Source organism: Polaromonas sp., from assembly GCF_039932935.1.
Classification (GTDB): Bacteria; Pseudomonadota; Gammaproteobacteria; order Burkholderiales; family Burkholderiaceae_C; genus Polaromonas.
On the sequence record NZ_JBDTPB010000018.1, the window covers coordinates 1 to 46854 of the forward strand.

Genomic DNA, 46854 nt, shown 5'->3' on the forward strand with positions numbered 1-46854 from the left:
TTTCGACCAGCTTCATCTTGTCGACCGGGCTGAAGAAGTGGATGCCGATGAACTTTTCGGGCCTGTCGCTGGCCGCCGCCAGGCTGGAGATGGGCAAGGTCGAGGTGTTGGAAGCAAAAAACCCGTCGGGCGCCAGCAGCGGCTCGGCCTCTTGCGTGACTTTGGCCTTGAGGTCGCGTCGCTCGAACACGGCTTCAATGATGAGATCGCAGCCGGCCAGTTCCGCTACCTGGTCGGTGGCGGTGATGCGTGAGAGGAGTGCGTTTTGCTCGGCGGCCGTCATGCGGCCTTTTTCCACGCGCGGCGCGGTGATCTTGAGGCTGTGGGCTTTGCCGGCGTCGGCTTTGGGTTGGCTAACGTCTTTCAGCACCGTCGCAATGCCCCGGCTGGCCTGCGCATACGCAATGCCTGCGCCCATCATGCCGGCCCCCAGAATGCCAACCTTGGCAGGCCAAAACCGCGGCACGCCGGCCGGTCGTGACCGTCCGCTCTTGATGGCATTCATGTTGAAGAAAAAGGTGTTGATCATGGCCTTGGCATTCGGGCCGGTCATGAGCTTGGCGAGGTAGCGGCTTTCGATGCGAAGAGCAGTTTCCAGGTCCACCAGCGCGCCTTCGACCATGCACGCCAGGATGGCTTCGGGCGCGGGGTAGAGGCCGCGGGTCTGCTTCTTGAGCATGGCGGGTGCTGCGCTGAGGGCTGCCGCAATCGCCGGATTCGCCGGTGTGCCACCGGGAATTTTGTAGCCATTGGCTTCCCAAGGGTGTTGCGCGACGGGATTGGTGGCGATCCAGGCAAGCGCCTTGTTGCGCAGTTCGGCTGCGTTGCCCACCAGCTCGTGCACCAGGCCCAACTCAAGTGCCTCCCGCGGATGAAATATTTTGCCCTCGACCAGGTAGGGCTGCGCGCCCATCAGGCCGAGGTGGCGCGTCATCTTCGTCACGCCACTGGCGCCCGGCAGCAGGCCCAGCGTGACCTCGGGCAGGCCGAACTGGATTTTCCGTTCATCCACCGCCACGCGGTAGTGGCCGACCAGCGCGACTTCCCAGCCACCGCCCAAGGCCGTCCCGTTAAGACAGCTCACCACGGGAATCCCCAGTGTTTCGAGGGCGCGAAAGTTTTTCTTCACCCGCTCGATCTCGGCGTAGGCCGCGGGCGCGTCGGTCGGCGTGAGGCGCATCACGGCCTTGAGGTCGGCGCCCGCAAAAAAGGTGTTTTTTGCGGAAGCGAGAATCAGCCCCTGGAGACTGTCCCGGTCCTGGAGCACCTGGGCGGTGACTTCACTGAGATCGTCGTGCCATTGCCGGCACATGGTATTGACGGGAGAGCCGGGCTCGTCGAAGGTGATGGTGGCAACGCCGTCGTCGACTTGGTATTTGATGGTGTTCATAGGAACGGTTGGGAAAGGAGGGTTTTCGTAAGAAACACCGCGGAGCCGGCTCTGCCGGGCCGCTGGTGTTGCCCCCTTAAGGGGGAGGCGGCTGCGCAGCAGACGCTTCGGGGGGGAGTCATACCCTTTCCACAATGGTTGCAATGCCCATACCGCCGCCCACGCAGAGCGTGGCCAGGCCGTAGCGCAGTTTGCGCCTGTGCAGCTCATCGACCAGCGTGCCCAAAATCATCGCGCCAGTGGCGCCCAGCGGATGGCCCATGGCGATGGCGCCACCGTTAACGTTGACCTTGTCGTGCGGCACTTTCATTTCCTTCATGAAGCGCATCACCACTGCAGCAAAAGCTTCGTTGACTTCAAACAGGTCGATCTGGTCCACGGTCATGCCGGCCTTGGCGAGCGCTTTGCGCGTGGCGGGCATGGGGCCGGTCAGCATGATGGTGGGGTCAGCGCCACTGAGTGCAGCGGCGACGATGCGGGCGCGGGGCTTGAGGCCATGGGTCTTGCCGGCGGCTTCCGATCCCACCAGCACAGCGGCCGCGCCGTCCACAATGCCCGACGAATTGCCGGCGTGGTGCACGTGGTGGATGCGCTCAACCTGCGGGTAGCGCTGCAACGCCACGGCGTCAAAGCCCATGGCGCCGAGCTGCTCGAAGGCGGGTTTGAGCGAAGCCAGACCTTCGAGTGTCGTGTGCGGCTTGATGAATTCGTCCTCGGCCAGAATGGTTTGGCCCAGAAAATCCTTGACCGGCATGACGCCATTGGCGAAGTAGCCGGCGGCGCGGGCTCTGGCGGCACGCTGCTGGCTTTCCAGGGCGAAGGCATCAACCTCGCCACGGCTGAAGCCCTCAATGGTCGCGATCAGGTCGGCGCCAATGCCTTGCGGCACAAACAGGGTGGCACTGTTGGTTTCCGGGTCCTGCGCCCAGGCGCCTCCGTCGGCGCCTATTGGTACGCGGCTCATGCTTTCCACGCCGCCCGCCACCACCAGGTCTTCCCAGCCCGAGCGCACCTTCTGTGCCGCCATGTTCACGGCTTCCAGGCCCGAGGCGCAAAAACGGTTGACCTGCACGCCTGACGCGCGGAAATCCCAGCCGGCCTTGAGCGCAGCTACCTTGGCAATCACCGCGCCCTGTTCGCCCACGGGCGAAACCACGCCCATCACCACGTCATCCACAGCGGCGGTGTCGAAGCCGTTGCGCTGCTGCAAGTCCGCCAGTACCCCGGCCAGCAGGTTGACGGGTTTGACCTCGTGCAGGCTGCCGTCCTTTTTGCCCTTGCCGCGCGGCGTGCGGATGGCATCGTAAATAAATGCTTCGATCATGGGCTGTTCCTCTGGAGGGGCGGGGAATGAGGCCAAAGTGGGGCGCAGATTGCGCTGTTGAAGTATATTCATTTCACAAAGCATTCGCTTTGCATAAATAGTTTCAATTTCTCAGGTAACCCGCATGATCGAACGCAGCCTCTTTGGCCCTGAGCACGAAGCTTTTCGCGACGCCTTCCGCTTCATGGAAAAAGAAATCGCGCCCTTCCACGAGTGCGCACGCCAGCGGCCAGCACCTTGAGCTGGCTGGTGGTGCAGGTGATGCAACTCAACGGTTTGTTGATGGCGGCCGGCGATGCATTGGCGGCCCGCCGGCTGGGCAGACTTCGGCGCGTTGGCAGGTGCTGGCTGCGGTGGAAGAAGCGCCACTGTCGGTGGCGCAGATCGCGCGTGTTATGAATTTGATACGGCAAAGCGTGCAGCGTGTTGCGCGTGGCGGATCTACTGGTGGAGGACGGGCTGACCCTCTATGAAGACAACCGCGCTCATGCGCGCGCCAAGTTGTTGCGGCTCGCGCCTGCAGGTCGCAAGGCGCTACGCGTCATTCAAATGGGGCAAAAAGTTTGGGCGAATGCACTGGCGGCGCAAATGGACGAAAACCAACTGCGCGCAGCGAGCGCCGTGTTGGCGCAGCAACCGCCCGGCGAATAGCGGGGAAAGCGGGAAACTACTGGCGCCTTCTAGGACGGATCTTTGCTGCGTGTGCGGCTGACTGCACTGAAGATGCCTATGCCCAAGAAAATCAACGCGCCGATACCGATATAGAGGTGCGGCACGCCAGCGACCACCGCTGCCCATATCACACCCCCCAAAAAAATCACAAAACCAATCATGTAAAGCGCGAAAGACATGGTTCTTCTCCAGATAGTTATAGCGTCGACTATGGGTGCCGAAGCGAAAGCAACCTATCGGGGAGAAGCGCTGATGTGTGTCAGAGCAGGCCTACCGCCCGTGCGCGGGCACGCCAGGGGCGTGCAGTGCCGGGGCAAAGGCTTGGTCGCGCGCGGGCAGGCCATTGCTCACGAGGCGGCCGCGCGGATGCATGGGCCGTAAATATTGGTGCAACACCAGGGCGGCAGCCCCCACCGCCGAAGCCAGCAGGCCGTAACGCGCGACGCGCACCATGGGAGCGGCTACGCCCGCGTCGGTGGCATATTTTTGCAGCGTCTCCTGGGCAACCTGCACCATGTCCGGAAACCGGTGGCAGGACGCGCCGCCCACCACGAGCACGCTGGGATCGAAGGTAGTCCACAGGTTTTGCAGCAGCACGCCCAGGTAATGCCCCGACCGCTCGGCATTCGCCAGCTGGCCCAAAGCGCCTGAACCGATGAAGGCCTCCGCGCATCCGCGCCGTCCGCAGGAACACGCGGGGCCGTCGAGTTCCAGAATGCTGTGACCGATCTCGCCGGCCATGCCTCGCATGCCGGTGAATAACCGATCATTCAGTACGATTCCCGCGCCCACGCCAACATCGCAGGTCACAAAAATCAGCGAGTCCTTGCCGTCGTTCTCCGAAAACTCGTATTCACTGAGCGCGGCGGTATCGGCTTCGTTTTGCACATGCACCGGTACCGGGGGCAAGCCGGCATGAATCAGTGCTTGCGTGATCTGCGGCAAAAAGTCCACGTTGCGCCAGCCGAGGTTGGGTGCAAAGCGGACTACACCGGTAGTCTCATCAAATGCGCCGGGCAGGCCGATGCCCACACCCGAGAGTTGCGCGCCGCTCAACACCAGCTGCGCCTGGGCCAGACCTGTCAGGTCGGCGATCTGGTTGCAGACGTCTTGTGGCCGGGTGCCGCGCAACGGCTCTTGCGTTGACCACAGCACCTTCCCCAGCAGCGACACGCTCACCACGCGCAAGGTGTCGACTGCCACTTCCACACCAATCAAGCCCCGCGACCGGCAGTCGATTTGCAGGGGAGTGGAAGGCCGCCCCACGCCGTTGGTGGCGGCCATGCTGATTTCACTGAGCCAGCCCTCGTCAATGAGTTCGCGCACCAGCAGGCTGACCGTTGACTTGGTCAAGCCGCTATGGTTGGCCAACTGCGCACGCGAGCGACCAGGCTGGTTGCGCAGCAGACGCATCAACACGCTGCGATTGATGCGCTTGACGAGTTGCTGGTCGCCTGTGGTTTTCATGGCCGATGGCATGCTTCAGGCGATACGGTGCGGCGCCTGTGCGCGTCCTTCCGGCTGCTTGCCGGCAATGATCATGCCGAGGATCTGGTCTTCGTCCACGTCGGCCGTGCGGTAAGTGCCTACCATGCGGCCGTTTTTCATGACTGAGAGGCGGTCGCTCAGCGAAAAAACATCGTGCATGTCGTGCGTGATCAGGAAAATGCCCACGCCTTCGGCCTTCAGCTGGAGCACCAGATTGGCCACCATGGCGGACTCCTCCGGGCCCAGGGCGGCGCACGGTTCGTCCATGATCAGGATGCGGGCATTGAAATAGATGGCGCGTGAGATGGCCACTACCTGGCGCTGTCCGCCGGACAGCCGCCGCACCGGCGTGTGGATGTTGGTGAAGTTCTTGTTCAGGCGGCCAAACACCTTGCGTGCCTGTGCCTCCATGAAGTAATCGTCCAGCGTGTTCCAGGCCGTCATTTTTTCACGGCCCAGGAACAGGTTGGCCACCGCGTCCAGGTTGTCGGCGAGAGCCAGCGTCTGGTAGATGGTCTCGATACCCTGCTGCTGCGCTTCGGCCGGGGTCCGGAGATTGACTTTCTGCCCCATCACATGGATCTCGCCCGAATCGATGGGGAAAGCGCCGGCCAGCATTTTCATCAGGGTTGATTTACCCGCACCGTTATGACCCAGCACGGCAACAACTTCGCCGGGGTAGAGATTGAGGTTCACGCCGTCCACGGCATGAACGCCGCCAAAAGCCTTGCGGATGTCCTTGAATTCGACCAGGGGTTCGGTGGTGGTTTGCATGGTTTGCATGTCAGCTTTCCTGCGCCAACTTGCGATAGAGCACGTCAAATACCACCGCAACAATCAGCACCTGTCCGATGATGATCATGCGTTTTCCGATGGAGACATCCAGCAGCAGCATGCCGCTGTCCAGTGACTGCATGATGAGTGCGCCCAGAACCGAGCCGATGATGGTGCCGCTGCCTCCGGCCAGCGCGGTGCCGCCGATCACGGCGGCGGCAATCACGAAGAGCTCCATGCCGGTGCCCAGCGAGTTGGTGCCCGCGTTCAGGCGGGCCACCGACACAATGGCCGCGATGGTGATGAGCACGGCGAGCAAGGCAAACAGCATGAGCGTGACCCGCTTGACCGGTATGCCGACCAGCACCGCAGCGTCAGGGTTGCCGCCCATGGCGTAGACATAGCGGCCAAAACGGGTCCGCTGGGAGATGAAGGACATCACCACCGCCACGGCTGCCCAGATCAGCACCGGAATCGGGATGCCCTGGGGTGCCTCCTTGTTGGTCACCTGATAGCTGTTCATGGCCGCGGCAAACGCGCTCAGCAGGACCACAGGGGCCGCCACCAGCAATACATCCACCCATACCGGCTGGTTGGGCATCTCATGGTGCGTGGAGGCGCGGCGGCGCAACAACATGCGAACCACCAGGACCAGGCTCACACAAGCGGTCAAGACCCAGGTGGCGGTCACCCCGATACCACCGTCGTAGCCACCACCGAGTTGCAGGAAGGTCTCGTTGCTGACGGGTTGGGTCTTGCCGTCAGCCACCAGAAATGCCGCACCGCGGAAAGACATCAAGCCCCCCAGCGTGACAACAAAAGACGGTACACCGAGCATGGCCGTTAGCCACCCCTGGTACACCGACACCACGACCGCCGCGGCCAGCCCGGCGAGTGACGCCGCTGGCCAGGACCATCCCAGGGTGTATTGAAGATAGGCGATAAGCACGCCGACAAAGCCGATCACCGAGCCGACCGACAGGTCAATGTGCCGGGCCACAATGATCAGCACCATGACGGTGGACACGATGCCCACCACGGCAGTTTGCTGGGCGATGTTGTAGAGGTTTTCAGGCGACAGGAAAATGCCGCCCGACAGAACCTGGAATACGCCTGCCAGGACGGCGAGCACGCCCCCCATGAACACCAGCCGCCAGTCGACGGCAGCGTTGCGCAGGAAACGAACGGGAAATTGCATGGTTTTGAGGATGCAGTGCTACCCCAGGCAACCTACAGGGTGGTACCGCAACCCGGAAGTAGCGAAACAAGATAAAAGTGATGGCAACGCCGCCGTGGGGACGACGACGCGCTTCATGTTCCGCTATTTTCGGGGTGCAGTATCCGTTGCCTTGCCTGCTTGCGCAGAGTGGGGAGCGGGTGGTGGAAGACCTGTATTACTTGCAGGCCGCAACGCTGCCGGTGACACCCTTGCAGAGCTCGTCCTTCTTGATCCAGCCGGCCTTTACGACCACGTCGAGGTTGTCGCGGGTGATGGGCACAGGCTTGAGAAACTGGGCTTGCAGGGCAATCTTTTTCTCGCCTCCGTTCCAGGAGGTCGCGCCGTCGACTTTTTTACCCGCACCCAGATTGACGGCTGCACTGGCCGCCTGTTTGCCGAGGTCGCGCGCATCCTTCCATACCGACACGGTCTGGGTGCCCATGGCCACGCGGTTCAGGGCGGCAAAGTCACCGTCCTGGCCCGACACCGGCACGCCCTTGAGGCCCTTGGAGCTCAATGCGGCTACCACGCCACCGGCGGTGCCGTCATTGGAGGCGACCACCGCATCGACTTTGCCGCCGTTCTTGGTCAGGATCTGTTCCATGTTTTTCTGCGCAACTTCGGGCTTCCAGCCCTCGGTGTATTCCTCGCCCACGATCTTGATGTCGCCTTTCTTGACGGCGGCATCAATGATTTCCTGCTGACCTTCGCGCAGGAAATTGGCATTCGGGTCGGTGGGGGAGCCCTTGATCATCACGTAGTTGCCCTTGGGCTTGGCCTTAAACACGGCACGAGCCTGCATGCGGCCGACTTCCTTGTTGTCGAAGGTGATGTAGAACACGCCAGGCGCCTCGATCAGCCGGTCATAGGCGATGACAGGTACTTTCAGTTTGGCGGCCTTGTTCACGGCGGGGAGGATGGCGTCCTTGTCCATGGCCAGCACGATCAGGACTTTGGCGCCCTTGGCCATCAGCCCGTCAATATCCGCCAGTTGTTTTTCGGGAGAGCCCGCGGCGTCTGCGCTGATGTACTTGGCGCCCAGTTTTTCCAGCTGCGTCTTGATGGCGGCCTCGTCGGTCTTCCAGCGTTCTTCCTGGAAGTTGGACCAACTGACGCCAACGGTCACCTGCGCAAATGCGCCGGCGGCGGCCAGGCTGAGTGCCATTGCAGTGAGGGAAGCTTTTAATTTCATGGAATGTCTCCGATGTTTCTGCCGGTCAGGCATGTGGTTTTATGACTCAGTTAAATCCGCTGATCGTCCCGCTGCTAACGCAGCACTTCTGAATTAGTTTGAACGACGTACTAATTATGAGGAGTCGAAAAATTCCCCGCGTAGGGAGAAACCCCCAGGGATTGGAGCCTCGACCGGGATTTCGGATAGTTTCTGTAACGTCAGACTCTCGTCGCCAGGCCGCAGGGCGAACGCAACTGCTACGCGTACTCATGAATGGCGATCTGCTATACATGTGATAGCAATAGATTCAAGCTGTGATTGGGTGTGGCGAGCCTTCTCTATTTATCTCGAAAGTCTTATCGTCATACGATACTATCGTTCGCCCTAGTGCCCAGGGCCATCCAATTGTTTTAGAGTGACCCCCGGAACTGCTTCCGGCCGCCTTGTTTGCAAGCAGTTCGACGCAAAAAATGCGCTTGACTGGCATTCCGCCACCCTATTAATAGCCCCAAGGACACATTCATGCACGCTTCTTCACGCCGTTCATTTGTTACGCGCGCCGCGACGACCCTGACGGGTCTGGCACTGGTGGCCGCTGCCCTTCCAGCGGCGGCACAGGGTTATCCGGCCCGGCCCGTCACGTTGATCGTGCCCTGGGGCGCCGGCGGCGGCACCGACGCTACCGCCCGCATCGTGGGCAGCCTGCTCGAAAAGGAAATCGGGCAACCCGTTACCGTGGTCAACCGCACCGGCGGCAATGGCGTCGTGGGTCACGCCGCCATCGCTTCGGCTCCTGCGGATGGCTACACCATTGGTATGGCCACCGTCGAGATCAGCATGATGCATTGGCAGGGGCTTACCGAGCTTTCCGGCGCGTCGTACACCCCGCTGGGGCTGGTCAATGCTGATCCTGCCGGGGTGCAGGTTCGCGCGGACGCTCCGTATAAAACCATCAACGACCTGCTGGCCGCCGTCAAGGCCAACCCTGGCAAGTTCAAGGCTTCGGGCACAGGGCAGGGCGGCATCTGGCACCTCGCCATTGCAGGCATGCTGCGCGACCAGAAGATCGATCCCGCTGCAGTGCCGTGGGTACCGAGCAATGGCGCCGCCCCAGGCCTGCAGGACATGATTGCCGGGGGTGTCGAGATCGCGCCGGTGTCGCTGCCTGAAGCACGTTCGCTGATCGATGCCGGCAAGGTCAAAAGCCTGGTAATCATGAACGACAAGCCTTCGGCGCTTTATCCGAACGTACCGACGCTCAAGTCCGCCACTGGTAGCGACTGGACCATGGCTGCGTGGCGCGGCATCGTCGCGCCCAAGGGCATTCCTGCCGAGGCGCGCGACAAGATCAGCGCAGCATTGAAAAAAATTGTCGCCAGCAAGGAATACAACGACTTCATGGCGAGCCGTGGCTTTGGAGTGATCTACGCCGGGCCCGATGACTTCGCCAAGTTCATGGCCAAGTCGGACGCCGAGCTCGGCGCGACGATGAAGGCCGTGGGCATTGCCAAATAACTGAAGCCTTCTGGCCGAAGTGACGCATCTCAAAAGTGGCAGGACCGCGGAGGCGAGCCTTTGCCGGTTCCTGCCTGACTCGAAAGCTCTCGCATGAAAATCAATGACGCCATTTTCGGATTGGTCCTGGCCATCCTCGGGGCGCTGATTCTGTTCACCGTTCAGTCCTATCCAAAAATCCCCGGACAACAAGTCGGTCCGGCCTTGTTTCCGGGGCTGATTGCCGCCGGCATTTTCATCTGCGGGCTTGTCCTGATCGTGCGGGGATGGCGTGATCGCAAGGCAGGGCCTTGGGTGGCGCCCGGAGAGTGGGTGCGGTCTGCGCGCCATGTGACGGGGTTCGTGCTGCTTGTCGGGTCGGTGGTGTTTTACATCGTCGCTGCTGAAAAGCTGGGCTTTCTGCCGACAGCAATGCTCATCCTTACGGCGATGTTTTATGTGCTGCGTGTCCCGTTGGGAAAATCGCTGCTGACCGCGGTGATCGTCAGCCTGGTGATCCACTTCATGTTTTACAAACTGCTTCGTGTGCCGCTTCCTTGGGGCATTCTTGTGAACCACAGTTGGTAGCGCGTTTGACACACACGTGCAATGCAACGCGTACACACATGCCTACGCTGAGGGTCGCGGCTTACACCGGGCGCGCAGTACGCAATAACTCCTTACATCACCGCTTCAGGAACTGATCATCCATGTGGACCGCAATAAGCCAGGCTTTTTCGATGGTGTTCGAACCTTACACCTTGATGGTGATGGTGATCGCTGCTTTCTATGGGCTTTTTGTCGGCGCTGTTCCGGGCCTGACGGCCACCATGGCCACCGCACTGCTGGTGCCCGTGACATTTTTCATGGCACCGGTGCCTGCGGTAGCCGCCATTGTCACGGCAACCGCCATGGCGATTTTCTCGGGTGACATTCCCGGGTGCCTGTTGCGCATACCGGGTACTCCGGCGTCGGCGGCGTATACCGATGAAGCTTTCGCAATGACACGCAAGGGGCAGGCGGAAGTCGCGTTGGGTGCGGGCCTGGTTTTCTCCGCGGTGGGCGGCTTGTTCGGTACCGTGGTGTTGATCGTCGCCGCGCCGGCGCTCGCCGACTTCGCCATCCGCTTCAGCTCGTTCGAATATTTCTGGCTGGTCCTGCTGGGCCTGACCTGCGCGGTGTTCATCACCTCCGACCGCCCGTTCAAGGGCATCATCGCGCTGTTTCTCGGCTTGATGGTGGCGTGCGTGGGACTGAACAACCCGGGTGGGTATCCGCGCTTTACCTTCGGCAATGCCGAGATGATGGGCGGCATCGGCATGATCTCCATGATGATCGGCATGTTTGCCATTTCAGAAATCATCCGCTACGTGGTGGACACCAGCCCGCCGGCCGAGCTTGTGGTTGACCAGGTGGGCAATGTGCTCAAGGGGCAATGGGAGCTAGCCAAAAAGTACCCGATGCAAATTTTGCGCGGCAGCGTACTTGGGACGGCGGTAGGCGCATTGCCCGGCGCCGGCGCCGACATTGCGGCGTGGATGTCTTACGCCATGAGCAAGAAGTTCTCCAAGGAGCCGGAAAAATTCGGCACCGGTCATGTGGAGGGCATCGTGGAGTCGGGGTCGGCCAACAACAGCGCGCTGGCCGGGGCGTGGATCCCGGCCCTGGTGTTTGGTATACCGGGCGACTCCATCACCGCGATTGTCATCGGCGTGCTCTACATGAAAAACATGAACCCCGGGCCAACGCTCTTCACCACCAATCCGCAGAACATCTATGCGATCTTCCTGATCTTCATTCTTGCCAACATCATCATGATTCCGCTGGGCATCCTGTGCATCAAGGCATCGAAGAAAATCCTCAAGGTGCCGCGCAACATCCTGATGCCTGTCATCCTGCTGTTCTGCATTGTGGGCACATTTGCCATCAACAATTCTGCGTTTGAGATTGGCGTCATGCTGGTGGCGGGCCTGATCGCCTACCTGCTGGAAGAAAATCGTTTTCCGATCTCGCCCGCCATTCTGGGTGTGGTGCTGGGCGGCATGCTTGAGGAAAATTTCATCACGTCCATGATCAAGTCTGACGGCAACATGATGGCCTTCGTCAGCCGCCCCATCGCAGCGGTCCTGGCGGCCGTTACCGTGTTTGTCTGGACCTTGCCCTTTGTGCTGGGCCAGCTGCGTCGCCGCCGTCAGTTGTCCTGAGTCCCGTGGGGTCCGCGTTTAGTTTGTGGCGCTGGGTTCCGTAATCCCGAGCTTGATCGCCCAAGGGGACAGCGAGGGCAAGATGGATGAGTACAGCTCCACGCCCGAGCTGGTTTGCCCAGCCGCCAGCGCAATGCCTTTTTCGCCCGGTGTGCGCACCGCCGTGCCTTCTTGCGCCGGGCGCGAGGCACGGCAAGCCGCCGCAACGTGGCCGGTCTGCCGCTCGAAGGCGTCCAGGCCCGCAAATGCGCGCGGGTCCATGATCTGCAAAAACACCGTGGCGCCCCAGCCCTCTTTCGGGTCGGCGCGGCCGTGGCCGGCGAGGCCTCCGGTCAAGGCTTCGACAAGCAGGGTGAGGCCATAGCCCTTGTGACCTGTGTCCATACCGCCCAGCGGCAGGATGGTGCCTTTGGGCTCGTCAAACAAAACAGCAGGGTCGTCACTGGCGGCGCCGTGTCCGTTCATCACCCAGGCGGCGGGCAGGCGCTTGCCTTCTTTGTGCAGCCGGTTGGTCAGGCCGTTGGTGGTGGCAGACGTTGAAACATCCACCACGATCGGCACGCCGCCGGTGGGAATGCCCGCCGAGATTGGGTTGGGTGTAAACACCGGATCGAGCCCGCCAAACGGGGCAACACTGGCGGTATTGGGGTCTGAGCAGGTGAGCAGCATCATCAGGCCCCGCTCAGTTGCGCGTTGCAGGTAAGCGGCCAGGCACGCAATGTGGTGGCTGCGGCGAATCACCACCGTACAGGTGCCCTGGACGGCGGCACGTTCAGAAGCCAGCGTCATCGCTTCAAGCACCAGCCACGGCCCGGGCAGGCGGCGGCCGTCCCAGGTGATGGCGGCGGGGTGGTCGGCCAGCACTGTGGGTGTACCGAGTTTTTCCATGGAGCCGGACTCCAGCTCACCCAGATAACCGGGCAGCAATGCCAGGCCATGGGTGTTGTGGCCCATCAGGTCGCCCTGGACCAGGATATCCGCCACCGCGGCGGCCTTGGCCGGCTCCAGCCCGGAGGCCGCCAACAGGTTTTCGGCAAAAGTGATGAGGTCCTGACGTTGGTATCGCATGATGGGTGTCTCGTTTGCTCTGTTTTTGATAGCTGCCTGCGCTTGTCTTTATTGGGCTAGAGGCCAATTTGACTGAAAATTCGGACTGTACGGTGCAGGGATTCGTTCCTCATTCTAGAGACGCAGAGCTTACGCTGCAGCGATGCCCCGCTTATTCCGGGCAGCGCGGCTTGCCACAATGAAAAAAGCGGAAAGCGGGCTCGTCGCCTGCTTTCCGCCTGAAGCACCGGCTGCAGCCGATGAACCTGCTACGCCGTGAATCAGCCCAGCTTGAGGCTGGTGGGGTCTGCCGTGAGGTAGCCCACGGCTGCGCCGAAACGGTCTTTGTAGTTGGCGCGAATCAGCGGGTCGAGCGTTGCCTGCACTTTGCCGTGCAGTGAGTTCCAGTCGCCGGCGTGCTGGAAGTTGCTCATGATGTAGGTCCAGCCGTTGAGGTCGTCCACCACGTGCAGGCCGGTGGCTTCGCCGCCCGCGGGCATGGACATCAGGCGCGACAGCTGCTTCGTGTCGACGTTGTAGGCCCAGACGAAGTTGTTGATGTGCGAGCCGCTGTCTTCACCGATGAAGAGTGTGCGCATTTTTTCCGAGAACTTCAGGTTGTCCGGGTTGGCCACGAGGTTGGGGTTGGCCTTGTTGCCCAGCGCGTCGGCGGCAATGTCCTCGCCGACGAGCAGCGCCTTGGTGTGCACGGGCATCCAGTCGCTGTTGATCGGAGAGCTCGACAGGTCCTTCTGGCCGCCGTCCAGCTTGTGCGCCATCACGCCGCCGGCAATCAGCGCTTTGTCCAGCGCGATGCCGCTGGCTGCGTTCCAGCCCTTGCCGGTCTTGACCATGGAGTCCTGGATGTTTTGCAGTGCCGAGTAGGCGACCTTGTCCTTGATGTTGACGGTGGTGCCTTCCATTTTCGAAAACCCCATGCTGCCGCCCGCAAGGTAGGCGTAGCGGTGGGTTTCCAGAAAGGCGGCCGCCTTTTCCATGCCGGGCTTGACCTTGATCCAGTTGGCGTTGCCGTTGTAAAACACCTTGGTGAAGCTGGCGTCGGACGGGTCGGTTTTGAGCACCGTCATGATGTCGGCCGGCTTCAGGGTGTTGGCCATCTGCTCGATTTCTGCGCTGGTGGCGTGCCCCAGCTTGATCCACGAGATCTTCGCGCCCTCGGCTGCGGGGTCAATCGAGAAGCCCGTGCCCAGCTTGCCCACATACAGCGTGCCGGAGGACAGGTCTTTCTCGCGGTCGGCCACGAAAACGAACAAGCCGCTATTGGTGGCGTCGTCGCCCATCAGCACGGTACGGTTGTCAGGCATGACCTGCACCAATTCGTGCGAAATGCGACCCATGTTGTAGTGCTTCTTGACCGTGCCGGTGCCGTCGGGATGCACGGTGACCTCAGGCAAGTGGCCGTAGTGATAAGGGTTGGCGCGGGTCTCGTCGCCATAGACGTTTTTGCTGAATTTCTTGAACTGCGCGTTTTCGGCCGCGAAAGGCGCATCGGGCTCGTACTCTTCGCTCGAAAGATGCGTGTTCCAGGGCGACAGGCTGGCGCCGCAGGTGATCCACAAGCCGTGCGCTTTGGACATGTCCACGTTGTGGTATTTCACGAGGCTGAGCTTGCCGGTGGCGGGGTCCTGGTCCAGCGTCAATACGGCGATGGGCGAGGGCAGGGTGCCGTAGGCGTCGGTGCCTGCCTGGTCGCGCGTGGTGTATTCAAACTGCACTACGGCGAACACCGCCTTGCCTTTGACGCCGGGCACGGTGGCGTTGGGCAAGCCCAGCAGCGAGGTGCCGTCGGGCGAATCCGAGAAAATCTGGCGTTCCTTGCCGGGCACCGAGCGATCAATGATGGGCCGGTTGTTGATGTCCACGTAGCCACCGCTAAGAACGGTGCCGCCCTTGCCATCCGGCACCATGTCGCCGGTGACAAAGAAGGGGTGGTAGGCCAACTTGTAGTTCTGCGTGGTGTTGTCCCTGAGCTGGACCTGGAGGCTGGAGCCCACGGTGGTGGTGGCCATGGCAGCCGCATTGGCCAGCGAGGGGGCGGCCATCGACGAGAAACTGGAAGACAGGTAATTGCTCGCGACGGGGCCGCGGCCGGTGGCGCAGCCCGATAGCAGGGTGCTGGAGGCCAGTGCCCCCAATGGCAGCATGGGCGCAGTCGCCAGGAACTTCAGGGCGGCGCGTCGTGTGGGGTGGGAGGGGGAGGCCAGGTCGGACATTGTTATGTTTCCAGTGGTTCAGTGGGGAAGGAGCGAAGCGGCGGTGTGCCCGTGCTGGCGCAGGGCAGGTCACTGCGCTGCCGGAATCTTAGGAAGCTTGTGTGACAGTTTCTTGAAAACGCGGCCCTCGGAAGGCGAGACCCTCTCTGTTTGCGTCTGGGCAATTAACCCCATCCCGGGTACTTGAATAGTCCCGCGCGCGCCGCAAGCTGCATCAATGCGGGTCAAAATCGACCTGCGCACAACCCCACCCATAAGGCCGTTCCCATGACCACCACGCTCAAAATCGATTTCGTGTCCGACGTTTCCTGCCCGTGGTGTGTCATTGGCCTGAAGTCACTGGACCAGGCGCTGGAACGTGTGCGCGACGAGATCAGCGCCGAGCTGCGCTTCCAGCCCTTTGAGCTCAACCCCAAGATGGCGCCCGAAGGCCAGGAGATCACCGAGCACATCACCGAAAAATACGGCATCACGCCGGCGCAGGCCCAAGCCAACCGCGAGAACATCCGCACGCGCGGCGCGCAGCTGGGCTTCAAGTTCAGCATGGCCGACGAACCCGGTGGTGGACGCAGCCGCATCTACAACACCTTTGACGCCCACCGGCTGCTGCATTGGGCCGAGCTGGAAAGCCCCGCCAAACAGAAAGCCTTGAAGGAAACCTTGTTCAAGACCTACTTCACCGACGGCGAAAGTCCGGCGGCGCATGACGTGCTGGTGAAGGCGGCCCGCACGGCAGGCCTTGACGAGGCACGCGCCCTTGAGGTCTTGTCATCGGACGAATATGCCGATGAGGTGCGCGAGCGCGAGCAGTTCTACCTCACGCAGGGTATTCATTCAGTGCCCGCCGTCATCATCAATGACCGTCATCTCATTTCGGGCGGGCAGCCCCCCGAGGTGTTTGAGCAGGCCTTGCGCCAGATTGCCGCGGCTGGCTGAAGCGCTGCAAATGCCGGGCCGAAAACCCCGGTGCTGGATGAAGAGAAAAGGAGAAAAGTAGAAAAGGGGCGCTTGGGCGTCCCTTTCCTTTTTCGCGCGCAGTTCCTGCCTTGGCTTGATGTAGGACAAACCAAGCACGGTTGCGTTGCCGCTGCTGTCACCGTTGGCATCTACAAAGCGCTCAAATCAATGCAGTGAAACCAACTTCAAGGAACTTGCATGCCCTATGAACTTCATTACTGGCCCACGATTCAGGGCCGTGGCGAATTTGTCCGCCTGGCGCTGGAGGCCGCCGGCGCTGAGTATGTGGATGTGGCACGCGGTGCTGAAGAGGAGGGGCAGGGTATCCCCGCCATGATGCGATTCATGGAAGACGCAGATGTTCTTCATCCGCCTTTTGCGCCGCCGTTTTTGGTGGATGGAAAAATCATCGTGGGCCAGTCGGCGGCGATCCTGCTTTACCTGGGCCCGCGCCTGGGGCTTGTGGGCAAGACTGAGCCCCAGCGCTTGTGGACGCACCAGTTGCAGCTGACCATTGCGGATGTGGTCGCGGAAGCGCATGACACGCACCACCCCGTAGGAACTGGTCTTTACTACGAAGACCAGAAGAAGGAAGCGCAGCGCCGCGCAAAAGAATTCCGGACGGCTCGTGTGAAGAAATTCCTGGGGTGGTTTGAAACCGTTCTGGAACGCAACCCGCGGGGCAGTGAACACCTGGTGGGAGCGCGCCTGAGCTACGCTGACTTGTCCCTTTTCCAACTCGTGGATGGGTTGCTGTATGCGTTTCCCAAGGCAAGCCGCCGCGCCCTCAAAAAAGTACCGAGGGTGGCGGCCCTGCACGAGAGCGTGGCGCAGCAACGGCGCGTCGCGGCATACCTTGCGAGCGAGCGGCGTATTCCTTTCAATGAAGACGGCATCTTCCGGCGCTATCCGGAGCTCGATGCCTAGGCTGTTGAGTGCTCCTTTTTTGATAGCTGCTCGCGCTCTTTCCGTATGGGCTGGAAGCCCGAAACGTTAAATAAAATGGCCCGAAATAGTCATGCAGACCAGCGCGGCTTTCTCCTACATAGGTGGCTGTGCTTGCCTGACCATCGGGCGCAGAGGGCCGTTGCACCATCGTTTCACGTGTCCGGCAAGTGCGCTGTTCTCAGTCAACTTCCGGGCCATTTTTCAACTACACCCAAGGAGCAACCATGGCAAAGGAACACGATCAGAATCTTGACCCCATCAGCAAAGAACCCGGTGCCCATCCCATAGGGACCGGCCTTGGCGCAGCGGCCGGTGGCGTTGCGGCGGGCGCGGCGGCTGGCGCAGTGGCCGGCCCCGTAGGCGCCGTGGTGGGTGGCGTTGTCGGCGCCGTGGCAGGCGGCCTGGGCGGCAAGGAAGCCGCCGAAGCGTTGGACCCAACGGCTGAAGAGGCCTATTGGCGCGACAACTACACGCGAGAAACCTATTACGAAAGCGGCCGTACTTTCGACGACTACGCACCTGCTTACCGCCTCGGGCTAAGCGCCCGCCAGCAATATGCGGGCTCGTTCGACGAAACCGAAAGAGATTTGCAATCCGAGTGGGACACCCGCAAAGGAAGCTCGGCACTAGACTGGCCGCAGGCACGCTACGCCAGCCGCGCAGCATGGGACAGGGCCGACACCTACCGCCAGCGCGGTGGTGGCTACGCGGCGGGCACCGGCACGGCGGCCAGAACCGTGGTGGGCGCCTCAGTGGACGACGATGAAGACGTCATCGAGGTACTCAATGACCTGCTGGAGTCTTGCCGCGACGGTGAATACGGTTTTCGCGAATGCGCCGAGCATGCCAAGGCCCAGGACCTGAAAACCCTGATGCAACGCCACGCCGAAGAATGCCGGGCCGGTGGCCTGGAGCTGCAAACCCTGATTCGCCAGCTGGGCGGCAAACCCGACGATGGCGGTTCCGTGAGCGGAGCATTGCACCGCGGCTGGGTTTCCGTACGGGCCACGCTGAGCGGCTACAGCGACCAGGCGGTGCTCAATGAATGTGAGCGCGGCGAAGATGCAGCGGTCGCGCGGTATCGCAAGGCGCTCAAATCCAATCTTCCGTCGAGCATCCGGAGTGTGGTGGAACGCCAGGCGCAAGGCGCCCAGCGCAACCATGACCAGATCAAGGCTCTGCGAGACACCTTGAAGGCGCGTTAAACGCGGCGATCCCTTCCAAGGCAGCACTTTATTGCCGGCACTCGAGGCTCGGCAAACCAGGGGGCAGCGCAGGCTGCCCCTTTTTTTCGCGTTAATTTTTCAACCGGCTCGAGCAATCCACCTGCGCGTCGAGCTGTGCGCCGTTGCGCGAGTAGTCCGCATCGGTAACCTTGCAGCCTGATTGACGTTCGATGGCTTGCAGCAGGAGCGCACGGTTTGAAGGCGTTGCGATGGCGGTGTTCCTGGATGCCGGGGCAATCGCCGTCCAGGTGCTTGCGGTCAATTGGCTAATGACGTAGGTTTGTCCTTCAACGTCAATGCGCTGCGCTGTTGGATCGGCCTTGCCGATACCGGCGCAACCCGCCATCAGGCTCACCGCTGTCAGCGCCCATGGGATCCACATCGTATGAACCGGCTTGCGGCCGTTCATGCGGCCCGCCGCCCGTGAAGCTGGGCTACGGCTAAAAGAGTTGTCGCTTGCGAACTCGCTGGCGCAAGAGTGGTGACCTCCGCTTTGGGTTCCGGCGCTTTCGGTGGGGCTTTGGGAACCTTGGTGTCAGGGCATCCCGACAAAAATAGCAGGGTGGCGAGCGTAAGAGGTAGATAGAGTTTCATGGTGTCTCCAGGCGCGTTCTGTGGCGCAACCTGAATGATAGGACGCAGCCGCATACGGAACCAGTCCCTGGGCCGCAAGTCGCGGCGCACGCCTACAGGCGGCGCGGATGCGAGCCAGACACGCCCATGCGCTGCAATGCTTCAGTGAGGCTGCGCGCGGGACGTTGAGTCCCGCCTGGCGCAGCGCACTGCTGCTGGGACGGCGGACGGGAGGGTGAACCTGAGGATGCCATCGGGGTAGCGGGACTGAACGCCGCCGACGCGTGGGGTCTGTTGCCAGGTGATGCGTGAGGCAATGGCTTGGCTTCCCGTTCTGCCGCCAGGCGCCGGCCTTCTGTTTGAAGATAGAGCGTCAAATCCATTTCATCGAGCTGCTTCATGATGCGCATCCGGGTAGTGGCAAACGGGCAAAAAAACGGAGGCGTGTGCCTCCGTTGTTTCTATGAGTCATTGCAGCCAAATCAGCTGTCGCTACGGCCTTGTTGCTTGTTGCCGCTGCTGCCGGCATTTGAGCTGTCGTCACGACTACCTTGGTTGCCCTGATTGGCGCCCTGGCTACTGCCTTGGTTGCGCGACTGCTGGGCACTGCCATGCTGATTTTGCTGGTCAGGCTGTCGCTGGCCACCCTGATTGAGTTGCGTATCGCTGGCCTGGTTGCTGTTCTGGCTGTCTTGCTGGCCGGGCTGTTTCTGGTTGCGCTGGCCTTGCTGTTGTTGGTTATTCTCTGATGCGTTCTTTGGATCGTTTTGCTTGGATGCCATAAGGGTCTCCTTGAAAAAGTTGAACGGAAGTGAGCGGAAAACTGCCCGCCACACGACCAATTTAGGTCTCGCGCGGGGGCTTCCATGTCGGGCCAGCGGCTATGGCGCTGTAGGAGCTGGACGACAGGGCTCAAGCGAAGCACCGGCATCACTTGGACCCCGCAACTTTGAACCCCAGCCGCTTCATCGCAGCGGTGAGCCCGTTGCGTGACGATTCATAAGCGTCCCACGGCTCGTTGCCCACGGACAGCCTGGCACCCAGGGACTGGGCTGTCCAATGCGCGCCGCTGGTGAGTGATGCCAGTTCCTCCCAATCCACCGGCACCGACACGCCCAGCCCAGGCCGCGCGCGCATGGACCACGCCGCGACCGTGGTGGCCCCGAACCCGTTGCGCAGGTAATCGACGAAGATCTTGCCGACGCGGTTCCTGGGACCGCTCTTGGCCACAAAGCGCTGCGGTATCACGGCGGCAAGATGCAGCACCAGTGCGTGGGAGAAATCTTTCACCGTGTCAAAGTCGTGTTGGCGTTTCAGCGGCACCACCACGTGCAGTCCTTTTCCGCCGCTGGTTTTGAGAAAGCTTGAGAGGTCCAGCTCGTCCAGAAAAGCCCGCACGAGCTGCGCGGCTTCCTGCATGTGCGGCCAACCCACGCCTTCGCCCGGGTCCAGGTCAAACGTCATGCGGTCAGGCTTGTGGATAGAGCGGGTGGTGGCGTTCCAGGTATGAAACTCGATAACGTTGACCTGGGTTGCCGCAAGCAGCGCAGCAGTGGACGGAATTTCCAGCAGTTCTGCATGGCTGGGGTCCAGCTTGCGGTCCAGGAGTTTGATGCCCGGGATGGAGGTGGCCTCGGCGTGTTTCTGAAAAAACAGCTGGCCTGAAATCCCCGAGGGCGCGCGCACCAGTGAAGTAGGGCGGCTCTTGAGGTGCGGGCGCATCAGTTCCGCGACCAGCGCGTAATGCTCCACCACGTTCTTCTTGGTGAACCCGGTGCTTTCGTCCACGATGCGGCCTGCATGGGTGACGCGCAATGATGTCAATGGTTTGGCGGACGCAGCGGCGGGCATTTTGGCGGCAGATGTCACGGTGGCGCCTTTCTTGCCGGCCTCTGGCAGGGTCGGATTTTCACGAAGAATGTCTTTGGCCGGCTTGTCGGTACGCAGGCCCTGAAATACCGAGTGGCGAATGTGTCCGCCGTGGGTCCATTCGCCAAAGGCGACCTCCGCCAGCAACTGTGGCTTGACCCACTGCCCGCGGACCCCGGTGGGAAGTTTGGCAAAAGGGCTGGTGCCCGCGTGAAGCTTTTCCAGCCGGGCTTTCAGGTCCTTGAGCATCTGGTCGTTGAACCCCGCGCCCACATTGCCGGCGTATTGCAGTTTCCCTTCGGCGTCGTGAACCCCCAGCATCAGCGCCCCCAAGCCGATGCGCGATCCCTTTGGTTCGGTGTAGCCGCCAATCACGAATTCCTGGCGCAGCTGGGTTTTCAGCTTGATCCAGTCGGGCGACCGGCGCGAGGTATAGACCGAGTCCACGCGTTTGCCGATCACGCCTTCCAGGCCCAGGCGCCGCGCCGAGTCGAGCAGGCTTTGCGGCGTCTCTTCAAAGGCCTCGCTGAATCGCACGTTTTCATGGGGGTGGCGCGTGACCACCGTGCAGAGGATTTCGCGCCGCCGGGCCAGTGGCAGCTGGCGCAGATCGAGGCCGTCGAAGTAGGGCAGGTCAAACACGTAGTAAACAATGTTGGCCGTGCTGGCGCTGTCAAAGGCGTTTTGCAGCAGGCCAAAATTGGGCACGCCTTGTTCGTTGAGCACGACGATCTCGCCATCCAGCCAGCCCGAGAGAAGCTGCAGCTCCTTGACGGCTTGAGCCAGCTTGGGCAACTTGCTCGTCCAGTCGTTGCCGTTTCGCGTGATCAAGCGGACGGATGACTTTTCAATGCGCGCCAGCAGGCGATAGCCGTCGTATTTGATCTCGTAGGCCCAACCCTGCGGATCTGCCGGGGGGCGCGCCACCAGCGTGGCCAGTTGCGGCGCCAACATCGCGGGAAGCGCTGCCTGAACCGCGCCTTCCGGGAGATCAGCCGCGGTTATTTTGGGGCGCGTCTTTCGTTTGGCAACAGGAGTTGCTGCCCCTGCACCCGAACTCGCCTTGTCATCGCGCGGCAGGGGTTTGCCGCTCAGCACGCTGTTGGGCAATGCCTCAAGCACATCAAACTCGTGCTCTGGGCGGGCTTGTTCATCGCGCTCCTTGATCAGCAGCCAGGGTTCCTGCTTTTCGTCGCCGCGGCCATGCATGCGCACCAGGGTCCAGCCGCCTTTGAGCTTTTCCCCGTGGAGTTCAAACTTGAGCTTGCCGCTTTTGAGTCCTTTAGCAGGGTCGCCAAGCGGTACCCACAGGCCCCGATCCCAGACGATCACATCGCCCGCACCGTATTGCCGGGCTGGAATGCTGCCCTCAAACCCGGCGTAAGAGATGGGGTGGTCTTCCACGTGCACCGCCATGCGTTTGACGGTGGGATCCAGGCTCGGGCCTTTGGGCACGGCCCAGCTTTTGAGCGTGCCCTGCAGCTCCAGGCGAAAGTCATAGTGCAGGCGGCTGGCGTCGTGCTTTTGTATGACGAAAGTGAGGGCCTTGTCGGTGCGCTCACCGCCGCGTTCGGGCTCCGGCGTCTGCGCAAAGTCACGCTTGGCGCGGTAGTGTTTCAGCAGGTCACGTGCACCCATGTTGTTGCCAGTATTGTGGTGCTTTGCGATTACGCCGCGCGCTTTCTGGCGCGTGCGTGCGTGGTTTTGGCGGCAGGCTTTTTGCGTGCCGCTTTTTTGGGTGCGGCCACGGCCTTGGCGGACGATTTGGCTTTGGGTGTCTCGTCGGTCGCACCGCCTTTGCGCAGGCTGCGCTGCAGCAGCTCGGTCAGGTCAATAATTTTGGCGCCCGTGCGGCCCTCGGGCGGGTCAGCCTTGTCAGGCCGCACCACGTCCTCCAGCTTGCCTTCTTTGGCCTTGCGCTTGACCAGGGCCATGATGTCGTCCTTGAAGGAGTCGGTAAAGTTCTCCGGGTCCCAATGACCGGTCATGTCGTCGACCAGTTGCCGCGCCATGGCGCGCTCTTTGTCGCTGAGGCCGGCCTTGGCTCCTACCGGCGGAAGGTCGAGTTCTTTGAGCGGGCGTATGTCGGCGCCCCAGCGCAGCAGGTTAAGAATCAACGCCGGGCCGGAAGGAACCAGCACGGCCAGGTGTTGCTTGGTTTGAATGACGACACGGGCAATGCCCACGCGCTGGGTTTTCAGCAAGGTGTCGCGCAGCAGCGCATAGACTTTCTGGCCTTTGTTGATGGGCGCAATGTAGTAGGGCCGCTCCAGGTAGACGAAAGGAATGTCGGTGTTGGGAACAAAGCTTTCGATCTCGATGGTCTGCGTCGTCTTTGGGTAGGCGGAGCCAATCTCTTCCTCTGACAGCACCACATACTGGCCGTCCTCGTACTCGACGCCCTTGACGATGTTTTCCTTGGTGATTTCCCGACCGGTTCGCTTGTTGATGCGCTTGTAACCCACCGGGTCCATGCTGCGCTTGTCCAGCCAGTCAAAGTCCACACCGCTTTCAGACGTGGCCGAATGCAGCGCCACCGGAATGTGGACCAGGCCAAAACTGATGGCGCCTTTCCATAAAACGCGGGATGCCATGGTGTTGTCTTTCTTGCGGTGTTGCAGCCAGGCCTGCAAGGCAGGTGCGGGCTTGCAGGCTTTCAGCGATCAGGCGAGTTTGCGTTGCGCCGGCACGCGCACGTGTCGGCTTCCCATGGGGTGCCACGTCGTCCGGAACCGACTGTTCCCATGGGGTTTGTCCTACCGGCCTGGGCGGGGTGTGCCACGCACAATCGGCTGCAACTTTCCAAGGAACTCAACCATGCTTTCACGCCGCACCGCTACCCGTATGTCTCTTGCCGCCATGGCTGTGGCCGCTGCCGCCGTCACGGGCTGCGGTTTGATGGACAACAAGCAGTCCAGCCTGGTGGCCTTCACCACGCAGCTTCGCGGCGCCAACGAGGTGCCCGCCAATGCCAGCCCGGGCAGCGGTTCCGTTGATGCCGTGTTCGACAAGAGCACCAACCTGCTTCGCTGGAAAGTCAACTACACCCGTCTCTCCGGACCCGCAACGGCAGGCCACTTTCACGGACCGGCCGCCATTGGCGCCAACGCCGGCGTAGCGCTGGGATGGACCAGCCCGATTCGCAGCCCCATGGACGGCAGTGCCACGCTGACGGCCACACAGGCCGCCGACCTGATGGAAGGCCGCTGGTATGCCAACATCCACACGGCCGCGCACCCCGCAGGCGAAGTGCGCGGGCAGATGACGATGGTGCGCAATTAGGCGTATTCGGGTCCTCGGCCCAAGTTCCCGGCATCAGTCGGGGTCATTTCTGGTATTTGCGGGGCTGTCATAACTGGTTGCGGGCGCAACCGGATTGATTTATAGTTGCGAGCGCAACCATAAATCAGCCGGAACAAGCCCTTATGAACAACCCCATTTCGCTTTCATTGCCTGTCTGGCTCCGGCGAGTCGCGGGGCGGCCATGATCAAGCTCGAAAGAACCCTGACCTACCGCCTGCATCTGCTGCACAAGCTGACGGATGTCGAAAGCCAGCGTGCCTATGTTGCGGAAGCGGACCTGTCCATGAGCGACGCGCGTTGCCTCACGGCAGTGGGGACGTTTGCACCGCTGTCGGTGAACGACCTCGCGCAAAAAGCCAACCTGAACAAGGGTCAGGCCAGCCGAGCCGCCCAGTCGCTGGCCGACCAGGGCCTGGTGGTCAAGGCCGCCAGTCCCACCGATGGGCGCGGCGTGGTGCTGACGCTGACACCGAAGGGCAAGACCGCATGGCAGCGCGCCATGCAGGTGGTCGGGCAGCGCAACCAGGATATTTTTGGCGTGCTGAACGCCGCCGAACGCACCCAGCTCAGCGATTTTTTCGACCGGTTGATCGAAAAGGCCAGAGCCGGCAGCGATGCGCTTGGCGACGCCGAAGAATGATTGCATTGAGCCGTTGAACTGAACAACTGATACCCCGGAGAAATTCCCATGACCACAAACACTTTGCGTTACCAGTCGGGCTTTGGTAACGAATTCTCCAGCGAGGCGGTCGCCGGCGCCTTGCCCGAAGGCCGCAACAGCCCGCAGCGCGCACCGCATGACCTTTACACCGAACTGGTTTCCGGCACCGCCTTCACCGCGCCGCGCGCGGAGAACCGCCGCACCTGGACATACCGCCGCCGGCCTTCCGTGGCGGTGGGCGGCTACAAGCCTTATGCCGTGCCGCAGTGGACGACAGGCGCCGCGGGCGGCAGTATCGCGCCGCCAGACCCGCTGCGCTGGGCGCCGTTTGCCATTCCCGCGGAGCCGCTGGATTTTGTCGACGGCATCCGTACCGTGGCGGCGAACGGCGACGCCGAAATGCAGACCGGTATGGCCGCGCATGTGTATGTCGCCAATCAGTCCATGCAGCGGCGCGCGCTGGTCAATGCCGACGGCGAGATGCTGCTTGTGCCGCAGCAGGGCCGGGTGGTGCTGACGACCGAGCTCGGCATCCTCGAGGTGAAACCCGGCGAAGTGGCCGTGGTGCCGCGCGGCATGGCCTTCAGCGTGGCCTTGCCCGACGGCGCCTCACGTGGCTACGTATGCGAAAACTACGGCGCGCATTTTCGCCTGCCGGAGCTCGGCCCCATCGGCTCCAACGGCCTGGCCAATGCGCGCGACTTTCTGGCACCCACTGCGGCGTTCGACGCTGCCCCGGCATCCAAGGGCGGTTTTGAAATCATCAAGAAATTTGGCGGGCGCCTGTGGTCTGCCGTGCAGCCGGCCAGTCCTTTCAACGTGGTCGCGTGGCACGGCAACCTGGTGCCCTACAAATATGACACCGCGCATTTCATGACGATTGGCTCCATCAGTTACGACCATCCGGACCCGTCCATCTTCACCGTGTTGACTTCACCGTCTGACACGCCGGGCACGGCCAATTGCGACTTCGTGATTTTTCCGCCGCGCTGGCTGGTGGCTGAAAACACCTTCCGCCCGCCCTGGTATCACCGCAACCTCATGAGCGAGTTCATGGGCCTGGTGTATGGCCAGTACGACGCCAAGCCCGAGGGCTTCAAACCCGGTGGCGCATCGCTGCACAACTGCATGGTGCCGCACGGCCCCGACACGGAGGCCTTCGAGAAAGCCAGCACGGCCCCGCTGGCGCCGCACAAGCTGGACAACACCCTGGCCTTCATGTTCGAGAGCCGCTACCGCTTCATTCCCACGGCCTACGCGCTGGAGGGTGGGGCGCTGGACGCCGGCTACAGCTGCTGCTGGGCCGGACTCAAGGACCAGTTCAAGGGCTGACGTGCGCGTCGACTCGCCTGCATCCATTTTTTTGAAAAGCCCACCATGAACGAACTACTCAACGCCACCCACGACCCGCAACTGCGCAGCTGGGTGGCTTCGGCCAATGGGGCCGGCACCGATTTCCCGATCCAGAACCTGCCGTTTGCCACCTACAGCCAGGGGCCGCAGGGCGCGCGCAAGATCGGCGTGGCCATTGGCGACCAGGTGCTGGATGTGCGTGCGACCGGCCTGATCGAAACCAGTGACATGAACGCGCTGATGGCGCAAAGCCCGGCGGCGATGAGCGCGCTCAGGGCGGCCATCTCGCAAGGATTGTCAGAGGGCAGCGCGCAGCATGCCGAGTGGGCGCAGTTCTTGTCGCCCCAGGATGCGGTGACCCTGCACCTGCCTTGCCGCATCGGCGACTACACCGATTTCTACACCGGCATTCACCACGCCACCACCGTCGGCAAGCTGTTTCGCCCCGACGAGCCGCTGCTGCCCAACTACAAGTGGGTGCCGATCGGCTACCACGGCCGGGCATCGTCGATCGGCGTGAGCGGACAGACATTTCACCGGCCCATGGGCCAGACCAAAGGCCCCAAGGAAGACGTGCCGGTCTTGCGGCCCAGCCACCGGCTGGACTACGAGCTGGAGCTGGGCGTGCTGGTGGGGCAGGGCAATGCGCTGGGCGAGCCCATCGCCATGGGCGAAGCCGAGGCCCACGCTTTTGGCATGGTGCTGCTGAACGACTGGTCGGCGCGGGATGTGCAGGCCTGGGAATACCAGCCGCTCGGCCCTTTCCTGGCCAAGAACTTTGCCAGCACCATCTCGCCGTGGATCGTGACCATGGAGGCACTGGCGCCGTTTCGCGCGCCGTTTACGCACCCTGAAAGCGACCCGCAGCCTTTGCCTTACCTCGACTCGCCAGCCAACCGCAAGCAAGGGGGCATTGGCGTGGCGCTTGAAGTCTGGCTGCACACGCAGGCGATGCGCGATGCGGGCCTTGGCCCCGAGCGCCTGTCGCAATCGAATTTCCTCGATGCCTACTGGACGGTTGCGCAAATGCTCACGCACCACACCGTCAATGGCTGCAACTTACAGCCCGGCGATCTGCTGGGCACAGGCACCTTGTCCGGCCCCGGGCCCGATCAAGCCGGTTCGCTGCTGGAGCTGAGCCAGGGCGGCAAAAATGCCCTGACGCTGGCCAATGGCGAAACGCGCACCTTTCTGGAAGACGGTGACGCGGTTATTTTGCGTGCCTTGTGTGAGCGCAACGGTTTCAGGCGCATCGGGTTTGGTGATTGCCGCGGACAGGTGCTTGCAGCGCGTGCCCAGGCGGCCGTTGGCTAAACCCGATTTGCTATAAATTTCGTAGCTGCTTGCGCTCACGGATAAAGGGTTACAGCCCTATTTGACGCAAAATACAGCGTCGAAGCCCGGTTGACCGGGCGAGACGGCGGCTTGACATGCTTCGCTCCGGGGCGAAGTATCGCCACAGGGTTTCGGGCAAAAATGGCCGTCATGAAACCCGATCCGGCATTCAGCCAAACCCCCGGCTCCACCCCGGAGCACATCCTTGCGGCGTCTGCCCACCGCGACCCCTATCCTTATTACGCATCGCTGGTCGCAGGCCCAGCGCTGGTCTTCGATGCGCCGCGCAAGCTGTGGGTCGCCAGCAGCGCCGCCAGCGTGAAAGCGGTGCTTGGCAACCCGGCCTGCCACGTGCGCCCGCCAGCGGAGCCCGTGCCCAGCGCCATCGTCGGCTCAGCCGCCGGCGAGGTGTTTGGCCACCTGGTGCGCATGAATGAGGGCGTGCGGCACGACGCGCCCAAGCTGGCGCTGCAGCGCTTTCTGGTGGACATTGATCTGGCTCGGGTACGAGCGCGCACGGAAGCTTTGGCGTTAACACAGGCGGGGCAGGGGCGGCTCCACGGCGCCGCACTGTCGCGTTGGGCGTTTGAGGTGCCCGTGATGGCCGTGGCCGACGTGCTGGGTTTTGCCGAGGCCGAGTTGCCCCAGGTGGCGCACTGGATGGGAGATTTTGTCGCCTGCCTGTCACCCGTCAGCACGTCGGACCAATTGGCAGCTTCTGCCGAGGCGGCGTCGGCGCTCCTGGCGCGATTTTCCGAACTGGTGCGAGATGCGCAGACGCGCCCGGCCAGCGCATTGGCACGCCTGCAGCACGAAGCGGCGCAAGCCGGTTGGCACGATGCCGCTGCCTTGCTGGCCAACGCGGTCGGCCTGCTGTCGCAAACCTATGAAGCCACGGCCGGCCTCATTGGCAACAGCATCGTGGCACTGGCGTCGCAGCCTGGGTTGATGGAGGCGATGGGCCGCGAGCCCAGCCAGTTGCTGCCAATGGTCAACGAGGTCAGCCGCTTCGATCCGTCCATCCACAACACGCGCCGCTTTGTGGCTGAGGCCACGCAGGCGGCGGGAGTGTCGCTAAAGCCCGGTGACGTGATGTTGCTGGTGCTGGCCGCAGCGGGACGCGACCCTTTGTGCAATACCAGGCCCAATGAATTCTTGCTGGACCGCCCGGACCGCGATGTGCCCGGCTTTGGGCAGGGAGCACATCAGTGTCCCGGCCAGGCGCTGGCCTGCCAGATCGCGGCAGCGGCGATCAATCCCTTGCTGGCGTCCGGCCAGTTGCAGGCGGCTTCGTCCTTTAGCTGGCAGTACCGGCCCTCCATGAATGCCCGGATTCCGGTGTTTGTGGATTGATGCCACCATCTATCGCACAACCGACTCTTCAAGCCACGAAAAAACACACTCAGGAAAAGCCCGCCATGATCGCCATTATTTTTGAAGTACAGCCCGCTGAAGGCAACAAGCAGACTTACCTGGACATCGCTGCCGCGCTCAAGCCACAGCTGGAGAAAATTGACGGCTTTATCTCTATCGAGCGCTTTCAAAGCCTGAGCAATCCGGGCAAGCTGCTGTCGCTATCCTTCTTCAGGGACGAAGCTGCAGTGCTGGAGTGGCGTCGGCTGGAATCCCACCGCAAGGCGCAAAGCCGTGGCCGCGGCGGCGTGTTTGAGGACTACCGCCTGCGCGTGGCCCATGTGCTGCGCGACTACGGCCTCAATGAGCGCGATGAGGCGCCCGGGGACAGCCGCGAGATGCATGGCTGAGCGTTCCTGAGCGGTGATTCGTGGCCGCATAGCCACTTTAGACATGCCAATCGTGCATAGGCAGCCATTTGTAGGGCTTAAATGCCGAATATAGAGGCAAAACTCAGGGTAAACCTTACAATGGAGGGTTACCCCAAAAGCCCATGAACGCCCCCGTCGACGTCTCCTTTTTTACGCGCGCCGCCAAGCCGCTGACCAGTTACCGCAAGTACTGGGCGGCCCGCTTTGGCACGGCCAAATTTCTGCCCACCAGCCGGGCCGAAATGGACGCGCTTGGCTGGGACAGCTGCGACATCATCGTGGTGACGGGCGACGCGTATGTCGACCACCCGAGCTTCGGCATGGCCGTCATCGGCCGCATGCTCGAGGCGCAGGGCTTTCGCGTCGGCATCATCGCCCAGCCCGAATGGCAAAGCGCCGACCCGTTCAAGACGCTGGGCAAGCCCAACCTGTTCTTCGGCGTCACCGCCGGCAACATGGACTCGATGATCAACCGCTACACGGCTGACCACAAGATTCGCAGCGACGACGCCTACACGCCTGGCGACATCGGCGGCAAACGCCCCGACCGCGCAGCGCTGGTGTATTCGCAGCGCTGCCGTGAAGCCTACAAAGACGTGCCCATCATACTGGGCGGCATTGAAGGTTCGCTGCGCCGCATCGCGCATTACGACTACTGGTCCGACAAGGTTCGCCGCAGCGTGGTGGTCGATGCGAAATGCGACCTGCTGCTGTACGGCAATGCCGAGCGCGCGATTGTCGAAATCGCCCACCGCCTGGCCGCCAAAGAGCCGGTGGCCAACATCACCGATGTGCGCGGCACCGCCTTTATCCGCCGCACAGGCGACGAAACCGCCAACGGCTGGTTCGAGATCGATTCCACCAGCGTTGATGCGCCGGGACGGGTTGAGGCGCACGTCAATCCGTATTTGATGATTTCCGACCAGGCGCGCGAGCAGGGCGCCACCTGCGCGCGGGAAGACGAGGCCACCGAGGTGGCGGTTGAAGCCGAAGCAAAGGGCTCTCCCGTACTCGGCAAGGCCGCCAGGCCCGCCGCGGCAAACCCCGCCATCAAGCCACTGACTTTTGTGGCCAACCCCAACCTGCCGTCGACGGTGCACACCGCGCAAGGCAAGATCAAGGTCCCGCCGCGCGACCGCTCCGTCATTCGCCTGCCGTCTTACGAGCAGGTGAAAAGCGATGCGGTGCTCTACGCCCACGCCAACCGCGTGCTGCACCTTGAGACGAACCCCGGCAATGCCCGTGCCCTGGTGCAGGCCCACGGCGAAGGCGCCACTGCGCGCGACGTGTGGATCACGCCGCCGCCCATTCCGCTCACCACGGCCGAGATGGACTACGTGTTCGACTTGCCTTATGCGCGTTCGCCGCACCCGCGCTACGCCGACGAAAACGGCAGCCACGACGCCGCCACCAAAATTCCGGCGTGGGAGATGATTCGCTTTAGCGTCAACATCATGCGCGGCTGCTTCGGCGGCTGCACCTTCTGCTCCATCACCGAACATGAAGGTCGCATCATCCAGAGCCGCTCCGAAGACTCGGTGATCCGCGAGATCGAGGCCATCCGCGACACCGTCAAGGGCTTTACCGGTGCGATTTCAGATTTGGGCGGGCCCACCGCCAACATGTACCGCATTGGCTGCAAGTCGCCCGAGATCGAGGCCGCCTGCCGCAAGCCTTCGTGTGTGTACCCGGGCATCTGCTCCAACCTCAACACCGACCACAACCCGCTCATCAAGATGTACCGCCGCGCGCGGGCATTGAAGGGCGTGAAGAAAATCCTCATCAGTTCCGGCCTGCGCTACGACCTGGCTGTGCAAAGCCCCGAATACGTGAAAGAGCTCGTCACGCACCACGTGGGCGGCTACCTCAAGATCGCGCCTGAGCACACCGAGCAGGGCCCGCTCACCAAGATGATGAAGCCCGGCATCGGCAGCTATGACAAGTTCAAGCAGATGTTCGAGAAGTACAGCCTCGAAGCCGGCAAGAAGCAGTTCCTCATCCCGTACTTCATCGCCGCCCACCCGGGCACCAGCGACGAAGACATGATGAACCTGGCCATCTGGCTCAAGAAGAACGGCTTCAGGGCCGACCAGGTGCAGACCTTCTACCCCAGCCCAATGGCCACGGCGACGACGATGTACCACACCAACAAGAACCCGCTGCGCAAGATCACGCGCGACAGCGAGACGGTGGACATCGTGCGCGGCGAGCGCCGCCGCAGGCTGCACAAGGCTTTTTTGCGCTACCACGATCCCAACAACTGGCCGGTGCTGCGCGACGCCCTCAAGGCCATGGGCCGCGCCGACCTGATCGGCAACGGCAAACATCACCTGATCCCGACCTTCCAGCCGATGACCGACGGCAGCTACACGAGTGCGCGTCGCAAGAACTCAACCGGTACGGCCACCACGGTGAAAGCTGCGCCGGTGGTGAAGGGCCGCTTGCTGACCCGCCACACCGGGTTGCCGCCGCTGGCGCAGGGTGCGGGCGGTAAGCCCGGCGGCCGCAAGGGTCGCTAGATACGCCTGCAGCGTTTAGTCATAAAAAATAGCTCCGATGGAGCTATTTTTATGAGAAATAGGGCTCCGGCCCAATAAGAACGAGCGCAAGCAGCTATTGAATTAATAGCAGTCGTATGTCTGCTCGGCGCCTGAGTGGATCCCAATCAGGCTTGGCGGATGTATAGCCCAAGAATATTTTTTAAGGCATGAATCCTTTTGCCGGAACGACCCCTCTTTGCCGTGATGCCGCATTTTTGACGGCAGTCAAAGGAAGTTTCATGTTCTATCGCAAAAATATGGGGCCCAAAGAACGTTGGGCGTGTGGCGTGTCGGGGGGCCTGATGGTTGCTTGCGGCCTGATCGTGCTCGGTTTGACGCCGCTCGGGCTGCTTGCGGCCTGCGCCGGCGTGGTCACCGTGCTGACAGGCTCGTTCGGTTTTTGTCCGGCGTGCGCCATGGTGGGCCGCAAACCTGAAAAGCCCGGCGCTCCCTGATGGCCATCGAAACGTCCCTTTTTGCCGCGGCGCAGGCCGGCGACCCGACCGCGCTGGCCTCGCTGCTGCGGCAGCTCCAGCCCGATGCCCGCCGTTACGCTCGCTACCAGTGCCACCGCGGCTCTGCCATTGAAGACGTGGTCCAGGAGGCGCTGATCATCGTCTACCGCCGGGTTGGCACCGTGCGCGATGCGGCGGCCCTGGCCGGCTGGATGTTCAGGGTCATTGCCCGTTTGTGCATGCTGCCGGCGCTTGCACTAATGCGCGGAACGCAAGAGCTGTCCCAGCACGAGGACGGCAAATACTTTGCGCAGGTCCCACAGGACGAGCTCCGAATCGATCTGGTCCGCGCACTCGAGTCCCTCCCGCTGATGTACCGCGAAGTCATTCTGCTGCGCGACATGGAGCAGCTCACGATCACTGAAATCGCACAGCGCCTGCAGCTGACCCGCGAGGCGACCAAAAGCCGCATTCACCGGGCGCGCGCCATGGTGCGCGAGTACCTGCGGCCTGAGGGCGCAGCCAGCGGAAGTGCCGGCGGCCGATAGCCGGGGTGCGGGCGGCGCCGCTGAACGACTGCTTTCTGGCAAGATCAGCTATCAGGCCGTTTTGAACTTGACCTCGTCAAGGTGCGTTTGGCGCGGCATCGGCTTTCGCTCTCAACTCTGGAGACACCATGGACATTGCCCGCAAAGCACTTGCCGCTTTCACCGTGGCCGCGGTGCTTGCCTGCGCCTGGCTGGCGCCGCTGGATGCGCCCGCCATGCAGCAAGTGGATGCCGGGTTGAAAAGAGCGCTGCTGAGCTTTGCCACGGCCAGGTTGCTCAATGGCGTGATTTCGGTGGCGCAGGGGACTGAAGCGTCGGTGCAGCCTTTTGGCGTTGGCGTGACGTTTGCGCCGGGGCAAATTCTCGACCCCGTCAATGACCTGGTGGAGCAGTTTTCGCACTTGATGCTGGCGGCCAGTGTCGCCTTTGGTGTTCAAAAAGCCTTGATCAGTATCGGCAGCTATTGGCCGGTGTCGCTGGTCTTGAGCGCTACGTTGCTGGGCTGGTGGTGGTGCTACCTGCGCAGGCCGCAAGTGCCTTTGTGGATTTCAAGGTTGCTGGTGATTTTGCTGATGCTGCGTTTTGCCGTTCCGGTGGTGACGCTGGGCACCGACTTGCTCTGGCAAAAGTTTCTGGCGGCTGATTACACCGCCAGCCAGCAACTCATAGACCGCACGGCGGGCCAGACCGACAAGCTCAATCCCGCCGCCACTGCCGCGCCCGACAACCGCGGCATGCTGGACACCTTGAAAGACTGGCTGGCCAAAAACGGTGACGTGACAAAGCACTTCGAGAGCCTCAAGCGCGCCGCGGAGCAGGCCACCGAACACATCATCCGGCTCATCGTGATTTTTGTGCTGCAGACGTTGGTGATCCCTTTGCTGCTTTTGTGGGCCCTGTATGGTTTCGTCAAGCAGGTGTTTGAGCCTACAGCCAGACGGACAGGGATTTCCTGAGGGGCGGCCAGAATAGCCAGGCCCCAAAAAGCAGGCCGTGCGATAAAACCATCAACCAGTAGACCAATCGAAAAGGCTGTTTGCTCGACTTGTGTCGCAACACCTGCTGTGCCAGCCAGGCCCCGGGCCAGCCGCCCGCCAGCGCCAGAAGTTGCAAGGTGTTTTCCGGTGTGCGCCGCTGGGCGGTCTGCGCCGCGCGCTTGTCTGCCCAGTACATCAAAAACGTCAGCAAATTGAGCACAACTGACGCTGGCAATGCCCACCACGGCAGCAGCGAGCGCCATATAGCCCAAAGCATCAGCCCGCCGTAGGCCAAGCAGACGAGTAGCATGGGCCCGAACCCGGGTCCGTCAGCCGAGGCGGCGACTTGCCTTTGCGGGCGTCGCTTGCGGGGGTCCCTGTCCTCAGCGCGGGAGCGCGTATGGCTTCGTGGCTCGGTGTGGCTGGACGCGAGACCCGGTTGCGCACTCATCGCTTCAATCGCCATCGCGCGTGGCCCTTTACCGCCGACGTGTATTTCTTCAAATGTGACAACCATTCCCTCGCGCGGTTGCAGGCCGCCACGTACATCCCGCACATGAAAAAAGACGTCGGCGCTTGCTGCCGGGCTGCGGATGAATCCAAATCTGCGCGCGGCCTCCCAGCGGGCGATGGTTCCTTGCTTCCTCATGAGGACACGAGCCGATGCATGTGTATCAGGGGGCCAGCGTGTGCAACGGGATGTCCTGCTGCACCGCGAGCTTGTCCAGCTCTTTGCGCGTCCTGGTTTTGAGCCAGGCCTCTATCGCCTCATGCGTGGCCGGCGCAAACATCGTCTTCATGCCATTGGCCGCCACGCCTGCGGCCGCACACAGGCTGGCGGCGAAGTGCGGCTCCAGCGCCGCCACAGCGACGCGGCCGTCCTTGCATGCATAGACGCGGTAGCCGGCATGTCCGCCGCCGACCGCCGCGCCGGCTTGTGTCAAACCCCAGGCGCGGGGCAACGCCAGGTAAGCGGCCGCGCTGGAAAGCGCTACTTCCAGAAAAATCCCTTTACCTTTCGCGCGCTGGTGCATCACGGCCTGCAATACCGCTCCGCTGGCCATTAGTGAACCGCCCATGTCCGCATACAAGGTGGCGGGCAGATCCACACCGGTGATCAGGTCATTTTTTGCCAGGTAGGTCAGGTCGTGGCCGGGCTCGTCGGCGCGCTCGCCCGGGCTTCCCACGATGGCGACCTGGCTCAAATGCGGGTGCTGCTTGTGCAGTGCTTTCCACGTCAGTCCCAGCTTGACCAATGCCGCCGGCCTGAAGGACGTGAGCAACACATCGGTTTTGGCCAGTTCGCGGTGCAGCAACTTCTGGCCGCGTTCGCTCTTGAGGTCGGCGGTTGCGATACGCACGCCCTCGTGCAGCGCCGCATAGGCGGTGGCGTTGTAAAGCTTCATCGGGTCGCTCGATGAGCCGGCCGGTGCGCCCTCGGGTGGGGGCGGCTCCAGCTTGACGCAACTGGCTCCCATCTCGCGGCAGCGCATCAGGGCTGCAGGGCCTGGCAGATTGAGTGCCAGGCTCAGCACGCGCACGCCCTTGAGGGACTGCAGCGAAGGAGTTGCTCCAGCCGGCGGCGTTGTTTTGCGGGTGGTGATTGACGGGGAGGAGGAGAGCGCCATAAAAGGAGGGGAAAGGGAGGGGGAAGGGGAGTCTGTGGGCAGGCAGAGCCGCCGCCCTTTAACGCTGCGGTCGTTCGGTCAATTTAACCCAAACCCTTTGACCGTGGCCTCCCATTCCGCCCGCAAATCATCTCGAGATGAATTAATTTCTGTTTTAGAGCTATAAATTATTGTTTTACAGTAATTAATTTGAGATACTGAAGGCCTTTTAAACAAGGCAAGAGGTACTTCCTTGAAAAATACCGCAACCCCCATGGCCCCCAACGGGCCGGATGTCCAGGGTATTAGCAGTGTGCTGGCCTGGGCATGTGCCTTGCTGGCGGTGGCGCTGCCGCTGGCCGTGGCTTATCACCTGCTCAGTACGCCGGTAGACAGCCTGCTCCTGCGCGCAGGCGTTCTGGTGTCCGCATCACAAGCTGCCGCGCTGGACGTCACCCTGGCCCAAAAAAGCCTGGCTGCCTTGCTGGGTGTGCTGCCGGTGTGCTGCGCGTCGTACGGCCTGGTGTGCGCCATGCGTTGCTTCTCCGGGTTTTCGCAAGCCGAATATTTCAGCGTGCGTAACGTCCGGTACCTGCGTGGTTTTGCGGCAGGCATTTTTGCGTCGGTGGTCGCCGGAGTGGTATCTGCCACTTTGATCACCGTGGTTTTGACATCAGGTGCCCCTCCCGGGCAACGGGCGCTGTCCGTCGGCCTGGGCAGCAACGAGCTGCTGACGCTGCTGTTTGCCGGCATGGTGTGGCAGATCGCCGCTGTGATGGCGCGGGCTGTTGCACTGGCCGAAGAAAACGCGCAGTTCGTTTAAGCCTTTTTTCTTTTTCGCCGCATGCCCATCGTCGTCAAACTCGATGTGATGCTGTCCGAACGCAAAGCCCGGTCCAAAGACCTGGCCGCGTACGTCGGCATCACCGAAGCAAATCTGTCCTTGCTCAAGCAGGGGAAGGTCAAGGGTGTGCGCTTTGACACGCTGATGCGGATTTGCGAATTTCTCAATTGCCAGCCGGGCGACCTGCTGGTGTCCCGACCTGATGAGCCAGCCTGACAGGAGAACAGTGTGAGATTTTTCTTGACGACCTTGATGTTGTTGTTGCTGACCGCGTGTGCCGACATCAACTGGCAACGTACTGCAAAGGACTCGGTGGAGTCCGCCTGCCGCGGCAGCGGCAACTGCCATATCGAATGCGATTCAAAGTCTGCCGCTGCGGCCGGTGAGCCCAAGTGCAGCGATGCTGGACGCCGACGGCTCAGGTGAGAAGGTTTCTGTCCGCGGCGGTCACAGCGGCAAACCCACATAGTTCTCCGCCAGTGACGTCGACGCGGCCTGTGAGTTGATCAGGTAGTCGAGTTCCGCTTCCTGGATCTTCTGACCGAAGCCACCCGCATCCGGAAACTTGTGCATGAGCGACGTGAACCACCACGAAAAGCGAACAGCCTTCCAGACGCGCCGCAGGCAGGTATCTGAATAGGTGTTGATGCCGGCTTCGCTGCCTGCGTAGAACTCAGTGAAGGCCCGGGCCAGGTAGCGCACGTCGCTGGCGGCCAGGTTCAGTCCTTTGGCGCCTGTGGGCGGCACGATGTGGGCGGCGTCGCCCGCCAGGAAGAGGCGGCCAAAGCGCATGGGCTCGGCCACAAAGCTGCGCAGCGGCGCGATGCTTTTTTCAATCGAGGGCCCGGTGACCAGGCTTTCGGCCAGCTCGGGCGCGAGGCGGCTGCGCAGCTCGTTCCAGAAGGCGTCGTCGCTCCAGTTTTCGACCTTGTCGTCAAGCGAACACTGTACGTAGTAGCGGCTGCGGGTGTGGCTGCGCATGCTGCACAGGGCAAAACCGCGCGCGTGATTCGCGTAGACCAGCTCGTGCGAGACGGGTGGCGTGTCTGACAGCACGCCCAGCCAGCCAAAAGGGTAGACGCGCTCGTAGGTCTGCAGCGCCGCGGCCGGCACGCTGGCGCGGCTCACACCATGAAAGCCGTCGCAGCCGGCAATGAAGTCGCATTCCACTTCATGCGCCACGCCGTGCTGCACATAGCGCACCTTGGGGTGGGGCCCGTCAAAATCATGCAGGCTGACATTCTCGGCCTCAAACGCGGTGGCCAAGCCAGCGGCGGCGCGTGCGTCCATCAGGTCGTGCGTCACTTCAGTCTGGCCGTACACCATGACGTTTTTGCCGCCGGTGAGCTGGTGCAGGTTGATGCGGTGGTGCGAGCCGCCAAAGCCCAGCGCAAAGCCGCCGTGCACCAGGCCTTCCTTGCGCATGCGCGCGCCCACGCCAGCTTCGTCCAGCAGGTCGGTCGTGCCTTGCTCCAGCACGCCCGCACGTATGCGGCCCAGCACATACTCGCGGCTGCGTTGCTCGATCACGATGGCGTCGATGCCGGCCTTGTAAAGCAGCTGGCCCAGCAAATGGCCGGCAGGGCCGCCGCCCACAATCGCTACCTGTACACGCATGATGTCTCCATTCAATCTTCTGAGGTCAATGTCCTGGCCACGAGGTTATGTCGCTCCCTGTGGACAAGCCATAGCGCTGGCGTCGCTTTGCACGATGTACGGCTCATTTGTGCGATGATCGCGCAATGGTCACATCAAAAACCGCTGCAAAACCCGGCGCCTTTCCGATCGCCAAGCCCGACATGATTGAAGGCATGGCCAAGGGCATGGCGGTGCTGGAGAGTTTTGATACACAGCGCCAGCGCCTTAACGCCACGCTGGCGGCCGAGCGCGCAGGCATTACGCGCGCGGCGGCGCGCCGACATCTGCTCACGCTCACGCACCTGGGCTACCTGGAAACCGATGGCAGCTATTTCTGGCTGGCGGCCAAGGTGCTGCGGTTTTCAGGCGGCTACCTGGCTACTGCACGCTTGCCGCGTGCCGTCCAGCCGGCCCTGAACCGGCTGGCCGCACAAACGCAGGAGTCGTTTTCGGTCGCGGTGCTGGACGGTGACGAGATCGTCATCATTGGCCGCAGCGGCTTTGAGTGGAAGTCTCCTGCAGAGGGAAAAATCGCGACGGCGCGGGTGCTGGCCTATGGCTTGCACTTAGGCGCACGCTTGCCGGCGCACGCCACCTCCACAGGCCGTATGCTGCTGGCCGCCAAACCGAAAAGCGAATTTTCGGCCTGGCTGAAGGCTAGAACCGACACGGGCATCCTGCCAAGACTGACCCTGCACACCACGACAGACCTGCGCAAGCTTCGCGGCCTTGTGGAGCAGGCGCGGATCGACGATTACTGCATGGCCAGTGAAGAGCACGAGCTGGGTGTGCACGCGCTGGCTGTACCGCTGCGCGACATGCAGGGCCGCACAGTGGCCGCGCTTAACGTGGTTTCATCGCCGCAGCGCTTGCGCGCAGACGTGATGCAAAAAGAGTTGCTGCCGTTGCTACTGGAGGCGGCACGTGAGTTGCGCTCTTTGCTGTAAGGGCGCATCGATTGCCATTTATAAGGTAATCAGGCCACGAGGCAATGGCAGCGTGCGCAAGCAGCTATGAAAATTATAGCGCCGCACGGATGCAGCAACTTGCGCTTAAACGCCCAGGTATTGAACCAGCAGCTCCGGCCGCGAATGCAGTTCCGCTGAGCTGCCTTCAAATACGACCTGCCCCTTGACCAGGATCACGTTGCGGTCGGTGATCTGGGTGACATGCTTCCAGTTCTTGTCGACGATCACGCTGCTGATGCCGGTTTCGCGAATGAGGCCGCAAATGCGCCAGATATCGCGAGCAATCAGCGGCGCCAGACCTTCGGTGGCTTCGTCGAGGATCAACACATCGGGGTTGGTCATCAGCGCGCGGCCAATCGTCAGCATCTGCTGCTCGCCGCCGCTGAGCTGCTGGCCGCCATGGTTCAGGCGTTCCTTCAAGCGTGGAAAAGTCTCAAGCACGCGGTCATAGGTCCAGTCGCGCTGGCCTTTCGTGCCCGCGCGGGCTGCCATCTTGAGGTTTTCCGTCACGCTGAGGTTGCCGAAAATGCCGCGACCCTCGGGCACATAGGCGATACCGAGGCGGGCGATTTCGTAGGGTGCGGCGCCCGTCATCGGTCTGCCGTTAATCGCGACCGAACCTGAGCGCGGTTTGACCAGGCCCATGATGCTTTTGAGCAAGGTGCTCTTGCCCATGCCGTTGCGGCCCATGAGGCCAATGGTCTCGCCGCGCGCGACATGAAAGTCAATGCCGCGCAGTACGTGGCTTGCACCGTAGTAGGTGTTGATGTCCTGGGCGCCGATCAGGATGTCGATCTGCTTTTCCGGGGTGTTCATACGATCTCCGATCGGTCGCCGCAGCGCCGGGCCGCCCCAAGCAAGGCCGGCCCCTGATGAAATGAAAGGGGCAGCGTGCCGCAGGCTCGATGTGAAAAGCGTGGGGGCATCAGTGTTCGCCCAGATATGCGGCTTGCACGCCTGCGTCGGCGCGGATTTGCGCCGGCGTGCCGCTCGCGATCACCTGGCCGTTGACCATCACGGTGAGCTTGTCGGCCAGGGTGAAGACGGCGTCCATGTCGTGCTCCACCAGCAGGATTCCATGGTTTTTCTTGATGGCCAGCAGCAGGGCGACCATGCGCTCGGCCTCGGCCACGCCCATGCCGGCCAGGGGTTCGTCCAGTAGCAACACCTGCGGCTCGGTGGCCAGCGTCATGGCGATCTCGAGCTGGCGTTGCTCGCCGTGGCTGATGGTGCCGGCGATGCTGTGTTTGCGGCTTTGCAGGCCGGCCAGCTCCAGCGCTTCTTCAGCCCTGGCATTGACTGCTGCAAAGTTTGTGGCCCGCTTGAGCCAGTGAGCGGTGTTCGGCTCGCGTGACTGCGAGGCCAGCCGCACGTTTTCCCACACGCTGAAGGGCAAAAAGATATTGGTCTTTTGATAGCTGCGGCCCAGGCCTTTGCCCGAGATTTTCTCGGGCGTCCAGCCGGTAATGTCATGCACACCCAGTGTGACGGTGCCCGATGTCGGCAGCAAGTCACCCGAAAGCAGATTGGTCAGCGTCGATTTGCCGGCGCCATTGGGGCCGATGACCGCGTGGATGTGGTTACGCCAAAGGTCGACCGAGACATCGTTGACAGCCGCCAGCCCGCCGAAGCGCTTGGTAAGGTTTTTTGCACTGAGGAGCAATTCGACCCCCTCGCTTTTCACTACGTGTAATGCGCTGCCCCCCGCGGGGGCTTGCACGCCTTGGGGAGGCTCGGCACTGCGCAGGACTTCACTCATGGCCAGCCTCCACCTTGTCTTTGCGCTGGGTGAATTTTTCGACCAGGCCCAGGATGCCGCGCGGCGCGAAGACCACCAGCAGCACAATGAACAGGCCCATCCAGAGCTGCCAGTGCTTGCCCAGGTTGACGCTGCCCACTTGAGGTAAGTCCTTGAAGACATGCAGCAGGTATTCAAACGCGAAGGCGCCGACGACGGCGCCGGCGAAGTTGCCCATGCCGCCCAGGATCACCATCATGATCGCGTGTGCGCTCATGTGAAAACCCATCAGTTCGGGGTTGATGTAGCCCGTTTGCGTGCCCCACAGGTAGCCAGCCAGCCCGGCCAGTGCGCCCGCCAGCGTGAAAGCCGAGAGCTTGTAGCCGAAAGTGCCAAAGCCCATGGCGCGCATGCGGTGCTCGTTCACGCGGATGCCGGCCAGCGTGCGGCCAAACGGGCTCCAGAGCATGCGGCGCAAAAAGGCATACACCAGCAGCAGGGCGCCGAGGGTGAAGTAGTACAACGTGAGCTTGTTGTCCAGATCAAACGGCACCCAGCCGAAGATGGCCGCGCTGGGCTTGAAGTTGACATACAGCCCGTCGGAGCCGCCCAGCACCTTGTTGTCAAAGAAGAGATAGAACACCATCTGCGCGAAAGCCATGGTGACCATGATGAAGTAGATGCCATGCGTGCGCACCACAAAAAATCCGATGATGAGCGCCGCCAGGCCAGAAGCCAGCACGGCCACAGGCAGCGTCCACCACAGGCTTACCGGCTCCCCGGCGGGTGTGAGAAAGGCCAGCGCATACCCCGCAAGGCCAAAGTAAGCCGCATGGCCCAGAGAGACCAGACCCGTCACGCCCTGCAGCAAATCAAGGCTCATCGCAAAGATCGCCATGATCATCATGCGGGTGACCATCTGGGTGTAGAAGTCGGTGCCGACAAAGGGGAAGGCGACGAGCGCGATCAGCCCGAGCCCAAGCGCCACCTGCACGCCGCGGGGCAATATCTCAAGATTTGCTTTTGCCGTGCTCATAGAGCCCCCACGCTCGTCACTTCGTGTACGTCGCTGCCCCCCGAGGGGGTCGCTGCGCCTGCGGCCTGGCAAAGCCAGTTCCGCGGCCCCTGCTTGCAAGGCAGTTTCTTGAAAAATCGTCCATTGGCCATTCTGGATATTGGATTCATTGCTTGAACAGGCCTTCGGGTTTCCAGAGCAGCACGGCCGCCATCAACATATAAACCAGCATGCCGGCCACGGACGGCAGCAGCACCTTGCCAAAGGTATCCACCAGGCCGACCAGCAGTGCGGAAATCAATGCGCCGCGCACCGAACCGATGCCGCCAATCACCACCACCACAAAACACATGATGAGCACCTGCGAGCCCATGTTGGGGTAGACGCTGGCTACGGGCGCGGCGATCATGCCCGCCACGGCCGCCAGGCCCACGCCCAGCGCGAACACCACGGCGTGGATCAGCTTGATGTTGATGCCCAGTGATTCGGCCATGTCGCGGTTAAAGGCGCCGGCGCGTATCTTCATGCCCAAGCGGGTTTTGGAGATCATGAAATAAAGGCCCAGCGCCAGCGCGATGCAAACACCGGACATGAAGAGGCGGTAGACGGGGTAGGAGAGGTTGTCGGTCAGCGGAATCGAGGCGCTGAGCAGCTCGGGAATCGTCACGCCGTGAACGTCGTCGCCCCAGAGAATGGAGCGCACTTCTTCAAAGATGTAGATCAGGCCAAAGGTCAGCAGCACCTGGTCGAGGTGGTCGCGTTGGTAGAAGTGGCGAAACAGCAGCCACTCCAGCGCCAGGCCGAAGGCAACCGACAGCACTGCACCGAGCACGATGGCCAGCGTGAGGCTGCCCGTCAGCGTGCTGAGCGACCAGGCGAGGTAAGCACCCAGCATGTAAAAGCTGCCGTGGGCCAGGTTGACCACACCCATGATGCCGAAGATCAGCGTCAGACCGGCAGCCAGCATGAACAGCAGCAGGCCGTACTGGACGCTGTTGAGCAGCTGGATGAGGAAGTTGGCTAGATCCATAAATCCAGTTAGGTGTGCCGACGTGTGAGAAGGAGCAGGCTGCCCATGAGGGTGAACAGCCCGCCTGAGACGCGATTGAACCAGCGCACGGCACGGCTGGAGCGCAGCATGGGCGCAATGCGCGAGACGCCGAGCGCGCAGCAGGTCAATACCGTGAACTCAAACGCCATGAAGGTGAGGGCGAGGATGGCGAACTGCGGCACAAAGGGCGCGTCCGGGTTCAGGAACTGCGGGAAGAAGGCTGCGAAGAACAGCACCGCCTTCGGATTGCTGGCACCGACGAGAAATCCACGCAAAAAGAATGAACGGCGCTGCGCCGGGGCTTCGCCGGCCGCAGGATCAAAAACGGCGGCCTCACTGCGAAAAGTTTTGATACCCAGCCAGATCAGGTATGCCGCGCCAATCACTTTCGCCACGGTAAAGGCAGTCTCGGACGCGGCAAGCAACGCCCCTAAGCCCATGGCAGACAACAGCATCACACAGAGCACCGCGCTTACGCTACCGGCCACCGAGGTCATGGCCTTGCGCGGGCCATGGTTGAGCGCATTCGTCATGCACATCAGCATGGTCGGGCCGGGCGTAAGGATCAGCAGCGCGACTGCTGCGACGTAGAGGAGATAAGTGGTGAGCGTCATGATTGAGAAGATAGCATTGCTAGAAGGCGGCAAGCACACGTCGTACCAGTTTGTTAAAAAGTGGGGGACGCGGCCGCCGCAATGCCCTCCCTGCCAGCATGAGCCGCGGAACCGGCTTTGCCGGGCCGCAGGCGGGCGGCCCCCTCGGGGGGGCAGGAAGCTACACGCAGTGAGCGACCGTGGGGGCTCAACTCATTTTGCAGCCGGCGCCGGAATCGGCGAGGGCCTTTGCTGCCACGCCGATCACCTTGTTTTCCTTGTTTTCGACCACGCGCAGGTACATGTCCTGCACCGGGTTGTGCGCAGGGCTCATGGTCCACTTGCCGCGCGGGCTGTCGATGACGGCGCTTTCCATGGCCTTGTACAGGGCAGGCTTGCTGCTCAGGTCGCCCTTGACGGCATTGGCACCCTGAATCAGCAGCAGGCCGGTGTCGTAGCCCTGCACGGCGTACACGTCGGGTTGCAGCCGGAAGGCCTTGGCGTAATTGAGGCGGAACTGGCCATTGCGCTGCGTGGGCAGCGAATCGCTGTAGTGCATGGTGGTGACGATGCCATCCGCAGCGGGGCCGGCGGCTTCGAGCACGCCTTCGGTCAGGAAGCCCGATCCGTACAGTGGAATCTTGCCCTTGAGGCCAGCAGCCGCGTAGTCCTTGATGAACTTGGCGGCACCGCCACCGGCAAAGAAGCAGGCCACGGCGTCAGGCTTGAGCGCGGCAATCTCGGTCAGCAAGGCCTGGAACTCGACTTGCGGGAAAGGCAGGCCCAGCTCCTTGACGATAGTGCCGCCCGCGGCGGTATAGCTTTCCTTGAAGCCTTCAAAAGCCTCGTCGCCGGCAGCGTATTTCCAGGTGATCCAGACGGCCTTTTTGTGGCCGCGGTCGATCATGGCTTTGCCCAGCGCACGCGTGGGTTGCGAGTTGGTGAACGACGTGCGGAACACATTGGGCGCGCACAGGCTGCGCGTGGCGGCGTGTACGCCGGCGTTGGGGATCAGGCTCAGTACGCCACTGTCGCGCGCGACTTTCTGGATGCCCATCTGCACGCCGGAGTGCACCGTGCCGACCAATACGTCGACCTTGTCGCGCTGAACCAGCTTGTTGGCGTTTTCAATGCCTTTGGAGGGCTCGGATTCGTCGTCGACCTTGAAGTATTCGATCTCCCGGCCGCCGAGCTTGCCGCCTTGCTCATTGATGGCCATGCGAAAGCCGTTTTCAATGGCCACGCCGAGCTGGGCGAACGTGCCGGTGTAGGGCAGCATGAAGCCCACACGCACCTTGCCGGACTGTGCACGCACGATTTCGGGCAGCAGAAGGCCGGTGGAGGCGGCACCGATAACGGCAGCACTGCGGGTCAATACAAGTCGGCGTGAAGTCATGAAAAAGCTCCTGGTTGAGACTGAAAACCTATGGCGAATAGTAAGCGGCAGGTGAGCTGGCGGTCCTAGTGTAAAACCCGAGATTGAAGATTAAATTGTTTATGCCTAAAGCAATAGCCGTGCCCGATTCACTCCGGATTCACGCAGGTGAACCGAAAAAATCCGGCGGCCTGTTGCGCTTGCATGTCAGCGCGGCCCGCGCAGCTTGAAGCGCTGGATTTTGCCGGTGGCTGTTTTGGGGAGCTCACTCACAAACTCGATCCAGCGCGGGTATTTATAGGGCGCGAGCTGCAGCTTCACGTGGGCCTTGAGTTCATCCGCCGTGGCGGCTTGTCCGGCCTTTAGCACCACATACGCTTTGGGTTTGACGAGTTCGTCGGCGTCTGCCATGCCGATCACTGCGACTTCGAGCACGGCGGCATGTGTCATCAGGCAGGCTTCGACTTCGAACGGCGAAACGTAAATGCCGCCGACCTTGAGCATGTCGTCGCTGCGCCCGCCATAGGTATAGAAGCCTTCAGCGTCACGCGTGTATTTGTCACCGCTTTTCGTCCACTCGCCGGCAAAGGTGGCTTTGGTTTTGGCGCGGTTGTTCCAGTACATGATGGCGGCGCTGGGGCCGCTGATCTGCAGTTCGCCGATCTCGCCGTCGGCGCATTCACGGCCGTCGTCGCCGATGATGCGCAGCGCGTAGCCCGGCACCGCCTGGCCGGTCGTGCCGTAGCGCACCTGCCCGGGGCGGTTCGACAAAAAGATGTGCAGCATCTCGGTGGAGCCTATGCCGTCCAGGATTTCACAGCCGTACTGCGCCGTCCATTTTTTGCCGATTTCGGCGGGCAGGGCTTCACCGGCGCTGGTGCACACGCGCAGGCGCAGCTCGGACTTCGACGGGCGGGCCGGGTCGGCCAGCAGGGCCGCATACAAAGTGGGTACGCCGTAAAAAATGGTGGGCTGGTGCTTTTTAAGTAGGGCAAACACGTCACCCGGCGTGGGCCGCGCGGGCAGCAGTACCGTGGTGGCGCCCACGCTCATCGGAAAAGTCAGCGCATTGCCCAGGCCGTAGGCAAAAAAGAGCTTGGCAGCGGAATAGACAACATCGGACTCCTGGATGCCGAGCACGCCGCGGCCATACAGCTCGGCCGTCTGGATCAGGTGGCTGTGCAGGTGCACGGTGCCTTTGGGGGCGCCGGTTGAGCCGCTGGAGTAAAGCCAGAAGCAGACCTCATCGGCGCAGGTGTCTGCTATGGTTTTGGTAGCTGGTTGCGCACGCAGCATGCCGGCCAGGGTCGGATACGACGCGGATTCTTCAATGCCGGCGACGATCACGGCCTTTAGTGCGTTCATCTTTTTGAGCAGCGGCTCGAAGGCTGGAAGCAGGGTGTTTGAGACGATAAGTCCCTGTGCCCGCGAGTCGCGCAGCATGAACTCGAAGTCCTGCGGGGTGAGCAGGGTGTTGGCCGCCACGGGCACCACACCCGCCAGAATGCAGCCGAGAAACGCTACGGGCCATTGCGGCGTGTCCAGCATGGCCAGAAGCACCCGGCTTTCAGGGGGGACTCCCTGGGCACGCAAGGCGTTGGCAAAACGGTGGGCCTGGTCGGTGAGCTGGCCGTAAGTCAATGCCTCGCCGCTGGCGGCGTCGACAAAAGCCGGCTTGCTTGCGCGGCCGGCGTTGCGCTGCAGCAGGTCGTGCGCTGCGTTGTAGTGGCGCGGAATGGTTACCTGCGGCGGGCTTGCCGAATGGTCGGCGCTGCTTGCTTGCATGCTTGTCTCCAGATGGCTCTTGCTATTATTTTGGTAGCTGCTTGCGCACGCGTATCAAGCGCTACGGGGCAATTTCTTATAAATCTATGGTGTGGATCATGCGGTGGCCGGGCTTGCCCCCAGCGTTTGCAGCGCGCTGGTGAGCCACTGGCGGCACCACTCGGTGCCTTCTGTTTCAGGCATGGTGCCGCTGCTCGCGTCGTGGCACCAGATATCGCCGATGCGCTGGGCACCCAGGTCTTGCAGGCGTTCGTCAAACTTCTTGCCGCCGAAGCAGAAGGTCTGCATATAGGTACGGTCGCCCAGTGCAATGACGCCGTAACGCACATGGCCCAGGAACTGCGGGTTGGCGTTCAGGGATTCGTACAGTGCGCGGGCGTTGTCGGGCACATCGCCGGAGCCATAGGTGGAGCTGCAGATGAGATAAAGTGCATCTTCTGCCTTTGCGGCATCAAAGACGCTGATGTCCAGGTTGTCCATCAGTTCGACTTCTATGTCGCTGACCAGGTCGGCGCAATCCATCTGAATAGCCTGTGCAACATAGTCAGCGGTACTGGTCATGGTACCCACGAGGATTTTGAGTTTCATATTTATTCCGATCATCTGGGCTTGGCCTGTCCTGAGCTTGTCGAAGGGCGAAGGGCGAAGGGCGAAGGGCGAAGGGCGAAGGGCGAAGGGCGAAGGGCGAAGG

General features: G+C 62.0%; 44 protein-coding genes and 1 pseudogene. 20 read left to right on the top strand and 25 right to left on the bottom strand.

Going from position 1 to position 46854, the window contains the following annotated elements; all coding sequences use genetic code 11:
- Positions 1-1390, bottom strand: a 1390-nt coding sequence (locus tag ABI546_RS02770; protein ID WP_348043880.1) for a 3-hydroxyacyl-CoA dehydrogenase NAD-binding domain-containing protein, incomplete at its 3' end; no start/stop codon positions are given.
- A 118-nt stretch (positions 1391-1508) separates the two neighbouring features.
- Positions 1509-2714: an acetyl-CoA C-acetyltransferase gene (locus ABI546_RS02775; RefSeq protein ID WP_348043882.1), complete on the bottom strand. Its 1206-nt coding sequence runs from the start codon at positions 2712-2714 to the stop codon at positions 1509-1511.
- A 423-nt stretch (positions 2715-3137) separates the two neighbouring features.
- On the opposite strand from ABI546_RS02775, the gene ABI546_RS02780 reads away from it, so the two are divergent.
- The gene (locus ABI546_RS02780) at positions 3138-3365 is read left to right on the top strand and encodes a hypothetical protein (RefSeq protein WP_348043884.1); all 228 of its coding nucleotides are present in this window, start codon (positions 3138-3140) and stop codon (positions 3363-3365) included.
- 29 nt (positions 3366-3394) lie between these two features.
- On the opposite strand, the gene ABI546_RS02785 is transcribed toward ABI546_RS02780, so the two are convergent.
- From ABI546_RS02785 to xylF, 5 genes are all read right to left on the bottom strand, one after another.
- Positions 3395-3565, bottom strand: a complete 171-nt coding sequence (locus ABI546_RS02785; RefSeq protein ID WP_164483778.1) for a hypothetical protein — start codon at positions 3563-3565, stop codon at positions 3395-3397.
- Between the two features lie 91 nt (positions 3566-3656).
- Positions 3657-4853, bottom strand: a complete 1197-nt coding sequence (locus ABI546_RS02790; protein ID WP_348043886.1) for an ROK family protein — start codon at positions 4851-4853, stop codon at positions 3657-3659.
- A gap of 15 nt (positions 4854-4868) precedes the next feature.
- Positions 4869-5648, bottom strand: coding sequence for an ATP-binding cassette domain-containing protein (locus tag ABI546_RS02795; RefSeq protein WP_348043959.1), 780 nt, complete (start codon positions 5646-5648; stop codon positions 4869-4871).
- Between the two features lie 10 nt (positions 5649-5658).
- Complete coding sequence (locus ABI546_RS02800) at positions 5659-6846, bottom strand: ABC transporter permease (RefSeq protein ID WP_348043888.1); 1188 nt, start codon at positions 6844-6846, stop codon at positions 5659-5661.
- A 196-nt stretch (positions 6847-7042) separates the two neighbouring features.
- Positions 7043-8059 carry a D-xylose ABC transporter substrate-binding protein gene (gene xylF / locus ABI546_RS02805; RefSeq protein WP_348043890.1) on the bottom strand — a complete coding sequence of 339 codons (1017 nt, stop codon included), beginning with the start codon at positions 8057-8059 and terminating at the stop codon, positions 7043-7045.
- Positions 8060-8563: 504 nt separating this feature from the next.
- Between xylF and ABI546_RS02810 the strand changes: the two genes are divergently transcribed.
- The 3 genes from ABI546_RS02810 (at position 8564) to ABI546_RS02820 (ending at position 11739) form a co-directional block, all read left to right on the top strand.
- Entirely contained in the window at positions 8564-9556 is a 993-nt protein-coding gene (locus ABI546_RS02810; protein ID WP_348043892.1) for a tripartite tricarboxylate transporter substrate binding protein, read from the top strand.
- Between the two features lie 93 nt (positions 9557-9649).
- A complete protein-coding gene (locus tag ABI546_RS02815) occupies positions 9650-10123 on the top strand; it encodes a tripartite tricarboxylate transporter TctB family protein (RefSeq protein ID WP_348043894.1) in 474 nt (157 codons plus the stop codon).
- A gap of 122 nt (positions 10124-10245) precedes the next feature.
- Positions 10246-11739, top strand: coding sequence for a tripartite tricarboxylate transporter permease (locus ABI546_RS02820; RefSeq protein ID WP_348043896.1), 1494 nt, complete (start codon positions 10246-10248; stop codon positions 11737-11739).
- A gap of 18 nt (positions 11740-11757) precedes the next feature.
- On the opposite strand, the gene ABI546_RS02825 is transcribed toward ABI546_RS02820, so the two are convergent.
- Positions 11758-12807 carry an Ldh family oxidoreductase gene (locus ABI546_RS02825; RefSeq protein ID WP_348043898.1) on the bottom strand — a complete coding sequence of 350 codons (1050 nt, stop codon included), beginning with the start codon at positions 12805-12807 and terminating at the stop codon, positions 11758-11760.
- Positions 12808-13067: 260 nt separating this feature from the next.
- Positions 13068-15020, bottom strand: coding sequence for an alkaline phosphatase PhoX (locus ABI546_RS02830; protein WP_348043900.1), 1953 nt, complete (start codon positions 15018-15020; stop codon positions 13068-13070).
- 267 nt (positions 15021-15287) lie between these two features.
- Here ABI546_RS02830 and ABI546_RS02835 point away from each other — a divergent pair, with 267 nt between their 5' ends.
- From ABI546_RS02835 to ABI546_RS02845, 3 genes are all read left to right on the top strand, one after another.
- Positions 15288-15956, top strand: coding sequence for a DsbA family oxidoreductase (locus ABI546_RS02835; RefSeq protein WP_348043902.1), 669 nt, complete (start codon positions 15288-15290; stop codon positions 15954-15956).
- A 219-nt stretch (positions 15957-16175) separates the two neighbouring features.
- Entirely contained in the window at positions 16176-16904 is a 729-nt protein-coding gene (locus ABI546_RS02840) for a glutathione S-transferase (protein ID WP_348043904.1), read from the top strand.
- Between the two features lie 245 nt (positions 16905-17149).
- A complete protein-coding gene (locus ABI546_RS02845; RefSeq protein ID WP_348043906.1) occupies positions 17150-18130 on the top strand; it encodes a PA2169 family four-helix-bundle protein in 981 nt (326 codons plus the stop codon).
- A gap of 91 nt (positions 18131-18221) precedes the next feature.
- Here ABI546_RS02845 and ABI546_RS02850 read toward each other — a convergent pair whose 3' ends face one another.
- The 4 genes from ABI546_RS02850 to ABI546_RS02865 all read right to left on the bottom strand — a co-directional run bounded on the left by ABI546_RS02850 (position 18222) and on the right by ABI546_RS02865 (position 23187).
- Complete coding sequence (locus ABI546_RS02850; RefSeq protein WP_348043908.1) at positions 18222-18560, bottom strand: hypothetical protein; 339 nt, start codon at positions 18558-18560, stop codon at positions 18222-18224.
- A gap of 646 nt (positions 18561-19206) precedes the next feature.
- Entirely contained in the window at positions 19207-19506 is a 300-nt protein-coding gene (locus ABI546_RS02855; protein WP_348043910.1) for a hypothetical protein, read from the bottom strand.
- Positions 19507-19654: 148 nt separating this feature from the next.
- Positions 19655-22231 carry a DNA ligase D gene (gene ligD, locus ABI546_RS02860; RefSeq protein WP_348043912.1) on the bottom strand — a complete coding sequence of 859 codons (2577 nt, stop codon included), beginning with the start codon at positions 22229-22231 and terminating at the stop codon, positions 19655-19657.
- 29 nt (positions 22232-22260) lie between these two features.
- Positions 22261-23187 carry a Ku protein gene (locus tag ABI546_RS02865; RefSeq protein ID WP_348043914.1) on the bottom strand — a complete coding sequence of 309 codons (927 nt, stop codon included), beginning with the start codon at positions 23185-23187 and terminating at the stop codon, positions 22261-22263.
- A gap of 223 nt (positions 23188-23410) precedes the next feature.
- Here ABI546_RS02865 and ABI546_RS02870 point away from each other — a divergent pair, with 223 nt between their 5' ends.
- The 10 genes from ABI546_RS02870 to ABI546_RS02915 all read left to right on the top strand — a co-directional run bounded on the left by ABI546_RS02870 (position 23411) and on the right by ABI546_RS02915 (position 33528).
- Positions 23411-23875: a CHRD domain-containing protein gene (locus tag ABI546_RS02870; protein WP_348043916.1), complete on the top strand. Its 465-nt coding sequence runs from the start codon at positions 23411-23413 to the stop codon at positions 23873-23875.
- A 202-nt stretch (positions 23876-24077) separates the two neighbouring features.
- Complete coding sequence (locus ABI546_RS02875; protein ID WP_348043918.1) at positions 24078-24536, top strand: MarR family transcriptional regulator; 459 nt, start codon at positions 24078-24080, stop codon at positions 24534-24536.
- A gap of 48 nt (positions 24537-24584) precedes the next feature.
- Positions 24585-25889: a homogentisate 1,2-dioxygenase gene (gene hmgA / locus ABI546_RS02880; protein ID WP_348043920.1), complete on the top strand. Its 1305-nt coding sequence runs from the start codon at positions 24585-24587 to the stop codon at positions 25887-25889.
- Positions 25890-25934: 45 nt separating this feature from the next.
- Complete coding sequence (fahA, locus tag ABI546_RS02885; protein WP_348043922.1) at positions 25935-27224, top strand: fumarylacetoacetase; 1290 nt, start codon at positions 25935-25937, stop codon at positions 27222-27224.
- A gap of 171 nt (positions 27225-27395) precedes the next feature.
- Positions 27396-28598, top strand: a complete 1203-nt coding sequence (locus tag ABI546_RS02890) for a cytochrome P450 (protein WP_348043924.1) — start codon at positions 27396-27398, stop codon at positions 28596-28598.
- A gap of 65 nt (positions 28599-28663) precedes the next feature.
- Positions 28664-29008: an antibiotic biosynthesis monooxygenase gene (locus ABI546_RS02895; protein ID WP_348043926.1), complete on the top strand. Its 345-nt coding sequence runs from the start codon at positions 28664-28666 to the stop codon at positions 29006-29008.
- A gap of 143 nt (positions 29009-29151) precedes the next feature.
- Positions 29152-31548, top strand: a complete 2397-nt coding sequence (locus ABI546_RS02900; protein ID WP_348043928.1) for a YgiQ family radical SAM protein — start codon at positions 29152-29154, stop codon at positions 31546-31548.
- A 260-nt stretch (positions 31549-31808) separates the two neighbouring features.
- Positions 31809-32024 (top strand): DUF2892 domain-containing protein, encoded by a 216-nt coding sequence (locus ABI546_RS02905; RefSeq protein WP_348043930.1) that lies wholly within the window; start codon positions 31809-31811, stop codon positions 32022-32024.
- A complete protein-coding gene (locus ABI546_RS02910) occupies positions 32024-32572 on the top strand; it encodes a sigma-70 family RNA polymerase sigma factor (RefSeq protein ID WP_348043931.1) in 549 nt (182 codons plus the stop codon). Before ABI546_RS02905 ends, ABI546_RS02910 begins: the two co-directional genes overlap by 1 nt.
- 128 nt (positions 32573-32700) lie before the next feature.
- Positions 32701-33528, top strand: a complete 828-nt coding sequence (locus tag ABI546_RS02915; RefSeq protein WP_348043932.1) for a hypothetical protein — start codon at positions 32701-32703, stop codon at positions 33526-33528.
- On the opposite strand, the gene ABI546_RS02920 is transcribed toward ABI546_RS02915, so the two are convergent.
- The 3 genes and pseudogenes from ABI546_RS02920 to ABI546_RS02930 form a co-directional block, all read right to left on the bottom strand.
- Entirely contained in the window at positions 33500-33844 is a 345-nt protein-coding gene (locus tag ABI546_RS02920) for a DUF1294 domain-containing protein (RefSeq protein WP_348043961.1), read from the bottom strand. The genes ABI546_RS02915 and ABI546_RS02920 overlap by 29 nt on opposite strands.
- 171 nt (positions 33845-34015) lie before the next feature.
- Positions 34016-34198: pseudogene (locus tag ABI546_RS02925) on the bottom strand (cold shock domain-containing protein); the annotation flags it as partial.
- A gap of 25 nt (positions 34199-34223) precedes the next feature.
- Positions 34224-35177 (bottom strand): CoA transferase, encoded by a 954-nt coding sequence (locus ABI546_RS02930; protein ID WP_348043933.1) that lies wholly within the window; start codon positions 35175-35177, stop codon positions 34224-34226.
- A gap of 232 nt (positions 35178-35409) precedes the next feature.
- Between ABI546_RS02930 and ABI546_RS02935 the strand changes: the two genes are divergently transcribed.
- Both ABI546_RS02935 and ABI546_RS02940 read left to right on the top strand, forming a co-directional pair.
- Positions 35410-35979, top strand: coding sequence for a DUF2975 domain-containing protein (locus ABI546_RS02935; protein ID WP_348043935.1), 570 nt, complete (start codon positions 35410-35412; stop codon positions 35977-35979).
- Between the two features lie 21 nt (positions 35980-36000).
- Positions 36001-36216 carry a helix-turn-helix transcriptional regulator gene (locus tag ABI546_RS02940; protein ID WP_348043937.1) on the top strand — a complete coding sequence of 72 codons (216 nt, stop codon included), beginning with the start codon at positions 36001-36003 and terminating at the stop codon, positions 36214-36216.
- Positions 36217-36447: 231 nt separating this feature from the next.
- Here ABI546_RS02940 and pobA read toward each other — a convergent pair whose 3' ends face one another.
- Positions 36448-37617, bottom strand: coding sequence for a 4-hydroxybenzoate 3-monooxygenase (pobA, locus tag ABI546_RS02945; protein ID WP_348043939.1), 1170 nt, complete (start codon positions 37615-37617; stop codon positions 36448-36450).
- 125 nt (positions 37618-37742) lie between these two features.
- Between pobA and ABI546_RS02950 the strand changes: the two genes are divergently transcribed.
- Complete coding sequence (locus tag ABI546_RS02950; protein WP_348043941.1) at positions 37743-38585, top strand: IclR family transcriptional regulator C-terminal domain-containing protein; 843 nt, start codon at positions 37743-37745, stop codon at positions 38583-38585.
- Between the two features lie 105 nt (positions 38586-38690).
- Here the strand turns inward: ABI546_RS02950 and ABI546_RS02955 are convergent, their stop codons facing one another.
- The 8 genes from ABI546_RS02955 to ABI546_RS02990 form a co-directional block, all read right to left on the bottom strand.
- A complete protein-coding gene (locus tag ABI546_RS02955; protein ID WP_348043943.1) occupies positions 38691-39422 on the bottom strand; it encodes an ABC transporter ATP-binding protein in 732 nt (243 codons plus the stop codon).
- Between the two features lie 109 nt (positions 39423-39531).
- The gene (locus ABI546_RS02960) at positions 39532-40365 is read right to left on the bottom strand and encodes an ABC transporter ATP-binding protein (RefSeq protein WP_348043945.1); all 834 of its coding nucleotides are present in this window, start codon (positions 40363-40365) and stop codon (positions 39532-39534) included.
- Positions 40358-41380 (bottom strand): branched-chain amino acid ABC transporter permease, encoded by a 1023-nt coding sequence (locus tag ABI546_RS02965; protein ID WP_348043947.1) that lies wholly within the window; start codon positions 41378-41380, stop codon positions 40358-40360. Before ABI546_RS02965 ends, ABI546_RS02960 begins: the two co-directional genes overlap by 8 nt.
- A 145-nt stretch (positions 41381-41525) precedes the next feature.
- Positions 41526-42389, bottom strand: a complete 864-nt coding sequence (locus ABI546_RS02970; RefSeq protein WP_348043949.1) for a branched-chain amino acid ABC transporter permease — start codon at positions 42387-42389, stop codon at positions 41526-41528.
- Positions 42390-42397: 8 nt separating this feature from the next.
- On the bottom strand, positions 42398-43024 hold the full coding sequence (locus tag ABI546_RS02975; protein ID WP_348043951.1) for a LysE family translocator: 627 nt from the start codon (positions 43022-43024) through the stop codon (positions 42398-42400).
- Between the two features lie 187 nt (positions 43025-43211).
- Positions 43212-44399 carry an ABC transporter substrate-binding protein gene (locus tag ABI546_RS02980; protein WP_348043953.1) on the bottom strand — a complete coding sequence of 396 codons (1188 nt, stop codon included), beginning with the start codon at positions 44397-44399 and terminating at the stop codon, positions 43212-43214.
- Between the two features lie 186 nt (positions 44400-44585).
- Positions 44586-46163, bottom strand: coding sequence for a benzoate-CoA ligase family protein (locus tag ABI546_RS02985; protein WP_348043955.1), 1578 nt, complete (start codon positions 46161-46163; stop codon positions 44586-44588).
- Positions 46164-46259: 96 nt separating this feature from the next.
- Positions 46260-46854, bottom strand: a 595-nt coding sequence (locus ABI546_RS02990) for a flavodoxin domain-containing protein (RefSeq protein WP_348043957.1), incomplete at its 5' end; no start/stop codon positions are given.

Coding starts and splice junctions, on each gene's coding strand:
- ABI546_RS02795 (WP_348043959.1), bottom strand. CDS start 5,648: ATGCAAACCACCACCGAACCCCTGGTCGAATTCAAGGACATCCGCAAG.
- ligD (WP_348043912.1), bottom strand. CDS start 22,231: ATGGGTGCACGTGACCTGCTGAAACACTACCGCGCCAAGCGTGACTTT.
- ABI546_RS02965 (WP_348043947.1), bottom strand. CDS start 41,380: ATGAGCACGGCAAAAGCAAATCTTGAGATATTGCCCCGCGGCGTGCAG.
- ABI546_RS02850 (WP_348043908.1), bottom strand. CDS start 18,560: ATGAACGGCCGCAAGCCGGTTCATACGATGTGGATCCCATGGGCGCTG.
- ABI546_RS02785 (WP_164483778.1), bottom strand. CDS start 3,565: ATGTCTTTCGCGCTTTACATGATTGGTTTTGTGATTTTTTTGGGGGGT.
- ABI546_RS02875 (WP_348043918.1), top strand. CDS start 24,078: ATGATCAAGCTCGAAAGAACCCTGACCTACCGCCTGCATCTGCTGCAC.
- ABI546_RS02890 (WP_348043924.1), top strand. CDS start 27,396: ATGAAACCCGATCCGGCATTCAGCCAAACCCCCGGCTCCACCCCGGAG.
- ABI546_RS02910 (WP_348043931.1), top strand. CDS start 32,024: ATGGCCATCGAAACGTCCCTTTTTGCCGCGGCGCAGGCCGGCGACCCG.
- ABI546_RS02955 (WP_348043943.1), bottom strand. CDS start 39,422: ATGAACACCCCGGAAAAGCAGATCGACATCCTGATCGGCGCCCAGGAC.
- ABI546_RS02900 (WP_348043928.1), top strand. CDS start 29,152: ATGAACGCCCCCGTCGACGTCTCCTTTTTTACGCGCGCCGCCAAGCCG.
- ABI546_RS02820 (WP_348043896.1), top strand. CDS start 10,246: ATGTGGACCGCAATAAGCCAGGCTTTTTCGATGGTGTTCGAACCTTAC.
- ABI546_RS02800 (WP_348043888.1), bottom strand. CDS start 6,846: ATGCAATTTCCCGTTCGTTTCCTGCGCAACGCTGCCGTCGACTGGCGG.
- ABI546_RS02855 (WP_348043910.1), bottom strand. CDS start 19,506: ATGGCATCCAAGCAAAACGATCCAAAGAACGCATCAGAGAATAACCAA.
- hmgA (WP_348043920.1), top strand. CDS start 24,585: ATGACCACAAACACTTTGCGTTACCAGTCGGGCTTTGGTAACGAATTC.
- ABI546_RS02915 (WP_348043932.1), top strand. CDS start 32,701: ATGGACATTGCCCGCAAAGCACTTGCCGCTTTCACCGTGGCCGCGGTG.
- xylF (WP_348043890.1), bottom strand. CDS start 8,059: ATGAAATTAAAAGCTTCCCTCACTGCAATGGCACTCAGCCTGGCCGCC.
- ABI546_RS02845 (WP_348043906.1), top strand. CDS start 17,150: ATGGCAAAGGAACACGATCAGAATCTTGACCCCATCAGCAAAGAACCC.
- ABI546_RS02960 (WP_348043945.1), bottom strand. CDS start 40,365: ATGAGTGAAGTCCTGCGCAGTGCCGAGCCTCCCCAAGGCGTGCAAGCC.
- ABI546_RS02775 (WP_348043882.1), bottom strand. CDS start 2,714: ATGATCGAAGCATTTATTTACGATGCCATCCGCACGCCGCGCGGCAAG.
- ABI546_RS02950 (WP_348043941.1), top strand. CDS start 37,743: ATGGTCACATCAAAAACCGCTGCAAAACCCGGCGCCTTTCCGATCGCC.
- fahA (WP_348043922.1), top strand. CDS start 25,935: ATGAACGAACTACTCAACGCCACCCACGACCCGCAACTGCGCAGCTGG.
- ABI546_RS02975 (WP_348043951.1), bottom strand. CDS start 43,024: ATGACGCTCACCACTTATCTCCTCTACGTCGCAGCAGTCGCGCTGCTG.
- ABI546_RS02940 (WP_348043937.1), top strand. CDS start 36,001: ATGCCCATCGTCGTCAAACTCGATGTGATGCTGTCCGAACGCAAAGCC.
- ABI546_RS02815 (WP_348043894.1), top strand. CDS start 9,650: ATGAAAATCAATGACGCCATTTTCGGATTGGTCCTGGCCATCCTCGGG.
- ABI546_RS02985 (WP_348043955.1), bottom strand. CDS start 46,163: ATGCAAGCAAGCAGCGCCGACCATTCGGCAAGCCCGCCGCAGGTAACC.
- ABI546_RS02980 (WP_348043953.1), bottom strand. CDS start 44,399: ATGACTTCACGCCGACTTGTATTGACCCGCAGTGCTGCCGTTATCGGT.
- ABI546_RS02835 (WP_348043902.1), top strand. CDS start 15,288: ATGACCACCACGCTCAAAATCGATTTCGTGTCCGACGTTTCCTGCCCG.
- ABI546_RS02905 (WP_348043930.1), top strand. CDS start 31,809: ATGTTCTATCGCAAAAATATGGGGCCCAAAGAACGTTGGGCGTGTGGC.
- ABI546_RS02930 (WP_348043933.1), bottom strand. CDS start 35,177: ATGGCGCTCTCCTCCTCCCCGTCAATCACCACCCGCAAAACAACGCCG.
- ABI546_RS02830 (WP_348043900.1), bottom strand. CDS start 15,020: ATGTCCGACCTGGCCTCCCCCTCCCACCCCACACGACGCGCCGCCCTG.
- ABI546_RS02870 (WP_348043916.1), top strand. CDS start 23,411: ATGCTTTCACGCCGCACCGCTACCCGTATGTCTCTTGCCGCCATGGCT.
- ABI546_RS02970 (WP_348043949.1), bottom strand. CDS start 42,389: ATGGATCTAGCCAACTTCCTCATCCAGCTGCTCAACAGCGTCCAGTAC.
- ABI546_RS02895 (WP_348043926.1), top strand. CDS start 28,664: ATGATCGCCATTATTTTTGAAGTACAGCCCGCTGAAGGCAACAAGCAG.
- ABI546_RS02825 (WP_348043898.1), bottom strand. CDS start 12,807: ATGCGATACCAACGTCAGGACCTCATCACTTTTGCCGAAAACCTGTTG.
- pobA (WP_348043939.1), bottom strand. CDS start 37,617: ATGCGTGTACAGGTAGCGATTGTGGGCGGCGGCCCTGCCGGCCATTTG.
- ABI546_RS02865 (WP_348043914.1), bottom strand. CDS start 23,187: ATGGCATCCCGCGTTTTATGGAAAGGCGCCATCAGTTTTGGCCTGGTC.
- ABI546_RS02840 (WP_348043904.1), top strand. CDS start 16,176: ATGCCCTATGAACTTCATTACTGGCCCACGATTCAGGGCCGTGGCGAA.
- ABI546_RS02790 (WP_348043886.1), bottom strand. CDS start 4,853: ATGAAAACCACAGGCGACCAGCAACTCGTCAAGCGCATCAATCGCAGC.
- ABI546_RS02810 (WP_348043892.1), top strand. CDS start 8,564: ATGCACGCTTCTTCACGCCGTTCATTTGTTACGCGCGCCGCGACGACC.